This is a genomic window from Magnetococcales bacterium (genome assembly GCA_015231175.1).
Taxonomy (GTDB): domain Bacteria; phylum Pseudomonadota; class Magnetococcia; order Magnetococcales; family DC0425bin3; genus HA3dbin3.
Map to the genome: position 1 here is coordinate 13678 of JADGBZ010000014.1, position 47337 is coordinate 61014.

Consider the following 47337-nt stretch of genomic DNA (forward strand, 5'->3'; position numbering starts at 1 on the left):
ATTTGATGTGCAGGCAAGCCATTAATCGGGGTCCAGGGGGCTGGCTCCCTGGCTTAGTCCAGGGCAGCGCCCTGGTGGGGTTCGGGGCGAAGCCCTGACAAAGGCTTTCATTTCCAAGATTTTCTTGAAAGAGTGCGGAATAATCACGAAAAGTGAACACTTCAAATCATGTCGGTTGAGCCAGTAGATACCGATCGAATCGGAGAGCAGGGGAGTGGCGCTCCGGCAGGTCCGAGAGTGGTTGTTGATGGGAGTGATGGCATGCAAATGGTTTTGTTGCAGAGAGTGTTGGCCAGCCCGATACCGCGCACCCTGCTGGGGGCCGGGGTGACGGCGCTGGTGGCCTGTGTGATTCGTTTTGCCTGGGTGGAGCCGCAAGCCATTGGCCTGCTGTGCCAGGGGGGCTCCGTTCCCTGGTGGTGCGGGTTGCGGGAGGTGTTGGGCATGGTTTTTTACTTCAGGATATTGGGGTGGCTGGCCATCGTTGCGGCTCTTTTGGCCCACCTGTTTCCTGGTCGTGCGCGCATCTGGGGCCGTTGGGCCGTACATCTGGGCGTTTTGGGGTTGGTGTTCTACAACGCACTGGGGGGTGCCGTGGGGGTTGTCGTGGGGGTGCTTGCGCTGGCGGCGGATGAGGTGTCCACTCCCGGCAGGGCCGGGTCATCGGTTTTGCCGGTCAGGTGATGCCACTCTGACCGCAGGAGAGCCCGCAGGGGCCAGGCGAGCAGGAGCAACTCGGCACTCCAGGCCATCGCCTCCAGGTTCAGAGGGGTTTCCACGGCCATTCCGAGAGTGGCACATGCCACCAGGATGGCGGCCAGCCAGGCTTCCATGGGGTGGCGGCCTGTCGGCGTCCGGTTCCATAACAACAGGGCCGGCGCCAGAAACATGGCGAGGGGAAAATCCCGGTAGCGGCCATCCATCACCAGGGGCAGGGCCAGGATGGAGGCCGTCACCAAAGTGACGGACCGCACCCCACCCCAAAGCAGGTCGGGTGTTGTCGGGGGTTTTCCGGGGGGGCGCCTGCGCAACAACCAGGCGCGTACCGCAGCCATGTCGGTTGGCATGGCCCGGCTCCACCGGCTGTCCGGGATGACCAGAACCAGACCCAGCAGGATCAGGGCGATCAGCATGAGGCCCCCTCCCGCCAGGCCCCAGAACCAATCCAGCGGTGTGCCGGCGGCTGCGATCAACTGCCGGCCATGGAGATAGACCAAGGTCACCGCGCCATGACCCAAAGTCGCCACAAGCGGGGGACGCCACCAGGGCATGGCGGCGCGGCGCGTCTTTTTCAGCAGGAGGGCGGAGAGAAGGGCGCCGACACCCAGCAGCCAGGGCCAGTAAGGGTGTTCACGGACCGGGCCGGTCAGGGAAAACTTAAGGTGTCTGTCGCCAGTGAAAAGCCCCCAATGTCCTCCAACGGTCCCCTCCTGAAAGCGCTTCCAGGGTTGATCAAAGGCCTCGATGAGGTTGTAGGGAACCCCCTTGTGCCAGGTCAGGGCGATAAACTCCCGAATGAAACGGGCCTGGTTGACCACGCTGGGAACGGCCTGTTTGCGGCTACGTCCTGCGCTGGGCCAACCGGTCTCGCCGATGAGAATCTTCTTGCCGGGAAAGGCGGCCTGCACCTCGGCTAAAATTTTGGTGACATGTTGCAGGGACTGGGCGACCGAGACCGGTTCATCTTCCCAGTAGGGGAGGATGTGGATGGTCAAAAAATCCACATGTTCGGCCACCTCGGGATTTTTCAACCAAAACTCCCAAACATCGGCATAGGTCAAAGGCAAGGGAGTTTGCCGCCGCACCTCCTGAATGATGTGTATCAGCCCCCGGGCATCCTGTTCCTTGCGCAGCAGGACTTCGTTGCCGACGATGATGGCCCGTATGGATTGTGAGTGTAAAGCGGCTGCGGTTAGGGTAGAATGGATCTCCAGCGCGTTGTCCTTGGCCTCTCGGCCAATCCAGATGCCCAACAACAGTTTCATGTCGTGTTGCCGGGCCCATGGCACGACGGCGTCGACGCCCATGCGGGTGGAGTAGGTTCGCACGCAGTCGGTGTGGGGAGCCAACAGGGCCAGATCCTCCTGAATTTGTTCCAGAGGGATGACCAGGGTCGCGTCCGAGGGGGCTTGGTTGCCCCGGAAGGGGGCGTAGGAGAGGCACTGGAAACGGGCTCCCGGCACATCGGGCAGGTCGACGCCGCTTCCCGCCAGATACCATCCCCCCCATGCGATCAGGAGGAGAACCCACCAGGCTGACCAAAGCAGGCGTGCGCACGATGGATTCATGACAGTGGCGGATCATGGGGCATCATGATGGAGCCGGTTTTTTCCGTCTTGAGTCGGTTGGATGCGCAGGGGGTTGGCATGTTGATTGGAATCCTTTTTGCAAGGTCGCCGGGGCTGATGTCTGAACCTTACTGATAACCGAACCGCGTTCCCTTTTCCACCCATTTTCGTCCTCCATGACCATGAGCAGCATGTCGCCATCCGAAGTCGCAATGCGTCGTGTCAACGCGGTTGTCGTGACCGTGGCCAGTCTCCTGACCATTTGTTTATGGGCGGTGACCAACTGGCCTCTCTCGGCTCCACCCTGGCCGGACAAGGTGGCCGGCGTGGCCTATTCTCCCTTCCAGGCAGACGACAATCCCATTGAGAACCGTTACCCGAGTGTCGAGGAGATCGATGCCGACCTGGCCATGTTTCAGGACAAGGTCAGTTCGGTGCGTGTCTATGGCGTGGATGGGACATTGAGCGAGATTCCGCGCCTGGCCAGAAAGTATGACCTCTCCGTCACCATGGGCACATGGTTGGATCAAAACAACCTGGAGTTGACCGATACACATATTGCCCAGTTGATCCAGTTGACGCATGCCAACAGCAATATCGTCCGGGTCATTGTGGGCAACGAGTCCTTGTTGCGGGGGGATTTCAATGTCAACGCTATGATTGCCTATCTTGACCGGGTCCGCGCTGCCCTGCCCAACGTCCCGGTGAGTACCGCCGAACCTTGGCACATCTGGGTCAAGTATCCGCAGTTGGTGGACCACGTCGATTATATCGCGGCCCACTTCCTGCCCTATTGGGAAGGGGTCGCCCTGGAAGCGGCGGTGGATCACGTTTATGCCACTCGGCAGATTCTGGCCAAGACCTATCCCGGAAAGCGCATCTTCATGGCTGAGGTGGGGTGGCCCAGCAACGCCCGCCTGCGCAAGCAAGCGGCGGCCAGCGTGGCCAATGAAGCTCTGTTCCTGCGTCGATTTTTGGCCCGTGCCACCGAAAACAACGATGATTACAACTTGATGGAGGCCTTTGACCAGACCTGGAAGGTCTTCACCGAAGGGAGTGTGGGCGCTTACTGGGGAATCTGGGACGTCCACCGCAAAAGCAAGATTGCCATGGATGGTCCTATTGTCGCCATTCCGCACTGGCCATGGTTGGCGGCTGCGGCCATTGCCATCGGCGCGGCCTGCTATTTGTTGTTGCTGTGGGATGGGGCCTTTTTCAACATTCAGGGGCGGCTTTTTCTGTGTGGGGTGGCTTTTCTCAGCAGTAACACCATGGTCTGGATCGCCAACGACTATTTGGATCAGTATGTCACCTTTAAAACCATAGCCGTGGGTTTATTGTTGGGAATCGGGTTTCTGGGCGTCTTTCTGGTGTTGCTGACCGAGGCGCACGAAACCGCCGAGACGCGGTGGGTGTTTCAGCGGCGGCGCATGTTTCACCCGGTGTTGACACGTCTCACGGAACAGACCACCCCCAGCCTGCCCAAAGTTTCCATCCATGTCCCGGCCTACAACGAGCCGCCCGACATGATGATCGACACCTTGAACGCCCTGGCGAAGCTTGACTACCCCGACTATGAGGTGTTGGTCATCGACAACAATACGGCTGATCCCGGGGTCTGGCAGCCCGTGGAGGCCCATTGTCAGACCCTGGGATCCCGCTTCCGCTTTTTTCATGTGGCCCCTCTCAAGGGATTCAAGGCCGGGGCGCTCAACCATGTCACGGCCCTGACCGCCCCGGATGCGGAGATCATTGCCGTGATCGACTCCGACTACCAGGTCTCCCCCTCCTGGCTGAAGGATCTGGTGCCCTATTTTGCCCGCCCGGAGATCGGCCTGGTACAGGCGCCCCAGGATTATCGGGACAGCAAGGAAAATCCTTTCAAGTCGATGTGCTATTACGAATACAAGGGCTTCTTCCATATCGGCATGGTGACCCGCAATGATCGCAATGCCATCATACAGCATGGCACCATGACCATGATCCGCACCCGCCTGCTCAAGGAGTTGGGGGGATGGGCGGAGTGGTGCATCACCGAGGATGCGGAGTTGGGCCTGCGGGTGTTGGAGAAAGGGTTCGAGTCGGTCTACATCAAGGACAGTTACGGCAAGGGTTTGATGCCCGACACCTTCGTCGATTACAAAAAACAGCGCTTTCGCTGGGCCTATGGCGCCTTGCAGATCATTCGTCGCCATTTTCGGGAGATCCTGCTGGGGGAGAAATCCTCGGCCTTGACCGGGGGGCAACGTTATCACTTCATGGCGGGCTGGTTGCCGTGGCTGGCCGATGGCATCAACCTGTTCTATACCGTGGCGGCCATCATCTGGTCCATCGCCATCGTTCTGTTTCCCAAGCATGTCGATACACCGTATGCCATCTTCGTCACCCCGCCGGTGTTGCTTTTCATCTTCAAGGTGGTGAAGATGATCTACCTCTATCGTACCGAAATCGGGGTGACCAGGCGGCACACCCTTGCCGCAGCCCTTTCAGGCCTGGCCCTCTCCCATACCATTGCCAGGGCGATGATCACCGGCGTCCTGACCACGGAACGGCCCTTTTTCCGCACCCCCAAATGTGAAAACCGTCCGGCCATGGTCCGTGCCCTCTACGACTCCATGGAGGAGCTGCTTCTGCTGCTTTTTCTGTGGTTGTCGGCTGTAGGGGTCGCGTTGGTCCAGGGGGAGGAGATGCCCAGCGCGTATATCTGGTCGGCTGCGCTTTTCATTCAATCTCTTCCTTATGCGGCGGCGGTTGTGGTGGCCTTGATCAACGCCCTGCCCAAACCGTTGATGAACTGGGTCTACCGCTTCCGGAAGTGGTCGGCGCAGTGGGGATGAGGTCGGGGAACGGGGAAGAGCATGGAGAGGCAGGAATCCTTGGCGGCGGCAGGGCAAAATCCGGACCGCCTTCAGCCTACTTCTGCGCAACGGCGCCAGATTGAAATGTTGCGCAACCAGTTGCGGCATCATGGTTACCGCTATCACGTTTTGGATGATCCGGAAATTTCGGATGGCGCCTATGATCAGCTTTTTCAGGAGTTGGTCGGTCTGGAGGCCCGCTTTCCGGAGCTGGTGACGCCTGATTCGCCGACACAGAGGGTCGGCGCGGCCCCGTTGGCTGCCTTTGCGCCGGTTGCTCATGGCATGCCCATGCTCTCTCTCGACAACGCCTTCAGCAGTGAGGATGTGGTGGAGTTCGACCGGCGGGTCCGGGAGGGGTTGGGCAGAACGGATGTCATGGTTTACATGGCCGAACCCAAGGTGGATGGATTGGCGATTGGGCTGGTTTACCGCAGCGGGGTCTTGATACGGGCGGCCACCCGGGGCGATGGGCACACCGGGGAGGAGGTTACCTCCCAGGTTCAGAGCCTCGCCGCCTTGCCACAGGTGTTGTCCGGGAGTGGCTGGCCGGAGCTGCTGGAGGTGCGTGCCGAAGTCTACATGCCCCTGGCGGCGTTTGCCGAGTACAACGAACGTGCCCGCGAACGGGGTGAACGCGCCTTTGCCAACCCGCGCAACGCCGCTGCCGGAAGTTTGCGCCAACTGGATGCCCAGGTGACCGCCAAGAGACCGTTGACTCTGTTTTGTCACGGTTTGGGCCAGGTGACGGGCGGAGTTGTGCCGGATGCCCACCACGAGGTACTGGAGCAACTGGTTGCCTGGGGTCTGCCGGTGTGTCCAGAGCGCATGGTGGTGACAGGTGTCGAGGGGTGTCTGGCGTTTTATCGCACCTTGTTGGCGCAGCGCGATCGACTGGACTACGAAATCGACGGCGTCGTCTACAAGGTCGACTCCCGTGCGGATCGGGATCTTCTGGGCGCCCTTTCCCGGACGCCACGTTGGGCGGTGGCGCACAAATTTCCAGGCCGCGAAGCGGTCACTCGGGTGCGGGCCGTGGAAATTCAGGTCGGTCGCACGGGGGCCTTGACCCCGGTGGCCCGTCTTGAACCGGTCGCCGTGGGGGGGGTGACGATCACCAATGCCACGCTGCACAATTTTCAAGAGTTGCAACGCAAGGATGTGCGTGTGGGCGACCAGGTTCGCGTGCGCCGGGCGGGGGATGTCATCCCGGAGGTGGTGGAGGTGGTGGCAACACAGACATCACGCCCGGAGGTACTGACCTGTCCGGAACAGTGTCCCGTCTGCACCGCCCCCGTGCTCCAGGAGTCTGGTGAGGTGATCGCCCGATGTTCCGGCGGGTTGAGCTGTCCGGCGCAGCGGCGCGAGGCTATTCGCCATTTTGCCTCCCGCCGTGCCCTGGATATTGAGGGGCTGGGTGAAAAACTCGTCGATTCTCTTCTCCAGGCTGGCCTGATCGTCACTGTCGCCGATTTGTACACTCTGGCGGCGAAACGCCAGGAACTGACCGCTCTGGAGCGGATGGGTGACAAGTCGGCGGACAATCTTTTGCAGGCCCTTGCGGTGAGCCGGACCCATGGCCTGGAACGATTTCTCTTTGCCTTGGGGATTCGTGAAGTAGGGGAGGCCACGGCCCGCAATCTCGCTGCCCATTTCAAAACCTTGGCCGCACTGGAAGCGGCCAGTCTGGAAGAGTTGGAGGGGGTTCCCGATGTGGGGCCCAAGGTGGCAGCACAGATCCGGGGATTTTTGCACGCCGCAGGTAATCGGGACGTGTTGGCGCGCTTGAAAAGGGAGAGCGATGCCTGGCAACTCTGGTCCGAGAATCGTGCGGGCAGCGCACGCACCCTGGAAGGTCAAACCGTGGTGTTGACAGGCACATTACAAAGCATGGGACGCCCTCAGGCCAAGGCCAGGCTGGAAGCCCTTGGCGCCAAGGTTTCCGGCAGTGTTTCCCGTCGCACGGATTTTGTGGTGGCCGGGAGTGATCCGGGCGCCAAATTAACCCGTGCCAGGGAGTTGGGGGTCGCTGTGCTGGATGAGGCCGCTTTCCTGGAAAAAATCAAATAACGGCATTTTGGCTCTTTTTTTGCTTGACTTTGCCTGCGTTCGACCGCTGGGGCGGGTATGATGAGCCCGGCAGTGGAGTCATGCGTAAACTTGTTGTCGTCACACATGATGTTCATGGAATGGTGGTGAGACCATGTATTTGACCCACTTCGGATTGCAGCGGCCCCCTTTCTCCCTGACGCCGGATACCGAGCTGTTTTTTGGTGGCGGAGAGCGGGATGCAACCCTGGAAGGACTCCAACAGGCCATTCAGGCCGGCGAGGGGATCATCAAAGTGACGGGTGAGGTGGGCAGTGGCAAAACCATGCTCTGCCGTGCGCTTTGTCAGCGTCTGCCCGAAACGGTGGATGTGGCCATGCTGCTGAACCCAAATATTCCGCCTGATCAGATTGTGCCGACTGTCTTGCGGGAATTTCGTCTGACACCGGCAGCCTCCCAAGATCGGTGGGCCGACCAGCACCTCCTGCTGAACCATCTGGTCGACCTGCACCGCAACGGTCGCCATGCCTTGGTATTGGTGGAAGAGGCCCAGAGCATGCCTATTGCTTCGCTGGAGGAGTTGCGCCTGTTGAGCAACTTTGAGACCTCCCGCACCAAGTTGTTCCAGATCATCCTGTTTGGCCAGCCTGAGTTGGATCAGATGTTGTCGGCGCCGGAAAACCGGCAGATCATGGAGCGCGTCTCCTCCAGTTTCCACCTGCCGCCTTTGACAAGACGTGATACGGGCCTTTACCTGCGGCACCGGCTGGAGGCGACCGGGCACGCCCATGGTGAGGTTTTCACCAATGGCGCTCTCTGGTTTTTGCACCGGACGGCCCAAGGTGGGCTCCGGCGTATCAATGTTTTGGCACACAAGGCGTTGATTGCGGCATTCTCCGACGCTTCGCCGAGGGTCAAGTTGCGGCATGTTCGCTCGGCCCTGGCGGCTAGTGACTATGCGATGGCAGCCCCCTTGTGGATGCGTCCGGTCCTGGTGGCCAGCTCCCTGGCCTTGGCGATCATCGGAGGTACGGTCCTGCACTCCCTGGCAAACACCCCCTGGGTGAGCGGCATTCCTGGTCAAGAGGCGACAGGCGTGGCCGAGCGTATGTTGGATAAGGGTGTTTCCGAACATGCCTCCTCCTCGGACGTGGCCGGGGGTATGCTGGATAAAGGTGTTTCCGAAGGTGTCTCCTCCGCTCCGCTCCCGGACTCTGTCCAGGTGGCCGCGCTGCCTCTTCCCGGGGCCGATGGTCTTCGGACCGGTACGAAGATCGGAACCGGTCCCGAGTCGGGTAACGCGGGACATGCACCCGAAAAAGTGGCGGATGCGGATGGAAAAAAGGTCACGCCCGCACCGGGGAAGATGGCTGACAAGAGCAGTGCGAAGAGCAGTCAACGTTCTGACAATGGCGGTCAGGCGAAAAAAGAGAAAGGGCAGTCACCGGGAAGTCAGGTGGCGTTGCCCTCCACGGATGATATTGTGTTTTCTGTCGCGACCGGCACTACGCCTTCTGCATCTCCGGGGCTGACGGGGAGTGACCGGGTGTCTGGCGCCCCGGCGCCGGCAGAGGTGACTGTCGTGCGCGATACGGCGGGCGAAAAAGATCAGGTGGCGCAAAAGCCGGCTGCCACGGAACCAGATAAAAAAATCTCATACGGTTTTGATGAAACGGAGCTGGGATTGCAGCCGGATCCCAAACAAAACTACCCCTATCTGAAAAGGGAAGATCCCCTGGCCGACAAAATCATCGCCTCCCATATCTGGGTCGAGACCAGCGAGAATGCGCATTTCACGATCCAGTTGATGATTCTCTCCCGTGACGATGGTCTTGCAACCCTGGAAAAGGATCTGGCCGGGCTTGGGCAACAGCTCGGGGGTCGGCGGGTGAACGTTGTCCGTCTGCGCGATGACCGTTTGCTCGTCTACCTGGATGAGTTTGCCACGCATAAGGAGGCCGAGGCGTTCATCGCCGCTCTTCCCGCTTCGCTCAAGGTCAACCAGCCGCTGGTCATTCCTTTGAAACAGGCCCGCGCCAGGGTGCACCGCAGCGCCAGGGTCAGCGGATAAAAGGCCAGTGGGGGTGGTTTTTCTCCCGGCTGCGGATGAAAATCAGGGATGGTCCGAGCATGTTGATCAACTCATAGCCCCGGTCGTGCAGGAAGAGATGGAGCGGCGATGCCAGCAGGTGAGACAGGTTGGGAAAATGTGCCTCCGCAATGATGACGGTGGGTGCGAATCGTTCCCAGTCGTTGGACTCCAGGACAGCGAGATCGTGGCCCTCTGCGTCCACGGAGAGGAGATCGATGTGGGTTCCTGCCGGGACGCTGTCCGACAGGATGGTGCGCAAGGAGCGGGAGTGCAGGGTCAAGGGGGTCCATGCATGGCCGGATTTGTTCTTGAATGCTTCGGCACGGGCCGGATCGACGGTGTTCATGGAACTCAGGCCGAAACAGTGGAAGGTCAACGATCTCTCCTGATTGGAGACCAGGGCCTGGATGTTGATATCACGTGGGCGGAAGCGCTGCAAAAGATGCACGGACCAGGGGGATGCGTCTATGTTGATGCCTCTCCACCCCCACCGATAAAGCAGATAGGTGTTGGATTCCCGGATGGGGTGGTGGGCGCCAACGTCCACATAGAATCCGACGGGCCTGTTTTGGAAGATGTTGGCCAGGATCACATCTTCACCGAATTCCGCGAAGGTGCGCTTTCCGCCCAAGCCGGGCAGGGAAATCTCCAGCCAAGCAGCCAGGGCTCTGGTACGATCCTCTCCCAGAACGTGTTGCAGAATGCGCCGTGATGTTTGTTTGATGGTGGCTGCTGACATGCGGCATTGTCCTTTATCATTCATGCGTCTGATAATAGCGCATCGCCTCGGGGATAACGCGGCGCAGGTTTTGGATGCGGCTTGTCGGCAGGGGATGGGTACTGAGCCACTCCATGTTTTTGCTGCCGTTGCCCTCAGCTGTGTTCATTCTCTCCCACAAGCCGATGGCCTCGCGTGGATCATAACCCGCCATGGCCATGAAAATGGTTCCCAGACGGTCCGCCTCTTCCTCGTGCAGACGGCTGAATGGCAACAGGGCGCCGTATTTTGCACCCAACCCGAAAGCCGAATTGAATAGTTCGCTTTGACCGGGAGAGAGCGAACTTAATGAACTGGCCAGTACCGTGGATCCCATTTTCACCAGCAGCTCCTGGCTCATGCGTTCGTTGCCATGGTTGGCCACTGCGTGGGCGATTTCGTGGCCCAACACGGCGGCAAGGCCGGCTTCATCGCGGGTTGTGGGCAGCAATCCCGAGAAGACCACCACCTTGCCGCCCGGGTAACAGGCCGCATTGCGATCCTTGCTTTCGACCAGGTTGAATGCCCACTTGTATCCTGCCAATCGGTTGGACATGCCCCGCTGGGTAAAGTAGCGCTCCACGGCATGTTCGACCCGGCGCCCGACCTGCTCAACCATGGCCGCCTCTTTGGTGCCCTGCAAAACCTTTTCATTCTTGAGCATTTTGTCGTAGGACTGGGATCCCAGGCTCAAAACCTGTTGCGCGGGAATCAGGGCCATCTGGTTGCGACCGGTGATGGGAACCGTCGCGCAGCCGGCCAACAGCAAACCGGCCAGGAGTCGCATGACCATGTGGCCAAAATATTTATCCATGGTGGAAACCTCTTATGTGTCTCGTTCACGTGTGCAGGGGGAGCATGCAACCTCTCGGGGGAAAAATCGAGGGGTTGAGAGCCTTTCTTGCAAGGGTTTTGCATCGTCACCCCATGCGTTACAACAGGGTTGCATGTCATGGTTGACATTCTATTGACCACCATCCATGCACGCTATCGGCATACCGCATACGGGTTGCGTTGTCTGCATGCCAATCTGGGTGATCTGGCCCATCGGGCCGCCATCCTGGAGTTTGATCTGGAGAGGACTCCGACAGAGATGGCCGAGGCCATTTTGGCGCGGCAGCCCCGCATGGTTGGCATCGGTGTTTACATTTGGAATGCGGAACCGACCCACAAGCTGGTGCAAATTCTGAAACGGCTGCGTCCCGACATGGTTCTGGTGCTGGGGGGGCCCGAAATCAGCCATGAAACATCGGATCAGCCCATGGCGGATCTGGCGGACTACGTTGTTGCAGGGGAAGGGGAAATCGTCTTTCGCGAGCTGTGCCGCCAGGTGTTGGCCGGGGGGAAAAATTTCGAGCATCTGGTGCGGGCGCCTTCCCCGGATGTCGGGCAGTTGCTCCCGGCCTACCCCCTCTATGACGGACGGGATATCCAGGAGCGGGTCATCTATGTCGAGGCCTCGCGGGGGTGTCCATTCAAGTGCGCCTTTTGTCTCTCCGCGCTGGATCAAGGGGTGCGCTCCTTCCCCCTTGCTCCGTTCCTGGCCCATATGGAGGCGTTGTTGCACCGGGGCGCCCGCCAGTTCAAGTTTATTGACCGAACTTTCAACCTGAAAACGACGACAGCCAAGGCCATTCTTGATTTTTTCTTCGCCCGGCAGAGGCCAGGGTTGTTTTTGCACTTTGAAGTGATTCCGGATCGGTTTCCCGCAGCCTTGCGGGAGAGCGTCAGCCGGTTTCCGGCTGGGACCATACAGTTCGAGGTCGGCTTGCAGAGCTTTGATGCGGAAGTTTTGGCGCGAATCGATCGCCTCCAGGATGTGCAACGGGCTGAGGAGAATCTGCTTTGGTTGCGGCGCCAGACGGGGGTTCACCTCCATACGGATCTCATTGTGGGGCTGCCAGGGGAGGATGTGTCCGGCTTTGCGGCAGGGTTTGATCGCTTGATGGCTTTGGATCCGCACGAAACTCAGGTGGGCATTCTCAAGCGTTTGCGGGGTGCGCCCTTGCAGCGCCACATCGAGCCGTTTCGCATGGTGTTCGCTCCCGATCCGCCCTACGAACTCCTGTGCAATGATCGTATTGATTTCATGACCATGCGCCGCCTGAAACGTTTTGCCCGTTACTGGGATCTGATCGGGAATTCCGGGCGATTTCCAGCCACGCGCACCTGCCTGTTCGGGGAAGGATCCCCTTTTGCCCGATTCATGGCCCTGGCGGATTGGCTCTACACCACGACAGGACAGACACATCGCATCGCCCTGCCACGACTTTACGATCTGGTCCGGTCAGGACTTGTCCAGGCCCTGGGGGTGGCGCCCAACGTGGCGGAAGCGGTTGTGCAAGCCGATCAATCCAGGAGTGGCAAGGGCCAGGGACCGCCACGGCAGAACCGCTCGGTTGCATGAGGAGGGTATGCAGGGCTCACGGGGGCTTTCCCCTACTTGATGGTGATGCTGCCCAAAAACTGGATCTCCTCGAATGTACGATTCAGGGTCTTGCTGGTAAAGTTGCGCATGACCGTGCCCGAGGTCCATGCGATAACCTGACCAGGATTGACCTGGGTGCTGGGAACCGCCAACCATGGACCTGTTCCACTGTCGAGCTGGATATAAGTGTAGCCTCCAGCCTGGAACACGGCGAACGCCTTGCCTTGGTTGGTCGAGGCGGATGCCGAGGTCTCCGGTCCGGATCCTGGAAGGATCTCATTGACCATCAACAGCATGGGGAAGGTCTGGTTCAGGCTTTTACTGAAATAATTGCGCATGACGGTGTATTGTCCCCAGTGGACCATGTCACCGGTTTTGACACTGAGACGGCTGGTGGCCAGCCACAGGGGCCACCCTTCGGTGTCAATGCGCACATAGGTGTAGCCGCCGGACTGGACCACATCCGCCACCTTGCCGGATTGTGGAATGGTCATGGTGCCGTTCGACTTTTTATTCGGATCAAGAGGCGTGGTCACGATGGGGGGCGCCGGGGTTTTGCGGGCATCCTTCGCCGCTGGGCCCGGACCACTCGTTTCGGGTTTCCCGCCGGCTTCTGGCGCAGAGGAAGCGACTGCCACCGATTTTCCGGCTGCGGTGTCTGGCGTCGCAACGGCCGGGGTTGGCTTTTTTTGTGCCCCTGGAGCGAGCAGCTGAATCGTGGTTATGCCATCCTTGTGCGAGACGGCTCCACCACTTGCCGGTGCATCGGGAGAGGCCGCCTCGGTCTTTTTTTCTTCCGATTTCGAGCAACCCGAAACCAGTGCCAACACAATGACCAAACCGACAACAGAAAATGTATGCATGGTGGATTTCCCGTCCGGGTGAGGGTGCGTTTCCGATGGTGTCAAATCCAAGCCTCCCGGGGGTGGAGCATACCGCAAGCGCACAGGCAAAGAAACGGCTCACCGAGTCGGTCCATTGAGTCCTGGCGCGAAAATCTGTAACCTCGGCGAACATCCACTCACTTCCCTGCCAGTTGGCGAACCAGGCGGGTACACGGGGATTGGCACAATGAAAAAAATCATGGCCTGTGGGCTGGCTTTTGGGGTCGCGTTGTTCCTGGTTGCCTGTAGCTCGAAACGGTACATCGTCGTCACCAACGAGGGGACGATTTACCACTCGGAGGGTAAGGTAGAGAGGGACGACGAAGGTTGGGTGAGCTTCAAAACGCCTGTCGGGAAGGAAATCCGTCTGCGGGAGAGCGTCATCCGTTCCATCAACGAGAATTGACCCCGACTGGCGGCTACGCCAGCGCCCGGCTGCGAAAGGGAGCTTGAAGAGAACATCATGGGACATCAGACAGCTTTTCTTGTTGCCGCCTTGCTGTTGGCGGGTTGCCAGAGCGTCCGTTATGACATGCGTCCCCCGACCTCCGAGGTGGGGCGTCTTTGTGTGACTCAGTGTGGCACGACGCGCGAAAGTTGCCGAGGCAACGAAATCATGCGCGCCAAGGGGGAGCAGGACGCATGCGAACGCCGCGCCAGAAACCAGGTGCGATCCTGTCTCAACTCAGCCGACTCGAAGGAGCAACGCAGCAAGTGTGAACGCGGCAAAAGCAGTTGCTACAGCCACGAAAACGACTCCCACTGCGACGAGGAGTATCGGGCCTGCTACAGGCAGTGCGGGGGAACGGTGACCAAGATCATCGAAAAATAAGAAAGTTGCGCTCATGGTTGAGAATGGGGATGACTGGCAAACGCTGCCTCCACCAGCTGCCACAGCTCCCTGGCGCGGGGGGCTTCCACGGAGGCAATGATCCGCTTCACGTAGTGGTAATCGACCTGCCCTTGGTCCAGATAGCGTTTTTCCTCTTCGGTGGCAAAGACAATCTCACCCAACAGCTCCAATCCGGCGATGATGCCGACCATGCCCGGGCCACGAGAGAAGGTCTTGTTGCGTGGAATGAAAAAGAGGTGATATTGACCCGGATTTTTCGGGTCCGGGGCGCCGATCAGGTTGGCGGAGAGGGAGTGTTTGTCGACGTAGAGCTGCTCCCAGAGGTCTGTCACCTTGACCACCTGGGCCACGATCTCCTCACTTGACCCATGGAAGTAGATGGCGGTGATCGGATAATCGGCAACCAGGCGTGGTGTGTTGGTGTGTCCGGAAGAGGCCCTGATGGTGGCCGCAGCGGACGCTTCGAGGGGAAACAGCCCTTGCCCTTCTGGCCGCTTGAAAAACTGGAAATGAAAATGGTGCGGGATGGTGGCTCCAGCTCCTTCGCCATTATAAAATCCCACATAACCCGGAAGATGATCCACGAAGTAGAGAAAATCCCGGACAATGCTTTCAATGCCGGGACGATTGCTCTTGCTGATTTCAGCCAGTTTGAGCCAGGATTGAGGTATGTGCGCAGCCGTGGCGATCGTGACATGGTTGGGCATGAGGGGGAATGGATTCATCCACATGATATAGTGGCGTTTTTCCTCGTTCCCCGGCACATCGGGATACAGGTCGTAGCCGATCTCGATGCCGCGCTGCTGCCAGTAGATGTTGTCCAGACACAGAAAACAGCCGCCATGGATGGATGTCGTGCCGGGTGGGGGGGCTTTGCGTCCGGCTCCGCCCTGACGCTGGCTGCGTTTGAGGTTGTATTGCACCAAAAAACTGTGGCGGGCGCCCGATTCACGAATGATTCGGTATTTGATGACATCGAGCAGATCATCTTGAATGAATCCGCGATCAAATTGTTGATCCTTGAGGGCCTCCACCACGGCTGTCAATCCGCCCGAGGCACGGATATCGTCCAGCCGCCCCTTGAGTGCGCGCCACAGGTCATCAAAACGGGAGCGGTTGAACGAGGTCATATCATGAACATCACGCACGATGGGCATCCTTGAAAAGGGTTGAAAGCACAAATTGTTCAACGCTGGGGCAGAATGACAGCATCCTTGATTCCCACGCGCTCCTTGACCAGGTGCAGGCCGTGTTCTGCCTGCGCCTCCGTGGCAAACGGGCCGCCATAGACACAAGTCATGGGGCCTTTTTTCTCCAGACGGACCTCCCTCCTGGCAACCGGGAGATCAAGGGGAGCCAGCCGTTTCAGGGCATCGGTCAAGTACTCGTTCTCTGTATAACACCCCACAGTGACCAGATAACTCTTTTTTTGGAGCAAGGGTTTCTCCTGGGGGAGCTGGTTCGATCTTGCCGGGGAAGGTTGGATATTTTTAACCGGTGCAGCGACTGTTTCTGGCATGGCCGGGGGAGGTTGGACGCTCTTAACCGGCGCAGCGACTGTTTTTGGCATCTCCGGGGGAGGTTGGACGCTTTTAACCGGCGCAGCGACTGTTTTTGGCATCTCCGGGGGAGGTTGGACGCTTTTAAACGGTGCAGCGACTGTTTTTGGCATGACTGGGGCGAGTGGCAGGGGGACAACCCGGTCCGGTTTCTCGACAGGGCCAGGCCCCGTTTGAGCAACGTTTTGTGATGTGTGGAGAGGTTTGTCTGGTTTGTCAGCCGGAGCCGGGGCTTGCGCCACGGCGGATGGTGCCGGGAGGGCGTTGGCCGGAGGTTTGTCCGGTTTGTCAGCCGGGGCCGGGGCTTGCGCCACGGCGGATGGTGCCGGGAGGGCGTTGGCCGCTCTCTCCGCTGGAACCGGGGTTTGGGCGGGAAGCGGCTGCACAGGGGTGGCCTGTTTCGGTTTTTCGGCAGGAATGGGGGTCTGTAGGGCCGTGATCAACGTGGTTTCCGGGGTGGATGCCGGCTGGGGCATGGTGGCCACGACGGGCAGTTCCAGGGGTTCCGGAAGGGGGTCCACATGCTGCCATGTGGCCAGCAGACTCGCATGCAGGAGTTGCCGCGTTGCCTGACGTGCGGTCCCGGGAACCAGATAATCCCGTTGAACCCGCCAAAGGGAGAGTGAGGCCGGGTCGCCACGAAAATAGTGTTCCGCCATGGCCAGGGCCTTGGCAAACTGCGCCTTGGCCAGCTCGGGTTTGTCCGTCATCTGGTAGAGGAGCCCCAGGCGGTTCAACATGTCCGGCACGGACAGAGGGGGGGAGCGATCCTGCTGGATGGTCCAGGTCATGGCCTCTTGCAGAAGGGTTATGGCCGACACCAGTTGTTGCTCTTCGATCTGGCACAAGGCCAGATGCAGCGTGACCTCCCCCCAGGGAGGTTGGGGAGGGGTACTGAGGGTCATCAGGGTGGCACGGGCGCGTTGCAACAAAGGTATGGCCTCGGCAAATCGGCCTGCATCCCCCAGCAGGCGGCCCAGATCGTGTAAAATCTTCACCAGAAGTTGCGGACGCGCGTGCGCCCCCTTTTCCCACAGGGTCAGGGCGTCGCGCAACCGGGCTTCGGCTTCGCCCGGTTGGTTGTTGGACAGGTGCAACGCCGCCTGAAGAAGGTAAACCTCGGCCACGCCGTCAGTCATGGGGTGTGACGGCTGGTTGAGTTGGGCCAGGGCCTGTTCCAGGTGCGCAGCGGCCTCCGACCGGTGGGCAACCTCGCCACCCTGTTGCCGTGCCAAACCGATATGGGCGTAGGCGAGCAGATGACGTATCCGGAGCAACGCCGGATGGTTGGGTGCAAGTGCCGCTGCCGTTTGTAGCCACGCCTCGCCCTGGGTCAAGACCTGGGAAAAATGGCCCCGGCCATAGGGGTTGAGGAGCCGTTTTTCTTGCAGGGAGAAGATGTGGGGCATGTGTTGTTGTGGATTTTGTTGCAAAATGCGCCAGGCACGCTCCAGCAGGGGTTCTGCTTGTGCCACATCGCCAGCTTCCGTGCAGGCATCAGCCAGAGATATAAGCGCGGGAACGGTGTCTGGATGGGACGGCCCATGCAGGCGGGTTGCTAGCCGCAGCGCTTCCCAGGCTGCCGCGATTGCGGGCTGCCGCACCGGGGCGCCTGTCCCCTGGGTGTGCGGCGTTGCCTCGGAAGCGGCACTCCAGGCAGAAGCTGCCAGGGGCAGGCCCAGCCACAAGACACCTCCAACCAGCCAGAGCCGCAGCCATGGGGGGTGGACCCCGTCGTGCCGAAGGTCTTTCTGGCGCCGGATTTGGGGCTGCGGACCGGGAACTCCGGCTGGACGATTATCCATGTTTTCCACGCCACTCAATGGTAAACCCCCGGCATGAGACGATTGATCTGGAGCATGACGACACGGGACTCATCCTGTAGGGTGTGCAATCTTGCCAGCGTCTCCGCATCGGGGGGTGTTTCGGCTGCCCCGATGGCATCCACCTCGGCAAGGATGGCCTCAGCTCTGGTTGTTGCAGCCTCCAGGGTGGCCTGGTAGGCGATGCGTCCCGGGGAATTTCCCGTGGGTTGCGACGGCGCCGAAATCGTTTCCCAAAGGGTGGTATTCCGTTTCAGAATGGTTTGCCGTAATTCACCGAATCGGTCATGCACCTCGCGCAGGATGGCTTGTTGGGCGGCGCGACGTTGCTCTTCCCGCAACGGTTCGCCCGCCTTTTCGGCTTCTCCATGCGGTGGGGGAGTCTCGCTCTGGGCCTGCTCCAGGGCGTCGGGAGCCTCGGCTGAGGGGGGTTCAGGGAGTGTGGCGGTGGCCTCGTCGCGGGTTTCTTCGGAAGCGGCAACCCCGGGGTGAGCCTCCTCCAAGTCCGCAGGGGCAGACAGATGGGAAGGGTTGGTTGGCGGGGGGAGGGCCAACGGTTTGAGCCCGGGAATGATCTCCGCCATCATGCGGGAGAAGTGGGTTTCCCACTGGGAGACAAACCGATGCAAAGCCTGCAACCGGGCATGGCAACGGGTGGCTTCCGGGGATTGGGGCGGCAGGTGCAGGTATTGCCAGGTGAGGTGCAAAGAGTCCCGAAGCGAGAAATTTTCCGGACTTTTCAGGCGAAAATCGATGTGCTCCAAGACATGCTGCAAGGCTTCCCGCAGACGCTTCCGGGTGACGGGGGGGAGGTTGCCGGAGATGCCCAAGGTTTCAGGATGCTGCAAAATTTGGTGGCAATGGTGATGGAACGCCTCCTCCCACTGCCGCAGAACAGCGGCGCACTCGGCAACCCTCGACCCGTTTTGGGTGGACATGTCCGCAATCCACGGACCGAAGAGCATGACATCGGGTACCACGATCAGCAAAGCCAGAAGAGTAAACAACCCATGCAGTAGAAGACCCTGCACGGCGTTGGATGGGTGCTCCCGTGGAGTGACCAACTGAGGAAATTTGAACAGGGTCGCACGCCAGGTGAGATAGTGTTGGATCTGTTGCACGGCGGGCAGCCCGGGTGTGACCTCGATGCCAAGGTTGATCCGGTGGGAGGAGGGGGGGCCGCCCAGTCTTTGCTCCAGGCGTTGCAGGAGGTCAAAACGGGCCGCAGCAATCTCCCGGAGCTCCTGGAGTTGGCGGGTTTGCAACGTGTGGCTCGCTTGCAGGAGGTACAGAACATGGCGGGTGAGCCGGTCGACCTGTGGTGGATCTGGCCCAAAAAGCGACGCCAACTCCCATGGGGCGACACGGGCCGGATCGGCCAGTTTCTGGAGATTTTTCATCTCCTGTTCGATTTGGTGGGCATTTTGTCGCAAACGTTGGTCATGGTCATGGGTCAGGTTGGCCAACCGTTCCCGGAGGGGAGGGGAGGTGGCCAGATTGGATTCCGCCAACAGTTGGTCCACAGTGTAGGCAAGGGGGTGGTTCACCAGCAGGGAGACATCGTTGACACCCTTTGCAAACCCCCCATGGATGGCAAAGTGCCGGCCCCAGTAACGCAAGGCTTGGAGAGGATCCTGGGTATCTCCTGGCTTGGCGGCGCGGGCGTCACGCTCATCCGGAATGGAGTCGAACCGGGTCAACAGTTGGGCCGCCTGTTGCTGCAAGACGGCCTGCATATCGTGCAGGGATGCGGGTTGCAGGGGGTGAGAGGCGTTGCGCGCCACGGTTTGGGAGAGTTCTGCCAGGATGGTGTCGATCTCCCGCTGAATCGCTGGTTGCCAGAGGAGGCGAGCCGTCAAACCTGTGTGAATGGCTTCCATGGCGAACAGGAGCGCAAAGGTGACCAGGGTGATCCAGAGGGGATTTTTCCTCCAGGCGAGACGAAAACCGGATCCCACCCGACCGGTCGTGGTCACACCATGCACGAGGCGTTTGTTGTAACTCAGGGCCAGAGTGGCCAGAGACAAGCCGCAGAGCCAGGCAGCGGAGAGACGCCACGTTTCGCCCAAGCCACCCGGAAGGATCCAGGAAAGGATATGGACAGCGGTTTCACTTTGCAGGAGATTGCTGATCCACCAGGCGGTGGTGAGGGAGATGACAAGAGAAAACAGCAGCAGCAAGGGAGGTCTGAGGGCAAAGGACCATTTTTCGGCGGTTTCGGCAAGACACCGGCCCCACGGCGTGGCATCGGAAGTCGGTTGCCAGATCTCTCGGTGGGTTCGCAACAGGGGCTTCGGTTTGGGGAGGATCCCCTCCGGCGCCGACGCAGCCATGATCCGGAACACCAGTTTTCCGAAGGCTATATGGAGGGGATTATGGGGGAGAGAGGCTTTTGTCATTATCCTGGGAAGCCAAGCCATACACCGGTTCCGGTTCCGAACACGTCGTCATGCTACCCCAGATGGGCCATGTCGTCAAACTTCAGTGGCGCCGGGCGTGACAGGTATCCACCAGACTCTGCCTCTTGGGCGGGCCTCGTGAGGAAGGTTCGTAGATAGGACATTGCAAAATATTGCGAAAAATGCTGAAAATGACCAGCAGTCGGAACTGGAGCAGGTTTTGTTGGTGCTGTTCCGAGAGGAGTCGTGGTTTGTGCAGGGAGATGGGGTACATATGAAGATTCTGATTGCCGACGATGAGGCCAACAATCGTATTCTTTTGGAGAATTTCCTCTCTCCCTACGGCAGTTGCGACTCCGTGGTCAACGGTTTGGCTGCCGTGGAGACCTTCGAGATGGCCGTGCGTGACGGCGCCCCCTATGATCTTGTTTGCCTGGACATCATGATGCCCGAGCTTGATGGCCAAAAGGCCCTGGTCAGGATTCGCAAGCTGGAGTCCGAGTTGCGCAGCGATGGCCGGGAAGCGGCCATCTTCATGATCACCGCCCTGGATGTCGAAGAACATATGCTTCGGGCCTTCCTGATCGGTGGCTGTACCGACTATCTGATCAAACCCATCACCAGCCGGAAAGTGGTGGAAAAGCTGCGACAGCATCGGATCATTCCCGTGTAGGTGATGTTGGCGCCGTGTCCATCCTTGCCTGTGGAGCACCCAATCCCGCGTCAGATTGAAACGGCTCTTTTCGTCGATATCAAGGTCGCTGTTTACCACCCGGCCACGCATCAAGGGCGAGGGTGCTGAATTGTTGTCCATTCAGCGCGGTTGATCCGCCAGGTAAAAGGATGGTAACCATTCAGGTAACTATCCAGACCCTTTCAAGAAAAGCCTGGATAGGAAAGCCTTTGTCAGGGCTTTGCCCCGAATCCCACCAGGACTCTGTCCTAGTGGCTCAACCGACATGATTTGAAGTGTTCACTTTTCGTGACTATTCCGCACTCTTTCAAGAAAAGCTTGGAAATGAAAGCCTTTGTCAGGGCTTCGCCCCGAACCCCGCCAGGGCGCTGCCCTGGACCCGCCAGAGAGCCAGCCCCCTGGACCCCGATTCATGGCTTACCTGCACATCAAATCAACACGGTTGAGCCACTAGGCCCTGCCAGGGAGCCAGCCCCCTGGACCCCAATTCGTGGCCGGGTGGTGAATCGTTACAAAGGATACGCCAGAGAGGTGTCCAGGATGATGGCCAGGAAGAGTCCCCCCAGATATTTCATGGAGGCGAGAAAATTACTCCAGCCCAACGCGGGGGTGGGAGAGCGGAGCAGCCGTAAACTGGACCAGATGAAGAAGGCGCCTGCCAAGAGACAACCCATCAGATAGATTTGTCCCAGTTCACCGAATACCCAGGGAAGGAGAGAGGAACCCACGAGCAGAAGGGTATTGAGGAGGATCACCCGTGCGGCGCGTTCCTCGCCGACCAGGACCGGCAACATGGGGACGCCGACCCGTTGATAATCCTCCTTGAGGTGGATGGCGAGGCTCCAAAAATGGGAAGGGGTCCAGAAGAAAAGAATCAGGGCCAGAAAGAGCGGCAGGGCGCACAGCTCAGGACGGACAGAGGCGGCACCGGCGAGGATGGCAAAACTTCCCGCCAATCCCCCGAAGACAATGTTCAACCAGGAGCGGCGCTTGAGCCAGACGGTATAGACCACGGCATAAAAAAATGCTCCCAGAAACAGATGAAGAGAGACGATGGGATTGAAAATCCAGGACGCCATGAGGGTGCTGCTGACCAGCAAACCCGCCGCCAGCCACAAAGCCCGCTTGGGGTCGCCCAGAACACCGGTGACGAGGGGGCGGTGAGATGTGCGGCTCATGTGCCGGTCGATATCCCGGTCGTAATAGTGATTAAAGACCGCCGAGCTGGAGGAACCGAGAATCATCACCAGCACCAGCAGTCCCAAATGGTCCCATTGCACGGCAGGGGTCACGGCGATATAGGCCACAACAGCCGTCAAGGCTATCATGCCGCCGATGCGTAATTTCATAAGCTCAACATAATTCCGAATCATGGTGATTTTATCTGTCCCGTGCCGGCGAGGGGAAATGGGTCCGGTCACCACCGGATGACAAGAGAGAGGTCAGGGACCGTAATGGGAGACCTTCCAATACAGAGACACATAAACGGTCAAGGCGAGGAGAAACAGAAAACCACCCAGAATCCACTTGCCCCGGGGGGGGAGGGGGGGAGGCGCGGATGGGGGATTGTTTGGCTCGGACTGTTGGCTGTTCATGGAGATATTCCAGATGGGGGCCGGTACGTCCTCCCCCTCCAGAAGAGGAGGGGGAGAGTGTCTGGGTCAGGCTATTTCTTGGTGTAGGTGTAGGGGTGCCAATCAGGGCCGACGACCACATCCTTGGGGAAGTTGCCGGGGCCGGGAGGGCTGGGGCAGTGGGTCCACTCCAGGGAACCGGATCTCCAAGGATTTTCCGGAGCCTTCTCGCCACCAATGGCGCTCATGATCCAGTTGAGGATCGTGATGGCCATACCGATGAAGACGATAAACGCACCCAAGGTGGCTACCTTGTGGAAGGGCTCGAACTGGGGAAACATTTGATAGTCATAGTAGCGGCGCGGCATGCCCTGAACGCCGATCCAGAAGAGGGGATAAAAGGTGACATGAACGCCGATAATGTTGAACCAGAAGCCAATCTTACCCCATTTGGCATTGGCGAAGCGTCCGGTCATTTTCGGGAACCAGTGGTACACGGCAGCGAAAACGGTGAAGGCAGCAAAGATGCCCATGATAAAGTGGAAATGGGCATGGACGAAGGATGTTTCCGAAAGGTGTACGTCCAGAACCGTCATGGCCAGCGGAATACCGGTCAAGCCGCCGACGAGGAAGAGGAAGAGGCAACCGACGGCATAGTACATGGCCACGGTGAAGTGAATGGCGCCCCGATAGAGCGTGCCAAACATGGAGATGGTCAACAGGCCGACCGGGACAGAGATCAAGAGGGTGGAGACCATCTGGCCAATACGAATCCAGTCCGGCATGCCGGAGATGTAGAGGTGGTGAACCCACACTTCACCGGAGATCAGGACGATGCCCCACATGCCACCGTACACGGCGACCTTGTAGTTGAACACCATGTTCCGGGCACAGGTGGAGAGAACCTCGAAAAGGATGCCCAGGGCAGGCAACAGGATGACATACACGGCCGGATGCGAGTAGAACCAGAAAAGGTTTTGATAGAGCAGGACGTCGCCACCGGCTGACGGATCGAAAAAGTGTGTGCCGAGATATTTATCAAACAGCAGCATGGTGACGGCAGAGGCCAGCACAGGAACGAAAATGAGCTGGATGACGAAGGCGGTCACGGTGGACCAGACAAACATGTTCAGCTTGTTCCAGGTCACGCCCGGGGCGCGCATGTAGATCACGGTAACCAGAAAGTTGACGGCGCCCAGGATGGAGGCGAAACCCAGAAGGTGAACCGTGAAGACGTAAAGGGCGGTGTTGCCGGCGGTCATGATGGAGTAGGGCGGGTAGCCGGTCCACATGACATCAGGCGCGTCAGACACAATGAAGGTCAGGAGGGCGAGGACAATGCCGCCGAAGAAGAGCCAGACGCTCAAGGCATTGATCCGGGGAAAGGCCACGTCCTTGGCCCCGATCATCAGGGGGAGAAAATAGTTGGCCGCAAAGCCGGTCAGGCCGGGGATGAGAAAGCCCAGGATCATGGCGGCGCCGTGGAAGTAGAGCCACACGTTGTATTGATCGCCACCGGTATTGGTGTTGAGAAGGGTTGGCCCAAGGCTGGACTGTTCGAGGCGAATCAGGACGGCCATAAGACCGGCAATGGCAAAGGCGGCCATGGAGCCGATGAGGTACAAAACGCCGATACGTTTGTGATCCGTGGTAAATACCCACTCTTTCAAACTGAATCCCGAGGATGATGCACTCATTTTTTGATATCTCCCAGTTGCGATGACGCCGGAATCAGACCTTGTTGCCCTTCTTTTTCAGCCATTGCTCAAATTCGGCTGGGGGAACGGCCCGGACCGGGGCATACATGTTCGCATGATTGGTGCCACAGTATTCCACACAGGTCACAAAACCGGTTCTGTCCTCCTCTTTGGGGTAGAACCATATGTAGGTGATGCGACCGGGCATCACGTCTTCCTTGACCCGATATTTGACGAGCCCGAAGGAGTGCAGCACGTCCCGGGATGTCATCCGCAGAACCACGGGCTGCCCGACGGGAACAACCAGTCCGTCGCCCTCTTTGGCGTCGACATAGTAGGTGGATTTGGTGCCATCCGCATACTCGAACTCCCAGTTCCACATGCTGGCGGTCACCTTGACCTCAAGGGCATTGGCCGGCACCTTGCGGTAAATATTCCAAACAGTCCAACCCTTGGCGGCCAGGAAGAAGTCGTCCGCCATGAAGATGAAGGCGGGAACCATGGCCCAGGCCCACATCTGGGCACGGGAGAGAGTCGGGCCGCTCCCCACGTCATCCGGTGATTTTGCACGATATTTGTAAACCCAATAGGCACCCAGGATGGCGAACACCATGCCCATAATACCGATGTCGATCAAAAGCTCATGCCATAAATTGTCCCACTCGACGACCGGGTCGATGATCTTGCCCGGCTCTCCCGCAGCGGTTGCGCTGAGCGGCAAAGCAAGCAAGGCTGTTCCCAGCCCAATGGGTAAATTGAACATCTTTTTCATATGCCCGATCCTTCTTTCTTATGTTTGTGACGAATCTTGTAATAGAACACTGACACCACAAGCATGCTGATTCCGAACAAAAAAGCGCCAACCCCGACAAAAACGGGTATATTGTAGGTGTACCGGCCTTCCTTGTAATTGTAACTGTAGCAAAGAGAGATGGCATAATTGAGAAACTCGTGAGGCTTGATCTCTCCTTGCCGCGCTTCCATCAGGGCGATCTGCATATCCAGGGTGGAGTTGACCTGTAGGTACAGGTAGCGCGATATCCGGCCTTCGTTGGTCAGAATGATAGCCACATTGGGGTGATAGAAAATCTTGTCCTGCGTTGCCCAGAAAAATTTAAAACCGGTCTTGCCCGTGACATCCTTGATGCGGGCGGGGTCGGCAAGCCTGGCAAACGTCCATCCAGGCTTGAGCTCAGGTGGGATGTGGAGCTTGTCTATGAACCTGGTCATCGTCTCCTGCGTATCGGCCTTGTCGAAGGAGATGGTCAGAACCCGATAATCCTCCCCGGCTCGCATGGTCTTGACGACCCGCTCCAACAAGGCGATGACCTCCCCATTGACAGCCGAACAACTCCCGTCACACTGGTAGTAGGAGAAGACCAGAACGAGCGGCTTTCCGATCATGTCGCCAAACTTGAAACTCTTTCCTGCCTGATCGATCAACACCACATCCTGTTCCGGTTTGATACCCAGAAACTGCTTCTCGTCAATCCGAAAGAGCTCATGGTCCAGCTCCGATTCCTTCTGACGAAAATACTCGGCATGGGATGTCCCCGGGATGCCCAGGAACGTCCATGCCATGAGCCAGAAAAGGAGATGTCGGGAAAGCTGCGGCATTTCCCGTGCTCTTACCAGTAGTACACTTGGCTGGCGACGAAAAACCAGACAACGTCGACAAAGTGCCAGTACATGCCGGCGCAGAAGACAAAATACTTGTTGGTCTTGCCAAACAGAGCCGGAATCAACACAGCCAGGAACACACCGAGGCCAACGATCACATGGGAGGCATGGAAACCGGTGATGGAGTAGAAAGCCGTGCTGTAGGCGTTGGTCGAAGGGGCGAATCCCAGGTGCAGCAGATGATTGTATTCGTAGACGGTGCAACCAAGGAAGGCAAGACCGAGCAGAACCGTCAAAAAGAGCCAACTGCGAAATCCGCCAAGGTCACCATGGTCCATTTTGACTTCGGCGACGTGGTAGGTCACGCTGGAGGTGACCAGAATGATGGTCATCAATACCGGCAGAGAGAGGTTCATGTGTTCCGGGGTGCCGGCTGGGGGCCAGGTCGCGGCGGAAAGACGCATGGTCCAGTAGCTGACAAAAAGACCCAGGAAGATGAAGACTTCCGATATGATAAACACCGGCAGGGCAGAGGGAGAGACACCCTCGATCAAAGGTTTGTGCGAAAGCCCCTCAGAGACCCATTTGGCCACGCCAACCAGCAGGAGCGGGGTGCCAATCCCGGCCAGAATGGAGGCCAGCGACGGATTGTTGTAGACAAACCACGCGACAAACGTTGACGGAACGGCCAAAACAATCCCGATGGTCAGCACCATCGGTGCCCAACTGTACTCCCAGTGATGCGTGTGCTCCGCAGCATGATTCGACATGTGACCTCCTTGAATGGCCAGTGCGCCCTATTTTGTGATCCTGGTGAAATCAAAATTTTTTTATGTCTATCATTGCCCCCCCCCGAAGTCAATTACATTTTCCGCCTGCGCCGAGGTTTGTCGATGATTCTCCCTGCGGCATGAAAAGCTCGTGACAAAAAATCGGGATGCGATATATGTTATTATGTAAAATCAATAATTTAACATAATGTCATTCTGCCGAACGCCACAGGCGCCGGACCCAATGGCAGGCCATTTATCCCAGGACGGGGGAAACTGTGTTGGGGATCGTGGCGTGTTATCGTGATATAGATATATTTTATCGTGATGCCTGCAACCCATGGTGTTTCACACGAGAGAACACCCGCCATCCTCTAAGGCGACAGATAAGGCGACAGAAGAGCGGCTCTAGACGCAACCAAGCCAAGCAGGCGGCGCAGGCATGCACCGGGTCTGGGAGAGGAGAAAATGGCTGGCGGACTAGGATTCGAACCTAGATTGGAGGAGTCAGAATCCTCTGTCCTGCCGTTAGACGATCCGCCAAAACCAGGGCGACATTCTCTTCAGGTCTCGTGCGGGTGTCAAGCCTTCTCCATGGGGTAAACCAGAAATCTTGCCACCGGGATAACCACTGACAAGAAGCAACCATTCACCACCAGGCAATGAACCGAGGTCCAGGGGGCTGGCTCCCTGGCAGCTCCAGGTCGGAGTTCTGGTGGGGTTCGGGGCAAAGCCCTGACAAAGGCTTTCATATCCAAGCCTTTTTTGAAAGGGTTCTGAATAGTCAGTGCAAGAAATGCTTTGGCATGCCGGATGCCTATTTTCCGAAAACGATGCGGGCCACCTCCGGGTATTTTTTGACAAAATGGACGGTGAACCCCTCGCGGATGTGGTCGGGAACCTCGCTGTAATCCTTGCGGCAGGCCTCAGGGAGGATCAACTCCCGGATGCCGACGCGGCGGGCGGCGATCACTTTTTCCCGGATACCGCCCACGGCCAGCACTTGCCCGGTCAGGGTGATCTCACCGGTCATGGCGAGGCGACGCGGCACGGCCTCCTGTCGCATGAGCGAGAGCAGGACGGTGGTCATGGTGATGCCGGCGGAGGGTCCATCCTTGGGGGTCGCTCCCTCGGGGACATGCAGGTGGATGGTTCCCTCGATGTTGCTGAGATCGCCCTCCAGATTGTCGGCATGGGAGAGCAGGTAGCTGTAGGCAATCTGGGCGGACTCCTTCATGACGTCGCCCAGGGAGCCGGTCAAGGTGATGTGGGCCTTGTTGGCGTCGGAGCGGACACGCACCGCTTCCACGTCCAGGGTGGCCCCACCCATGGCCGTCCAGGCCAGGCCGGTCACGATGCCGATGCCGCTCAACGGCTTCTCGTCCCGAAAATCGGGTTTGCCAAGAAAGGACTCCACCTCCATGCGGCCAACGCGGATGGGCTTTTCGGTTCCATCCAGAATGCGCACGGCGGTTTTGCGGGCGATGGCGCCGATTTTTTGTTCCAGGCGCCGCACGCCGGCTTCGCGGGCATAACCATCGATGATGGTCCGCAGGGCGTCCGTGGCAATGCGCAAATCACCCCGGGCAAGACCATTCTTGACAAGCTGTTTAGGAATCAGATGATGACGGGCGATGCGCAGCTTCTCTTCGGCAATATAGCCGGAGAGGCGGATCACCTCCATGCGGTCCAGGAGGGGGCGCGGTATGGTGTCCTGCTGGTTGGCGGTGCAGATGAACAGCACCTTGGAGAGGTCGAAACGCACGTCGAGATAGTGATCCAGAAACTCGGTGTTTTGCTCGGGATCAAGAACCTCCAGCAGTGCGGAAGCGGGGTCGCCTTGATAACTGGCGCCGATTTTATCCACCTCGTCGAGCATGATGATGGGGTTGGCCACCTTGGTGTGGCGGATGGCCTGGATAAATTTGCCCGGCATGGCCCCCACGTAGGTGCGGCGATGGCCCTTGATTTCAGCTTCATCCCGCATGCCGCCTACAGAAAAGCGGTAGAACTCCCGACCCACCGACCGGGCCACCGACCGGCCTACCGAGGTCTTGCCTACACCTGGAGGGCCAACCAATAAAATGATGGAACCGCCAATCTCACCCTTCAACTTGCCGACAGCGAGAAACTCCAGGATGCGTTCTTTCACGTCATCCAGGCCATCGTGGTCGTCGTCCAGGATGCGGCGCGCCCGTTTCAGATCCACCTTGTCCTTCGAGTGAACCCCCCAGGGGAGAAGAGTCAGCCAGTCAAGATAGTTGCGGGTGACGCCATATTCCGATGAACTGGTCTCCAGGATGGCAAGTTTGTCCATCTCCTCGCGAATGCGATTTTGCCCCTCTTCCGAAAGAGTCAGGCTTTCGATGCGTTTGCGGAACCTCTCCAAGTCAGCGGTGCGGTCATCCTTGGTGATACCCAGCTCTTTTTGGATCTCCTTGAGTTGCTCACGTAAAAAAAAGTGGCGTTGGTTGTCGGAGATACCCTCTTCGACCTGTTTGGAAATTTTGTCCTGGAGTTTGACGATCTCCAGCTCTTTTTTGAGCAGGGCCAGAACCTTCTCCATGCGGGTCACGATGGGCAGGGTCTCCAGGACTTCCTGGAGCTCTTCCCGGCTGGAGCTGGTCATGGAGGCGACAAAATCCGCCAACCGATTGGGTTCGCTGAAGTTGTGACGCGACAGGAACATCTTGACCTGCTCCTGATAGAGCGAGTCATATTTGAGGATCTCTTTCAGGGTGTTGATGACCGCCATGGTGTAAGGCTTCAAGGTGTCTGGATCCATCAACTCCGTGGCCGAGTCGTGGTGGATCACCCGGGCGCGCAGGGGACCGTCTTCCCCGGTCACGATCTCCCTGATTTCAAATCGCGAAATTCCCTCCGCCAAAAGTTTGACCTGCTTTTCCGACTCGTTGATGGCGGCTTCAAGGATGCGAACCACGGTGCCGAAGCTGAAAAGCTTTTCCGGGTTGTATACCTCCTGCCCCTCCTCGGCGCGGCTCAGGATGATGCCGAAAATTTTTCCGGGGGAGTTGAGCGCCCAGCGTATGGTCTCATAATAAGGGGAACCTTCGACCTGAATGGGTGTCAACATGCCCGGAAAAAATGGCCGACCACCCAGGGGGTAGAGTACCAGCTCTTCCGGGAGCACCTCATCGAACCGCATGGGCGAGTTGGAGCCGTCGGATGGGGGGGAGGAGGCTTCGGTTGGTTCAGCACTCGCATCCGTGTCGTTTTCTTCCGACTCTGCTGGTGGGGGAGATGCTTTTTTGGGTGGTTTGCTGGCCATGCAAGGGTTCCTCGACGCTGATCTGAAAATAGAAGAAAACTGGCGCCTGCCCGGTGCTCAACAACGCATCGGGGTCCAGGGGGCTGGCTCCCTGGCAGGGTCTTGGACGGTGTCCTGGTTCGGGGCGCAGCCCTGACAGTAACTATTCACCACCCGACCACGCATCGGGGTCCAGGGGGCTGGCTCCCTGGCAGGTCCAGGACAGAGTCCTGGTGGGGTTCGGGGCGAAGCCCTGACAAAGGTTTTCATATCCAGGCTTTTTTCGAAAGGGTACTGAGCCACATCGGAGAACCCGGGGCGGAAATCCAGGAAGGGTGAAAATGCCTCTGCAAAAAAGGGACGACAGGGGGGGGAGAAAATTTTCTCCCTCCCCCCTCATGGGGTTAATGCGCGTGGCCACAGCCACCGCCACCCTCGGGCTTCGGGCTGAACGAATTGCCACAGCCGCAACTGCTGGCGGCATTCGGGTTTTTGATCACGAAATGCGATCCGTTCAAATCGTCAACGAAATCGACTTCGGCGCCGCGCAGATAGTTGAGGGACATGGGATCGACCAAAACGCCGACGCCATTTGACTCCACCAACAGGTCATGGGCATCCTGGTTTTCATCGAAGGTGAAACCGTATTGGAAGCCGGAGCAACCGCCACCGGAGACGAATATGCGCAACTTGAGGTTGGGGTTGTTCTCCTCCTGGAGGAGGGAGGTGAGCTTCTGCGAAGCGTTTTGCGTCAATGTCAGGGACATGGTGGGGGGAGCTCCTGTGCTGGTCGTTGGATGTTCGCATCCGGGAGGTCAGGTCACATTGTCGATAGATACGCAGTCGGCCTATTGTAGCGAAATCGTCAGCCGGAGCAATCATGAAAGCGCAGGATATGGCCATGATGAGATATTGTCCCTTGTGCGCCCAGGCCCTGATCGAGAGGGAGATGGAGGGTCGGGTTCGGCAGGCCTGTCCCGGGTTGGGGTGTGATTTTGTCCACTGGGACAACCCGGTGCCGGTTGTGGCCGGGATTGTCGAGGTGGCGCGTGGGGTTGTTTTGGCCCACAACAAGGCTTGGCTGCCAGGCAAATATTCGGTGATCACCGGTTTTCTCGAACGTGGGGAGAGTCCCGAGGAGGGGGTGCGGCGGGAGTGTCGCGAAGAGCTGGGGTTGCAACCCCTGTTCGTTGCTCTGGTCGGCCTTTACCCCTACGTCAGGGCCAATCAGGTCATCATTGCCTACCACCTGAGCGCCGAGGGGGAGATCGTGCTGGGGGAGGAGCTGGACGATTATAAAATCATTCCCAAGAGGAAGCTCAAGGGGTGGGATTTCGGGACAGGTCTGGCAGTGACGGATTGGTTGAAAAGGGGGTGACCGGAGAGTGGCACATTGCTATGCGATGGTCAAAGAGGTGAAGCAACGGACAGGGGGGCGGACGGATATCTTGCTGACCTCCGATGAACATGCGTCCTACAAACCGGCTATTGAATCAGCCTATGCGGCTGAAGAGCAGCGACCGCAACAGCGCAGTTCCAAGAAGGCTAAACGAACCATGCCCAAGAACCTGTGCTATGCGACAGTCCGCAAGGAAAGATCGAACGCCTGCCATGTCCGCAGGCCTTGCTGATCATATTTGGTCAACCCGGGAGTGGGTGACGTTTCCAGCAAGGCCGATTAGGTCACCGTGAGACACCACCCAAATGCTGACCCATATCCAGGTCGATTTGTTGATTCAGGCCATGGCCACCTTCGGCGCCGAACACAACGGCATCTCCTGGGAGCAATCCCAGGCTCAGTATGGGGACGAGACCCGCGCCATTCTGGCGACCCATTGGGAAAGGGCGGCGTGAGCTGGAAGGGCACTGAATCGCCACGAATATTTCTGCCGTCAGGGTCTCCGGGCCGGTGCCAGGTTTGGCGCGGTGCTGATCGTGAAGCATTGTGTCGCAAGGGATTTGGGCTTAGGTTATGCCGCAAATCGGCGTTGGAGGCGCCCTTCGTTGGGAGATTTTGCCGCCTGCCACCCGTAGGGTGTGGCCAAAGGGGATCCGCCAAAGGGGAGACGATTGTGAGCAAGGTTGCTTTGATCACCGGAATCACCGGCCAGGATGGCGCCTATCTGGCGAAACTGCTCCTGGAGAAGGGTTACGCCGTTCACGGGGCGTGCCGGCGCAGTTCGTCACTGAACCTGTGGCGGTTGGAGGCGTTGGGCATCCAGGACCAGGTCAACTATGTCCCCCTGGAACTGACGGAGTTCACCAATATTCTGCGTGTGATCGAAAAGGTCAAACCGGACGAAATCTATAACCTTGCTGCCCAGAGCTTTGTCCACGTTGCCTTCGAGCTGCCTCACTATACCTCCATGGTCAGCGGCATGGCCGTGTTGAATTTTCTGGAGATTATTCGCGAGGTCAATCCGTGGATTCGTTTTTATCAGGCTTCGACCTCGGAAATGTTCGGCCAGGTGGTGGAGATCCCCCAAACGGAAAACACCCCCTTCTATCCGCGCAGCCCCTATGCCGTGGCCAAACTGTTTGCCCACTGGATGGTGGTCAATTATCGGGAAGCTTACAACCTGCACGCTTCGTCTGGCATCCTCTTCAACCATGAGTCCCCTTTGCGGGGCATGGAGTTTGTCACCCGCAAAATTACCGCCGGATTGGCCAGGATACGCCATGGTCAACAGGATTTGCTGGAGCTGGGCAACCTGGATGCCCTGCGCGACTGGGGCTTTGCCGGCGATTATGTAGAGGGAATGTGGCGCATGCTGCAACAGGAAAAACCCCAGGATTATATCCTGGCCATGGGCAGCAACAACTCCGTGCGCGAGTTTGTGGAGATCGCCGGGCAGGCAGTGGGGTTTGATCTGATCTGGGAGGGTTCCGGCGCCGAGACCCTGGGAAGGGACCGGAAGAGTGGCCGGGTTTTGGTGCGTGTCAATCCCGAATTTTACCGCCCTGCCGAGGTTGAACAACTTTGTGGCAACCCTGCGCGCGCCAAAGCCGATATGGGATGGCAGCCCAAGGTGGACCTGAAGGGACTGGTGGAGATGATGGTCCACGCCGATATGGATCGCGCCGCCCGGGGTCGGATCCAGTTTTGATGTTCGCACCACCACAAAGCCTGACATGAAAACAACAGTTCAGCCCCCTCTCAAGAGAGGCTTTGACATGAAAGCCCTTGTTAGAGCTTCGCCCCGAACTCCACCAGGACGCTGTCCAGGATCTGCCAGAGAGCCAGCCCCCTGGACCCCGATGCGTCGTCAGGCGCTGAACAGTTACACATGAAACGGGTATTGGATCAAGCCCGCCTGGAGCTGTTGCGGCGTTTCTGGTCTCTGGTTTGGCCTTACCGCTGGTACCTGCTGCCTGCATTTGTGGGTATGCTTCTGCTGGCTGCCACCGATGGGGCCATTGCCTACTTTGTTCAACCCATTCTGGATCATGTGTTCATCAATCAGGACGCGACCACCCTCTACTCCATGCCGTTCTTGCTCCTGGGCATTTTCGCGTTGCGCGGTGCCGCCTATTTTGTCCAACGCTACTGCATGGAACTGGTCGGCAACCGGGTGGTGCGCCAGCTTCAGGTCGAGTTGTATCGCCACCTGCTCTCCATGGACATGAGCTACCTGCACTCCCAAAGCGCCGGCAGCCTGATCTCGCGGGTCATCAACGACACCAATCTGCTCAAGGGGGCCGCATCGACGACCATCTCCAACCTGCTTGGCGAGGGGTTGTCGGTCCTGTTTCTGGTCGGGGTGTTGTTTTACCGTGACGCCAAATTGGCCTTGATGGCCATGATCGGCATGCCCCTGGCTGGTTATCTGATCATCCATTTTGGCCGTCGCATGCGCCGCTACAGCCGAACCCGCCTGGAATTGATGGAAGGGGTGGTTGCCCATCTGGAGGAGAGCATCTCCGGCTTGCGGATCGTCAAGGCGTTTTGCATGGAGTCTTTTGAGCGGGCCGCCTTCCGCAAGGAGACCAAGGCCGTTCTGAAGAATCAAATGCGTGCCGCCGTGGTCAACTCCCTTTCCAACCCATCCATGGATCTGGTGGCCGGATTTGCCATTGCCGGGGTTGTTTTCTATGGCGGTCAATCGGTGATCGATCACACCACAACGACCGGCAACTTTTTTTCCTTCATCACCGCCCTGCTGATGGCCTACACCCCCATCAAGCGGCTTTCGGGCTTGAACAACTCCCTCCAGGAGAGTTTCGCCGCCATCGACCGTATTTTTCACTTTCTGGACATCAAACCCCAAATCGTCAACCCGCCGCAGGCGATCGCGTTGCCGCCCATTCGTCACGCCCTTCGCTTTGACGGGGTGACTTTTGCCTACGGTCCGGGACAGGAGCCGGTTCTCAAGGAGATCGACCTGGAGATCAAGGCCGGAGAGAAGGTGGCCCTGGTGGGCGCCAGCGGCAGCGGCAAGAGCACCCTGGTCAACCTCGTGCCACGCTTCTTCGACTGCACTTCGGGCCGCATCACCATCGATGGCCGGGATATTCGGGAGGCGACCCTGACTTCGTTGCGCGCCCAGATTTCCATGGTGACCCAGGAGATCATTCTGTTCAACGATACCATTCACCGCAATATTGCCTACGGGGATCGCAATCGCACTCCCGAGGAGGTCCAGGCTGCTGCCATGGCGGCCAATGCCCAGGAGTTTATCCTGGGTTTCCCCGCCGGTTATGCGACGCGCATGGGTGATCGGGGCATCATGTTGTCCGGCGGGCAGCGTCAACGGGTCTCCATTGCCCGTTCCCTGCTCAAAAATGCCCCGATCCTGATCCTGGACGAGGCCACCAGCGCCCTGGACACGGAAAGCGAGCGCGCCGTCCAGGGAGCCCTGGATGTTCTCATGCAGGGCCGCACCACCCTGGTGATTGCACACCGGCTCTCCACCATCCGCAATTGTGACCGGATCGTGGTGTTGGAGGCCGGACGGATCATCGAAATGGGCACCCACGAGGAGCTGTTGGCCAAAAACGGTGAGTATGCCCGTTTTCACCGGTTACAGTTCGACTATGACACCCCTTGAGAAACGAGACAAAATCCGATGGATTCCGTAGACCATCTGCGCAATATTGCCATCATCGCCCATGTCGATCACGGCAAGACCACCCTGGTGGATAAATTATTACAACAATCCGGCACCCTGGAATCGCGTGGGCCGATACGCGAGAGGGTCATGGACTCCAATGACCTGGAGCGGGAGCGCGGCATCACCATCCTGGCCAAGAACACGGCCATCCGTTGGGGCGAATTCCGGATCAATATTGTCGATACCCCGGGGCATGCCGATTTTGGCGGCGAGGTGGAGCGTGTGCTCTCCATGGTGGACTCCGTCCTGCTGCTGGTGGATGCCGTCGACGGCCCCATGCCACAGACCCGCTTTGTCACGCGCAAGGCCTTTGACATGGGCATCACCCCCATCGTCGTCATCAACAAGGTGGATCGCCCCGGTGCTCGGCCCGACTGGGTCGTGGACCGTACCTTCGATCTTTTCGACCGCCTGGGCGCCACCGAACACCAGCTGGATTTTCCCATCGTCTATGCCTCGGCCCTGGAAGGTTGGGCCATTCTGCACCTGGATGAGCCTCATACCGATCTGGGCCCCCTGTTTAAAACCATCATCGACCGCGTCTCTCCTCCCAAAGTGGATCCGGAAGGATCTTTCCAGATGCAGGTGTCGGCCATGGATTACGACAACTATGTCGGCGTGGTTGGTGTCGGTCGCATTCAGAGGGGTCGCATTCTGACCAACAATCCGATTGTGGTGGCCGCTCCAGATGGAACCCGGCGTCCAGGCAGAATATTGCAAATCTTCTCCTACATGGGGCTGGGTCGAACCGAAGTTCCGGAGGCCTCGGCTGGCGACATCATCGGCTTTTCCGGTGTGGGTGGCCTGGGCATTTCCGACACTCTTTGCCATCCGGATTGTGTGGAGCCTCTTCCACCCCTGGTGGTTGACGAACCGACCATCAGCATGACCTTTCAGGTCAATGACTCACCCCTGGCCGGTCGCGAGGGTAAATATGTCACGAGCCGCCAACTGCGTGACCGCCTTTTTCGGGAGCTCGAACACAATGTGGCCCTCAGGGTGGAGGAGACCGAAGATGCGGATAAGTTCAAGGTCTTCGGGCGGGGTGAGCTGCACCTGGGCATTTTGATCGAAAACATGCGCCGGGAGGGGTACGAACTGGGCGTCTCTCGTCCCGAGGTGATCGTGCGCACCCAGGATGGCAAGCCGACCGAGCCCTATGAACAACTCACCGTGGATGTGGAAGATCAGCATCAGGGCGCCATCATGGAGGCGCTGGGCAACCGCCGTGGCGATCTCGCCGACATGGTCCCGGATGGTCGGGGTCGGGTACGGCTCGACTACATGATCCCGGCCCGGGGATTGATCGGTTTTCTGACCGAATTTCGCACCCTGACCTCAGGCAGCGGGTTGATGTACCACGTTTTTGATCACTACGGCCCCATGATTCAGGCCACCATCGGTCAGCGTAACAATGGCGTCCTGGTGGCCAAGGAAGATGGCAAGGCGGTCGCCTACGCCTTGTTCAACCTACAGGAACGGGGTCGTCACTTCATCGCTCCAGGCGAGATTGTCTATGAGGGGATGATCATCGGTGTCCACATTCGCCGGGGGGATTTGGTGGTCAACCCTATGAAGGGCAAACAGCTCACCAACATGCGGGCCTCGGGCAGCGATGAAAATGTCATCCTCACTCCGCCCTTGCGTCTCAGCCTGGAAGAGGCGCTCGAATTCATCGACGATGACGAACTCGTCGAGGTCACCCCGCGCAGCATCCGCCTGCGCAAAAAGCAACTGAAAGAGAATGACCGCAAGAAGTCCAGCCGCTCACGCGCCCCAGCCGCCTGATGCAACACCGAGTCAAATGCTTTTCAGTTTGCGATAGGCCACAATGACCATGCGCAGCAAGAGGAAACCATCTCTGAAACGTGATATTTGTGTTTTCCCATAGCTTCTTGCTGCGTAATGAACGGGTATCTCCAGCATTTTGAGGTTGAGTTTATTGGAACCGAAAATCATGTCGAAATCTCCAAAAGGGTCCAGGTTGCCAAAAAAGTCACGCATGGACACAATCTGAAGAAAGTGTTTTCTGGTCAATACCTTCACACCGCACAGCGTGTCGGTATACCGCTGATTCAGTAGCCAGGAAAATATGTACGAGAATGTGCGGTTGGCCAGAAAATTCAAGAAGCGCATGGCCTGGTCGCTCATGGGGTAGATCATGCGGGTGCCGTTGATATATTCACCCATGCCGCTGGCCAGGGCCTGGTGGAACTTTGGCAACTCCTCAGGCGGAACGGTCAGGTCGGCGTCGAGGATCATGACGACCTCGCCGCGTGATTCCTGAAGCCCCTTGCGGACAGCGTCCCCCTTGCCCCGACCGGGCTGTTTGAAAACCTTGATATCCCATAGTGGGTTGGCCTCCTTGACACGCACGCACTCTTCGAAGGTGCCATCCTGGGAATTGCCCTCGATGAAGATCAACTCCAGATCCTGGCAAAACCTGGGCATCCTTGTGATGGCTGCGGCAATGTTGCCCTTTTCGTTACGGCAGGGTATCAGGATGGTTGTGGTCAGCTCCCGAGGGGTGGCGCTTTTCAAGGATCGAGCCACGACGTAGCTGCGGAGGCACAACCCCTGGATCAGGGGCAGGGTGCCGATGTAACGGTTGATGAGAGGGCCAAGACCGAATGATTTTATGGGAAAAAGAAGGCGCCACTCGTTTTTGACCGTTTCAAATGAAGCCAATGCCAACAGATTTTGGATGTCTTGTGTCGACATCCAGTTGTGTTCCACGTCGGGAATACGCATGCCCAACCACCCGGCCAATTTGAGTATGGGCGCCCATATCCAGGAGTAGTAGGTGACGACCAGGCGGGTGTCACGGGTACAAAAGGGGTGGAGCTGATCCAGTGTGGCCTGGCAATCTTCCAGCTCTCCCAGGGTGTCGCCGAGAATGATAAAATCGAAGGATCCCTGCACCCTCGCCAGAGACTCCTTCTGTTCGATATCTCCCACGATAAATTCCAGGTGCGGGTATTTGGCACGCGCCAGTTCTACCATCCTGGGACTTAATTCCACACCGACGCCGCAGGATGGTTTGAGCCGGACAAGACGATCGCCAAGGTTGCTTCCCAACTCCAGTACGCGCACCCCTTCGGGAATCAAATGACGCAAATATTTCCAATCCTGTTCATGGAAAAATAAATTGCGACGGGTATACCAGTCCCGGCTGCCTGCCAGGTTGTTTTTGATTTCAAGAAGGCGTTCTTTGCGTTTCCGTGTGCAGATGGCTTTCTTTTTGAATAACACGTCGGACTCTTTCTTTTATTGTTCTTTTGTCGCAAACGGGTGGTCGCCGTCATTCATCTTCAAAACAATCATGCCTTTTATTTCAGGATGTTCCAGAGAGAATCCACCCTCGACATAATAGACAGGATGGTAAATTTTTTTCAACATGTCGAGCATGTTCTGTCCATAGCCGTCACGTCCCCCCATGTGGGGGTGGCCATATTCCGGTGTTGGACGGAACCAGAACAGGATATGGCGAGGTTGATTTTCGATGATCTTTTGCGCCAAGACATCTTCACCGAACACAAGCATGTCATCGGGGAAGAGGCTCTGGATTTGGGTGGGGTTGACGACTTTGTAAAGAAAGTTGAACATCAAACCTTCGGGAATGACGAACAAGGTGTCGTCGGGGCGCAATTGTTGTTTGGCCCAGATGGCAAAACGTTTATGTACCATGGAAGACAAGCTGAGAGCGGGAGGCAGGGCCAGAAAGCGGTTTCTGTTCTCCCCGACAGGGAAAGTCATGTGGCGGTAAGCAGACTGGGACTGAAGCCACACCCCCGTGATGATGAACAGGGCATAGATCGTATAGATGATTTGTATGTGTCTGGCTTCAAGGGGCTTTCCCTGGGATATCAGCCAGCGCGGGATCAAGCCGGTCAGAAAACCAAAAAGAGAGAGAAAAGCAGGAGTGACCAATACGAATCCATAACCGAACAGCGTGGAATCAAAAAATTTTCGTGACAACAATACCAAGGACAACATAAGCCAAACACCTAAAAACGACAAGGCCTGATAGCCGGCATCCCGGATGTTTGGTTTCAGAATTCCATGCACGACAACAAACATGATTATAAACGATAAAACAACAATGCCTCTCGGGGCTGTCATGATACTGAAATGTCTCCAACCGAATATCGATATTTCATGGATTGTCAAGGCCAGAATGGCCAAAAATAGGCCAATTTTCCACAGAGGAGGCTTTTTGTTGATTCCAAAAACCCAATAGCTTGTTCCGATAAAACAAGTTTGAATGGCTGCTGAATAAAGATCTCTCAATATGCCTGGTACGGATCGATCCATGCCGGAAATGTGGCTTTGGAAAAAAGAGTCTGCGAGATATCGTGCTCCGATGATCGACCATGACCCTCCCACGGCGCGCAGGGCCAGGTGGGGAGGGAGGACCATTGAAAAGTAACCTAAAAAAGCCAGTGCGGGCAACATGGCGATCAGCACGAGCTTCCATGTGCATTGCCGAAAGGTCAGCCATCGTGAGGGGTGGTGACGCAGAAGCAAAAAGAGAAATGCACAAAAAGCGGCTATGGCCGCGACGAAATATTCCGGTTTGGTCAAAAAGCAGAGGCCAACGAACAGGGACGACACATACAGGCTGCCTGGTTGTCCCTTGCGAAAAAAGTGTGTCAAAGCGGCAAGGATAACCAATATGCTGATGAAACCATGGGTGGCGGCATGGCTGTAAGGGGCAACAAAATCAAAACTGCCTTTCCCGGGATCGATGCGGGGAAACACACCCATGACCATAAAGGTCAGAGAGGCGAGACATGCGGGAAGCCAACCCAGCCAACTGCTGAAAAGATACAGGATCAGGCCTGTGGCCATGGCCGCCAGGATCAAGTTGACACCAAACAGGGTTTGTACCGCCTCTCCCCCCACAGCCATCCACAGGGCATTGAAATAGCTGGAAAACGGGCCGTAAATCTGGGGCAGATCCTTTTGCAGCAGTTTGCCATGGAGAATTTGCCAGGGATAATAGAGTTCCCGTCCAAAGTCCATGGTGGGATCGGCCCAGCGCAACCAGGAGAGGTGGGTCAAAGCGACGAAGACGAGGCCTGCGAGGAGAATACTTGCCGCTTTGGGAAAAAATGCTTCTCTGTTCATATCGGGAGCGTGTATGAAAACGCGCGGTTTCTGAAGCCACCTGGCCGGCCTGCTGTTTTTGGTGGGGGCCTTCCCGTAGCGGGAGAAGCTGTCCGGGAGTTTGGAATCATGACACACTTCCAGGCACAATCAAACAGGTGGTGGTCAGGGCGCCAGGGTCAACGCATTTGAAAATGGGTCAGCGGCACGCCATTTTGAATGCGATTGCCCTGCTCTTGTCACCGTCTTCCCTTTTTTCCAACCCGGGTATCCATTATCATGCGGGGATGGCTACCTTCGACATCAAAATTCCCGGACGACCCCTGCTCTCCTTTGAATTTTTTCCGCCCAAGACTTCGGCTGGCGAGGCGCGCTTCTGGGAGTCCCTGGTGGCGTTGGCGCGGTACCAGCCGGATTTCATCTCCGTGACGTATGGAGCAGGAGGCGGTGACCGGGAAAATACGGGCCGCTTGGTGTGTGAGGTCCAGGATCGTCTCTCTCTGACCGCCATGCCCCATCTGACCTGTATCGGGGAGAGTCGGATCAACCTGGAAGCGCTTCTGAGTCATTATGAACAAAAAGGGATCACGCATGTCATGGCCCTGCGTGGTGATCGCTCTGACCAGATGCCCCCGGACGCCCTGACGCAAGGCGCTTTCGGATCCGCCGACGCTTTTGTGACCTTCATTCGACAACGATATCCACACTTGCGCATCGGCGTAGCTTGTTATCCCGAGTGCCACCCGGAGGCCAAGGATCGGCAGGCGGACCTGGCCTACTATCGCCGCAAGATCCAGGCAGGGGGTGATTTTGCCATCACCCAGTTTTTCTACGACAACGACGCCTACGAGCGGTTTGTGGCCGATAACCGCCAGGCAGGGGTCTGTGTCCCCGTGATTCCGGGCATTATGCCGATCACAGACTTCAAGCAAATCAAACGGTTTGCAACGCTTTGCGGCGCGCAACTTCCCGGGTGGCTGGTTGCCCGGTTGGAAGAGGCCAGGGAGGATCCTGTGGCCATGCAGGAAATTGGCATCGACGTGGCCATTCAGCAGTGTCGTGACCTGCTTGACCGGGGTGCGCCGGGTTTGCACTTTTTCACCTTGAATCGGGCCGAGGTCGTTGGTCGCGTTCTGGAAGCCCTGCATGGGGCGCCGACGTGGGGCGGGAGCTGAAAAAGAGCTGCCGGGCAACTGCCGTTTCACGGCACATGGTATCATAATCCTGTCGCAGCGGAACTGAAACAACGATGACTGAACCCTCTCCAGAGTCCAAACGCATTCCTGTCAATATTGAAGACGAAATGGAGCGCTCGTATCTTGATTACGCGATGAGCGTGATCGTGGGGCGTGCCCTTCCTGATGTGCGCGATGGTTTGAAACCAGTGCATCGGCGCGTGCTCTTTGCCATGAACGAGTTGGGCAACGACTGGAACAAGGCCTACAAAAAATCCGCTCGTGTGGTTGGCGATGTCATCGGCAAATATCATCCACATGGCGATGTGGCGGTTTATGACACCATCGTGCGCATGGCCCAGGATTTTTCCATGCGCCACGTCCTGGTGGATGGACAGGGCAACTTTGGTTCGGTGGATGGAGATTCGGCTGCGGCCATGCGTTACACCGAAGTGCGCATGATGCGCCTCGCCCATGAACTCCTCGCCGACATCGACAAAGAGACCGTTGCCTTTGGCCCCAACTATGATGGATCTCTCACAGAACCTCTTGTCTTGCCAGCCAAGTTTCCCAATCTGCTCGTCAATGGCTCCTCGGGTATCGCCGTGGGCATGGCCACCAACATTCCTCCCCATAACCTGGGCGAGGTGGTGGATGCCGTGTGCGCCTTGATCGACCAGCCGGATTTGAGCAACCGGGATTTGATGGCCATTGTTCCCGGCCCGGATTTCCCGACCGGCAGCACCATCCATGGCCGCTCCGGCATCCTGAGCGCCTACGAATCGGGCCGTGGGTCGATCGTCGTGCGGGCCAAGACCAGCACCGAACCCCTCAAGGATGGACGCCAAGCCATTATCGTCCATGAACTGCCTTACCAGGTGAACAAGGCCCGCCTGGTCGAACGCATTGCCGAACTGGTGCGTGACAAGAAGGTGGTCGGCATTTCTGACCTGCGCGACGAATCGGACCGCGAGGGCATGCGGGTGGTGGTTGAACTGCGCCGGGATGCCCACCCGGATGTGGTGCTCAATCAGCTGTTCAAGCATACCCCCATGCAAAGCTCATTTGGAGTCAATGCTTTAGCTCTTGTAAACGGGCGACCGGTCACGCTGGATCTCAAGGGATTTTTGCGAGAGTTCATCACCCATCGGCGCGAGGTGGTCACCCGGCGCACCTTGTTCGAGCTGACCAAGGCCAAAGGTCGGGCGCATATCCTGGAAGGGTTGACCGTCGCTTTGGCCAACATCGATCGGGTCATCGAGCTGATCCGGGCGGCCCGCAATCCAGCCGAAGCCCAGACAGCCCTTCTGGCCGAGTTGTGGGAGCGGGGGCCCGTCGAGGTCATGCTCCTGGCGGCCATGCCAGCCGGCAACCTGGGTGACGATCAGGCCGGACGGCTGGTCTCCCCGCAGTTTGTCGATGGGGGTTACCGTTTTACCCAGGAACAGGTCCAGGCCATCCTGGAGATGCGCCTGCAACGCCTGACCGGCCTGGAGCAGGATAAAATTCACGACGAATTCAAGGAGCTTCTTGCCGAAGTCGTCCGGTTGGAGTCGATCCTGGCCAATGACGATGTTTTGATGGGGGTGATCAAGGGTGAACTGTTGTGGATCAAGAGCGAGTTCGCCGATCCCCGCCGCACCCGCATCGTCGGGGATGTGGGCGATTTTTCGGTGGCCGACCTGATCCCGGAAGAGGAGACGGTCGTCACGGTCAGTCACGCCGGCTACGTCAAACGCCAACCCGCCGAGGATTACCGCGCCCAGCGCCGTGGCGGAAAAGGCAAAAGCGCCACCGGCATTCGTGACGAGGATTTCATCGAACAGCTCTTTGTCTCCTCCAGTCATGACACGATCTTCTGTTTTACGGATCGAGGCCGGGTTTTTCGTCTCAAGGTTTACGAAATTCCCACGGGAGGACGCGCCTCCCGAGGCAAGGCCCTGATCAACCTGCTGTCGCTGGAGCCCCATGAGAAGGTCCGGCAGATTCTTCCCTCCTCGGTTCCGTCCGCAGAACAAAACCGCTGGGACATGCTTTTTGCCACCCGGCGCGGGCTCGTCAAAAAAACGGCTCTGTCGGCTTTTGCCAACATTCGCACCAACGGCATCAAGGCCATTACCTTGATGGAGGGTGATGACCTGATCGGCGTTGCCCTGCTGCCCATGCTGCCCTGGGAAATTGCCATCGAAGTCCAGGAGGGCGATGCGGAAGAGGATATCGAAGGTGATATCGACGGGGATGATGCGGCAGATGGCGAAGGCGCCGCCGAGACAGATGAAGCAGCCGGAAGCGAGGAGACGCTTCCATCGGTTGAAGGTGGTGAAACGGAAGAGGAGCTCTCCGACGATCCCCAACGCCCCCCCGGACGGATTTTGCTCTTTTCCCGCAGCGGCAAGGCAGTGCGTTTTCGTACCCACGCGATTCGCCGCATGGGCAGAACGGCCCGGGGCGTGCGGGGCATCAAGTTGAAGGGTGATGACCAACTGATTGCCCTGACGGTCTTGACTCCGGGTTGCCAGGTGCTGACCATCACCGAAAAGGGTTATGGCAAACGGTCCCAGGAGAACCTGTTTCCCACCAAGGGGAGGGGTACCCAGGGGGTTATTGGCCTGCTCACCAACGTTCGTAACGGGCCTGTGGTCGGGGCCTTGAGCGTGACTTCCGGTGATCAGGTCATGGTGATCACCGATCAGGGAACCCTGCTGCGCACCCCGGTGGATTCCATCCGCATGACAGGTCGCAGCACCCAGGGCGTTACCATCCTCAATGTTGCGGAGGACGAGCGTATCTCCTCCGTGGCCCGTATCGCCGAGTCGGAAACGGACGAGGGGGGCGTCGCCCCGAACGGAAGTGACCAGAGTGGGAGTGAAGTGGTCGCCATGGATCATGCGGAGAGTGAGACTTCCGGCCTGAACGGCACGGAGAGGCCCTCTCCCGACGGGGAGTGAAACGCCATGCTGGACATCAAACAAATCCGTGACCGGACCGATTGGGTCGAAGGGCGCCTGCGCACACGTGGCGGACGCTACGACCTGACCGCTTTTCGTGCCCTGGAAGAGGAAAAACGCGCCCTGCAAACAGAAACGGAAGGGTTGCAGGCGGAGCGCAATACCCTCTCCCGGGAGATTGGCATCCGCAAACAACAGGGCGCGGACGCGGCGGATCTGCTGGCGCGCATGAAGGATGTCGGTCCCCGTATCAAGGAGCTGGAGTCGCGTTTGCGGGAACAGGAAGAACGTCTGCAAAAGCTTCTGCTGGAGTTGCCCAATCTGCCGCACGACTCCGTTCCGCATGGCGCGGATGCTGATGGAAATGTTGAAGTCCGGCGTTGGGGTGAACCCCGTTCCTTTGCGTTTCAGCCCCTCAACCATTGGGATGTGGGTGAGCGCCTGGGTATCCTGGATTTTTCTGCCGGCGCCCTGCTGGCCGGGGCGCGGTTTACGGTATTCCGGGGCGCCGGGGCCCGTTTGACACGCGCCTTGATCAGTTTCATGTTGGATCTGCATACCAACGAACATGGCTACACGGAGATTCTCCCCCCCATGCTGGTCTCTCCGGCCTCCCTGCTGGGGACCGGACAGCTGCCCAAGTTTGAGGCCGATCTTTTTGCCACCCGAGATGATGCGCTTTATCTCATTCCCACCGCCGAAGTGCCCCTGACCAATCTGGTGCGCGAGCGGATTCTTGACGCCAGCGAACTTCCCCTGAAAATGACGGCCTGGACGGCCTGTTTTCGTCGTGAAGCAGGCGCGGCTGGTCAAGACACACGTGGCCTGATCCGCCAGCACCAGTTTGACAAAGTGGAGCTTGTGCAGATCACCAAACCCGAAGAGAGTTATCAGGCCCTGGAGGCCTTGACCCTGGATGCGGAGAGCGTTCTGCAACGCCTGGAGTTGCCCTATCGGACCATGGCCCTTTGCACGGGTGATCTTGGCTTTGCTTCCGCCAAGACCTATGATCTGGAGGTCTGGTTGCCAGGTCAGGGACGCTACCGCGAAATCTCCTCCTGCTCCAATACAGAGGCTTTTCAGGCGCGGCGCATGCAAGCCCGGTTCAAAAGAGACGCCTCAGGCAAGGCCGAGCCACTCCATACCTTGAACGGTTCGGGCGTCGCCGTCGGGCGGGCGCTGGTGGCTATCCTGGAAAATTTCCAGCAGGCCGATGGCAGCGTGGTGATACCCGACGCCCTGCGGCCCTATATGGGAGGGCGCGAAAAATTGTAGTCCGTCACGAGCGGGCCGAAGGATGGGTGGCCGAGTGGTTTAAGGCAACGGTCTTGAAAACCGTCGTACTCGTAAGGGTACCGGGGGTTCGAATCCCTCCCCATCCGCCACCTGTCTCTTCCGATTGACTCGTCCGACCCGGTTCCGGGCATTGCGGTGGGGCTCCCTTGCGGATTTCGATGGACTGGAGAGGTAAAATCTTGGACAATTCGGGCATGGAGAAGCTGTTTCCGGGTGGCCCAAGGCCACATCCTCAAATTTCAGGCGTGGACCATCGGTACCTTCTCCCGTCAATCCTCTCTCAAGGCTCTTTGAAAAACAGAAACGGGGACGAATTGGGGCTGTTTATCGCAAGTCATTGATGATGCAGTCTGCTGAGAAGAGGGAGACAGAGGAGTCAGAGCTTTTGGATGGTCGTGCAACAAAAACCTGCTGGCACTGTCTGGTCGGCGCAACGCTGAAAATGTTGTTGGAACCCGTCGGCATTGAGGTGCGTTCCGAGGTCCAGGTCGTCTCTCTCCCACCCAAGGCAGACCTGATCCTGATTCAGCGAAAGGCAGGTGGTTGGACGGAAGCGCAGCGTCTGCTCCTGGCTGACGGTTTGCGGGATCTCGATGAGACCACATTTTGATCGAAATCAAGGTCACCGAAAACTTGCATGAAGGTGTTCTGACCCAGATCACGGTATATGACACCTTGTACCTGGAAACCGCTCGTTTGGAGCGGCAGCAGCTGCGGAGCGTCATTATCAGTTCCACAACTCCTCAAAAGGATTTCCTTGAGCGGTTCGCCTTTGAACCCGTTGGACCAAGCGGCGTTTATGAAAGCAGACCACGATGGGGTGGTACCGTCCGTCTGATCTTGCTGAACGAACTGGCGGATGAAGCCCAAAACGCGCCTTTGAAGTGTTTTGCCAGTCGGCGTGAGGAGCGGGCAAAAGCATTCGCGACAGTCAAACGTACAGGGCTGTTCAGGCTCTCTGTTGCATTTGAACGAATCATGGTCGGCCTATGGAGGTTGCTGATGAAAGGTGCATTGGGTATTCCAGAAATTGAGGGCATTACACCCGAATACGTCTCCCAGCTTGGGAAGGAATGGTTCGAATCAATGGTGGACATGACGCCCGACGAGGAGCTTTTTTCCCTACCAAAATTTGGGCATCGGCTGGTGCAAGAACATCAGGAAGGCCGCCAGGAAGGCCGCCAGGAAGGCGAGGCCATCACATTGCTTCGAATCCTACGCCGTCGTTTTCCCAACCTGCCCGCCTGGGTTGAGTCAAAGGTTCATGCTGCCAATCTCGATACCCTGGATGCGTGGATAGACAGGGCAATTGATGCACGCTCACTGAACGATGTTTTTGGCGACGAGGTACCCGACGGAACGACGTAGTCGCAACCTATTGAATCGCATCATGTCAATGCTTCAGTTCAGTATCATTCGGCCACCAACAGGGAGTCGGAAAGCCTCCGCTTTGTAAAAATTTCGTAAAGATTTTTCTCAGAGAATTTTCTTTTGTGGGCGGCTCTTGGTCCGCCACCCTATTTGCCCATAGGCTTTCTCACGCTCCCAAAGAAACCGCTTATCCCCTCCCAAGTCGGAAAAATTCTTCAATAATTCCAAAGGTTACGAAGTGGCCTAGGTCTTGGTTCACTCGTTCAACTCTACCTTCTGCCACCCCAAAAATGGCCATTTCTTTCTCCCCTTGCCCGGTTTCTCCGTTTCAACTATACTGTGGCCAAAAAGGTATAGTTAACCCATCTTTAACATGCTATTTTATTATAAATTTAAAATCAATCAGTTGCGCGATGATTTTTTGGCGAGTGGCACTGCAAACGTGTCATTCTTTGATTTTATGGGTTCAGACGAGCATTTTTTTCACTCCACCTGGATTGGAATCAAGGTTGAGAATTTGGTAGATCATCTTCTGGTTTGGTTCTGCCCGGGTTGCTTTCCGTATATGGAGAGTCCGGCCATCTGGACGTTGGAAGGTGGCTGTGACCCGGGACTGGCCAGCGAGTGTTTTGCGTAGAGTACTCCAACGGTCGGTGATTCCTTTTTCGCGTAACTGCCAACGGATAATCTGCACAAACTGGTACGCAAGCACCG

Annotated in this window: 35 protein-coding genes and 2 tRNA genes; 19 read left to right on the forward strand and 18 right to left on the reverse strand. The window is 57.9% G+C overall.

The window, feature by feature from the left end; translation table 11 throughout:
* Positions 1-168: 168 nt before the first annotated feature.
* Positions 169-684, forward strand: coding sequence for a hypothetical protein (locus HQL63_05155; protein MBF0176222.1), 516 nt, complete (start codon positions 169-171; stop codon positions 682-684).
* On the opposite strand, the gene HQL63_05160 is transcribed toward HQL63_05155, so the two are convergent.
* Positions 573-2288 carry a hypothetical protein gene (locus HQL63_05160; GenBank protein MBF0176223.1) on the reverse strand — a complete coding sequence of 572 codons (1716 nt, stop codon included), beginning with the start codon at positions 2286-2288 and terminating at the stop codon, positions 573-575. The two genes, HQL63_05155 and HQL63_05160, sit on opposite strands and share 112 nt — an antisense overlap.
* Positions 2289-2500: 212 nt before the next feature.
* Between HQL63_05160 and HQL63_05165 the strand changes: the two genes are divergently transcribed.
* The 3 genes from HQL63_05165 to HQL63_05175 all read left to right on the forward strand — a co-directional run bounded on the left by HQL63_05165 (position 2501) and on the right by HQL63_05175 (position 9266).
* Positions 2501-5125: a glycosyltransferase gene (locus tag HQL63_05165; GenBank protein MBF0176224.1), complete on the forward strand. Its 2625-nt coding sequence runs from the start codon at positions 2501-2503 to the stop codon at positions 5123-5125.
* A 21-nt stretch (positions 5126-5146) separates the two neighbouring features.
* Positions 5147-7216, forward strand: coding sequence for an NAD-dependent DNA ligase LigA (ligA, locus tag HQL63_05170; protein MBF0176225.1), 2070 nt, complete (start codon positions 5147-5149; stop codon positions 7214-7216).
* A 133-nt stretch (positions 7217-7349) separates the two neighbouring features.
* Positions 7350-9266 carry an AAA family ATPase gene (locus HQL63_05175; protein ID MBF0176226.1) on the forward strand — a complete coding sequence of 639 codons (1917 nt, stop codon included), beginning with the start codon at positions 7350-7352 and terminating at the stop codon, positions 9264-9266.
* On the opposite strand, the gene HQL63_05180 is transcribed toward HQL63_05175, so the two are convergent.
* Complete coding sequence (locus HQL63_05180; protein MBF0176227.1) at positions 9256-10026, reverse strand: FkbM family methyltransferase; 771 nt, start codon at positions 10024-10026, stop codon at positions 9256-9258. The two genes, HQL63_05175 and HQL63_05180, sit on opposite strands and share 11 nt — an antisense overlap.
* A 16-nt stretch (positions 10027-10042) precedes the next feature.
* Complete coding sequence (locus tag HQL63_05185) at positions 10043-10831, reverse strand: M48 family metallopeptidase (protein ID MBF0176228.1); 789 nt, start codon at positions 10829-10831, stop codon at positions 10043-10045.
* A gap of 165 nt (positions 10832-10996) precedes the next feature.
* On the opposite strand from HQL63_05185, the gene HQL63_05190 reads away from it, so the two are divergent.
* Positions 10997-12451, forward strand: a complete 1455-nt coding sequence (locus HQL63_05190; protein ID MBF0176229.1) for a DUF4080 domain-containing protein — start codon at positions 10997-10999, stop codon at positions 12449-12451.
* A gap of 32 nt (positions 12452-12483) precedes the next feature.
* Here the strand turns inward: HQL63_05190 and HQL63_05195 are convergent, their stop codons facing one another.
* Positions 12484-13335, reverse strand: a complete 852-nt coding sequence (locus HQL63_05195; protein ID MBF0176230.1) for a hypothetical protein — start codon at positions 13333-13335, stop codon at positions 12484-12486.
* 208 nt (positions 13336-13543) lie between these two features.
* Here HQL63_05195 and HQL63_05200 point away from each other — a divergent pair, with 208 nt between their 5' ends.
* Both HQL63_05200 and HQL63_05205 read left to right on the forward strand, forming a co-directional pair.
* Entirely contained in the window at positions 13544-13762 is a 219-nt protein-coding gene (locus HQL63_05200) for a YgdI/YgdR family lipoprotein (protein ID MBF0176231.1), read from the forward strand.
* A gap of 57 nt (positions 13763-13819) precedes the next feature.
* Positions 13820-14188 (forward strand): hypothetical protein, encoded by a 369-nt coding sequence (locus tag HQL63_05205; protein ID MBF0176232.1) that lies wholly within the window; start codon positions 13820-13822, stop codon positions 14186-14188.
* 11 nt (positions 14189-14199) lie between these two features.
* Here HQL63_05205 and HQL63_05210 read toward each other — a convergent pair whose 3' ends face one another.
* Genes HQL63_05210 through HQL63_05220 form a run of 3 tightly spaced genes read right to left on the reverse strand, consistent with a single transcriptional unit; the run spans position 14200 to position 19924 of the window.
* The gene (locus HQL63_05210) at positions 14200-15357 is read right to left on the reverse strand and encodes a DUF4922 domain-containing protein (GenBank protein ID MBF0176233.1); all 1158 of its coding nucleotides are present in this window, start codon (positions 15355-15357) and stop codon (positions 14200-14202) included.
* 38 nt (positions 15358-15395) lie between these two features.
* Positions 15396-17573, reverse strand: a complete 2178-nt coding sequence (locus tag HQL63_05215; protein MBF0176234.1) for a tetratricopeptide repeat protein — start codon at positions 17571-17573, stop codon at positions 15396-15398.
* Positions 17574-17587: 14 nt separating this feature from the next.
* Entirely contained in the window at positions 17588-19924 is a 2337-nt protein-coding gene (locus HQL63_05220; GenBank protein MBF0176235.1) for a hypothetical protein, read from the reverse strand.
* A gap of 340 nt (positions 19925-20264) precedes the next feature.
* Here HQL63_05220 and HQL63_05225 point away from each other — a divergent pair, with 340 nt between their 5' ends.
* Positions 20265-20663, forward strand: coding sequence for a response regulator (locus HQL63_05225; GenBank protein ID MBF0176236.1), 399 nt, complete (start codon positions 20265-20267; stop codon positions 20661-20663).
* Positions 20664-21193: 530 nt separating this feature from the next.
* Here the strand turns inward: HQL63_05225 and cyoE are convergent.
* From cyoE to erpA, 9 genes are all read right to left on the reverse strand, one after another.
* Positions 21194-22057 (reverse strand): protoheme IX farnesyltransferase, encoded by an 864-nt coding sequence (gene cyoE, locus HQL63_05230; protein ID MBF0176237.1) that lies wholly within the window; start codon positions 22055-22057, stop codon positions 21194-21196.
* Between the two features lie 69 nt (positions 22058-22126).
* Positions 22127-22279, reverse strand: a complete 153-nt coding sequence (locus tag HQL63_05235) for a hypothetical protein (protein MBF0176238.1) — start codon at positions 22277-22279, stop codon at positions 22127-22129.
* A 71-nt stretch (positions 22280-22350) separates the two neighbouring features.
* Positions 22351-23955 (reverse strand): cbb3-type cytochrome c oxidase subunit I, encoded by a 1605-nt coding sequence (locus tag HQL63_05240; GenBank protein ID MBF0176239.1) that lies wholly within the window; start codon positions 23953-23955, stop codon positions 22351-22353.
* 34 nt (positions 23956-23989) lie between these two features.
* The gene (locus tag HQL63_05245; protein MBF0176240.1) at positions 23990-24727 is read right to left on the reverse strand and encodes a hypothetical protein; all 738 of its coding nucleotides are present in this window, start codon (positions 24725-24727) and stop codon (positions 23990-23992) included.
* Positions 24724-25572: an SCO family protein gene (locus HQL63_05250; GenBank protein MBF0176241.1), complete on the reverse strand. Its 849-nt coding sequence runs from the start codon at positions 25570-25572 to the stop codon at positions 24724-24726. The genes HQL63_05245 and HQL63_05250 overlap by 4 nt, the downstream gene beginning before the upstream one ends.
* A gap of 11 nt (positions 25573-25583) precedes the next feature.
* Positions 25584-26345, reverse strand: a complete 762-nt coding sequence (locus HQL63_05255; protein MBF0176242.1) for a heme-copper oxidase subunit III — start codon at positions 26343-26345, stop codon at positions 25584-25586.
* Between the two features lie 469 nt (positions 26346-26814).
* Positions 26815-26888: transfer RNA gene (locus tag HQL63_05260), tRNA-Gln, on the reverse strand.
* 274 nt (positions 26889-27162) lie between these two features.
* Positions 27163-29634, reverse strand: coding sequence for an endopeptidase La (gene lon, locus HQL63_05265; GenBank protein ID MBF0176243.1), 2472 nt, complete (start codon positions 29632-29634; stop codon positions 27163-27165).
* A gap of 383 nt (positions 29635-30017) precedes the next feature.
* On the reverse strand, positions 30018-30380 hold the full coding sequence (gene erpA / locus HQL63_05270; protein MBF0176244.1) for an iron-sulfur cluster insertion protein ErpA: 363 nt from the start codon (positions 30378-30380) through the stop codon (positions 30018-30020).
* Between the two features lie 128 nt (positions 30381-30508).
* Between erpA and HQL63_05275 the strand changes: the two genes are divergently transcribed.
* From HQL63_05275 to typA, 5 genes are all read left to right on the forward strand, one after another.
* Complete coding sequence (locus HQL63_05275; GenBank protein ID MBF0176245.1) at positions 30509-30991, forward strand: NUDIX domain-containing protein; 483 nt, start codon at positions 30509-30511, stop codon at positions 30989-30991.
* A gap of 326 nt (positions 30992-31317) precedes the next feature.
* Complete coding sequence (locus HQL63_05280) at positions 31318-31467, forward strand: hypothetical protein (protein ID MBF0176246.1); 150 nt, start codon at positions 31318-31320, stop codon at positions 31465-31467.
* Between the two features lie 218 nt (positions 31468-31685).
* The gene (gene gmd, locus HQL63_05285; GenBank protein MBF0176247.1) at positions 31686-32720 is read left to right on the forward strand and encodes a GDP-mannose 4,6-dehydratase; all 1035 of its coding nucleotides are present in this window, start codon (positions 31686-31688) and stop codon (positions 32718-32720) included.
* 180 nt (positions 32721-32900) lie between these two features.
* Positions 32901-34661 carry a lipid A export permease/ATP-binding protein MsbA gene (gene msbA / locus HQL63_05290; protein ID MBF0176248.1) on the forward strand — a complete coding sequence of 587 codons (1761 nt, stop codon included), beginning with the start codon at positions 32901-32903 and terminating at the stop codon, positions 34659-34661.
* An 18-nt stretch (positions 34662-34679) separates the two neighbouring features.
* Positions 34680-36512 (forward strand): translational GTPase TypA, encoded by a 1833-nt coding sequence (gene typA, locus HQL63_05295; protein MBF0176249.1) that lies wholly within the window; start codon positions 34680-34682, stop codon positions 36510-36512.
* A 12-nt stretch (positions 36513-36524) separates the two neighbouring features.
* Here the strand turns inward: typA and HQL63_05300 are convergent, their stop codons facing one another.
* Together HQL63_05300 and HQL63_05305 are read right to left on the reverse strand one after the other, a co-directional pair.
* Positions 36525-37955 (reverse strand): glycosyltransferase, encoded by a 1431-nt coding sequence (locus tag HQL63_05300; protein ID MBF0176250.1) that lies wholly within the window; start codon positions 37953-37955, stop codon positions 36525-36527.
* A gap of 36 nt (positions 37956-37991) precedes the next feature.
* Entirely contained in the window at positions 37992-39854 is a 1863-nt protein-coding gene (locus tag HQL63_05305) for a hypothetical protein (GenBank protein MBF0176251.1), read from the reverse strand.
* 167 nt (positions 39855-40021) lie between these two features.
* On the opposite strand from HQL63_05305, the gene metF reads away from it, so the two are divergent.
* The 6 genes from metF to HQL63_05335 all read left to right on the forward strand — a co-directional run bounded on the left by metF (position 40022) and on the right by HQL63_05335 (position 46620).
* A complete protein-coding gene (gene metF / locus HQL63_05310) occupies positions 40022-41008 on the forward strand; it encodes a methylenetetrahydrofolate reductase [NAD(P)H] (protein MBF0176252.1) in 987 nt (328 codons plus the stop codon).
* Positions 41009-41082: 74 nt separating this feature from the next.
* Entirely contained in the window at positions 41083-43956 is a 2874-nt protein-coding gene (gene gyrA / locus HQL63_05315) for a DNA gyrase subunit A (GenBank protein MBF0176253.1), read from the forward strand.
* A gap of 6 nt (positions 43957-43962) precedes the next feature.
* Positions 43963-45231: a serine--tRNA ligase gene (gene serS / locus HQL63_05320; GenBank protein MBF0176254.1), complete on the forward strand. Its 1269-nt coding sequence runs from the start codon at positions 43963-43965 to the stop codon at positions 45229-45231.
* Positions 45232-45251: 20 nt separating this feature from the next.
* Positions 45252-45341, forward strand: a tRNA-Ser gene (locus tag HQL63_05325).
* A 251-nt stretch (positions 45342-45592) separates the two neighbouring features.
* The gene (locus tag HQL63_05330; GenBank protein ID MBF0176255.1) at positions 45593-45862 is read left to right on the forward strand and encodes a hypothetical protein; all 270 of its coding nucleotides are present in this window, start codon (positions 45593-45595) and stop codon (positions 45860-45862) included.
* 476 nt (positions 45863-46338) lie between these two features.
* Positions 46339-46620 (forward strand): DUF4351 domain-containing protein, encoded by a 282-nt coding sequence (locus HQL63_05335; protein ID MBF0176256.1) that lies wholly within the window; start codon positions 46339-46341, stop codon positions 46618-46620.
* Positions 46621-47337 lie beyond the last annotated feature (717 nt).

Bases quoted from the DNA above. Each gene is read 5' to 3' on its own strand.
- lon (MBF0176243.1), bottom strand. From the start codon at position 29,634: ATGGCCAGCAAACCACCCAAAAAAGCATCTCCCCCACCAGCAGAGTCG.
- HQL63_05215 (MBF0176234.1), bottom strand. From the start codon at position 17,573: ATGGATAATCGTCCAGCCGGAGTTCCCGGTCCGCAGCCCCAAATCCGG.
- cyoE (MBF0176237.1), bottom strand. From the start codon at position 22,057: ATGATTCGGAATTATGTTGAGCTTATGAAATTACGCATCGGCGGCATG.
- HQL63_05195 (MBF0176230.1), bottom strand. From the start codon at position 13,335: ATGCATACATTTTCTGTTGTCGGTTTGGTCATTGTGTTGGCACTGGTT.
- typA (MBF0176249.1), top strand. From the start codon at position 34,680: ATGGATTCCGTAGACCATCTGCGCAATATTGCCATCATCGCCCATGTC.
- HQL63_05330 (MBF0176255.1), top strand. From the start codon at position 45,593: ATGATGCAGTCTGCTGAGAAGAGGGAGACAGAGGAGTCAGAGCTTTTG.
- gyrA (MBF0176253.1), top strand. From the start codon at position 41,083: ATGACTGAACCCTCTCCAGAGTCCAAACGCATTCCTGTCAATATTGAA.
- HQL63_05225 (MBF0176236.1), top strand. From the start codon at position 20,265: ATGAAGATTCTGATTGCCGACGATGAGGCCAACAATCGTATTCTTTTG.
- erpA (MBF0176244.1), bottom strand. From the start codon at position 30,380: ATGTCCCTGACATTGACGCAAAACGCTTCGCAGAAGCTCACCTCCCTC.
- HQL63_05160 (MBF0176223.1), bottom strand. From the start codon at position 2,288: ATGAATCCATCGTGCGCACGCCTGCTTTGGTCAGCCTGGTGGGTTCTC.
- HQL63_05185 (MBF0176228.1), bottom strand. From the start codon at position 10,831: ATGCGACTCCTGGCCGGTTTGCTGTTGGCCGGCTGCGCGACGGTTCCC.
- HQL63_05200 (MBF0176231.1), top strand. From the start codon at position 13,544: ATGAAAAAAATCATGGCCTGTGGGCTGGCTTTTGGGGTCGCGTTGTTC.
- HQL63_05165 (MBF0176224.1), top strand. From the start codon at position 2,501: ATGCGTCGTGTCAACGCGGTTGTCGTGACCGTGGCCAGTCTCCTGACC.
- ligA (MBF0176225.1), top strand. From the start codon at position 5,147: ATGGAGAGGCAGGAATCCTTGGCGGCGGCAGGGCAAAATCCGGACCGC.
- HQL63_05280 (MBF0176246.1), top strand. From the start codon at position 31,318: ATGCTGACCCATATCCAGGTCGATTTGTTGATTCAGGCCATGGCCACC.
- msbA (MBF0176248.1), top strand. From the start codon at position 32,901: ATGAAACGGGTATTGGATCAAGCCCGCCTGGAGCTGTTGCGGCGTTTC.
- serS (MBF0176254.1), top strand. From the start codon at position 43,963: ATGCTGGACATCAAACAAATCCGTGACCGGACCGATTGGGTCGAAGGG.
- HQL63_05305 (MBF0176251.1), bottom strand. From the start codon at position 39,854: ATGAACAGAGAAGCATTTTTTCCCAAAGCGGCAAGTATTCTCCTCGCA.
- HQL63_05275 (MBF0176245.1), top strand. From the start codon at position 30,509: ATGGCCATGATGAGATATTGTCCCTTGTGCGCCCAGGCCCTGATCGAG.
- HQL63_05175 (MBF0176226.1), top strand. From the start codon at position 7,350: ATGTATTTGACCCACTTCGGATTGCAGCGGCCCCCTTTCTCCCTGACG.
- HQL63_05220 (MBF0176235.1), bottom strand. From the start codon at position 19,924: ATGGCTGCGTCGGCGCCGGAGGGGATCCTCCCCAAACCGAAGCCCCTG.
- HQL63_05255 (MBF0176242.1), bottom strand. From the start codon at position 26,345: ATGTCGAATCATGCTGCGGAGCACACGCATCACTGGGAGTACAGTTGG.
- HQL63_05190 (MBF0176229.1), top strand. From the start codon at position 10,997: ATGGTTGACATTCTATTGACCACCATCCATGCACGCTATCGGCATACC.
- HQL63_05205 (MBF0176232.1), top strand. From the start codon at position 13,820: ATGGGACATCAGACAGCTTTTCTTGTTGCCGCCTTGCTGTTGGCGGGT.
- HQL63_05335 (MBF0176256.1), top strand. From the start codon at position 46,339: ATGGTGGACATGACGCCCGACGAGGAGCTTTTTTCCCTACCAAAATTT.
- HQL63_05235 (MBF0176238.1), bottom strand. From the start codon at position 22,279: ATGAACAGCCAACAGTCCGAGCCAAACAATCCCCCATCCGCGCCTCCC.
- HQL63_05245 (MBF0176240.1), bottom strand. From the start codon at position 24,727: ATGAAAAAGATGTTCAATTTACCCATTGGGCTGGGAACAGCCTTGCTT.
- HQL63_05180 (MBF0176227.1), bottom strand. From the start codon at position 10,026: ATGTCAGCAGCCACCATCAAACAAACATCACGGCGCATTCTGCAACAC.
- HQL63_05155 (MBF0176222.1), top strand. From the start codon at position 169: ATGTCGGTTGAGCCAGTAGATACCGATCGAATCGGAGAGCAGGGGAGT.
- HQL63_05240 (MBF0176239.1), bottom strand. From the start codon at position 23,955: ATGAGTGCATCATCCTCGGGATTCAGTTTGAAAGAGTGGGTATTTACC.
- HQL63_05250 (MBF0176241.1), bottom strand. From the start codon at position 25,572: ATGCCGCAGCTTTCCCGACATCTCCTTTTCTGGCTCATGGCATGGACG.